The sequence below is a fragment of the Actinomadura sp. genome (genome assembly GCF_044508335.1).
GTDB lineage: Bacteria > Actinomycetota > Actinomycetes > Streptosporangiales > Streptosporangiaceae > Spirillospora.
Window position 1 is genome coordinate 1 of record NZ_JBIQHY010000016.1, and the last position, 45,032, is coordinate 45,032.

The 45,032-nt window shown below is 74.1% G+C and carries 41 protein-coding genes and 1 riboswitch; of the genes, 25 read left to right on the forward strand and 16 right to left on the reverse strand.

Annotation, left to right across the window (positions count from 1 at the left end; translation table 11 throughout):
* Positions 1–102: 102 nt before the first annotated feature.
* Complete coding sequence (locus ACIWVC_RS08835) at positions 103–1,266, reverse strand: cytochrome P450 (RefSeq protein WP_396453966.1); 1,164 nt, start codon at positions 1,264–1,266, stop codon at positions 103–105.
* Between the two features lie 221 nt (positions 1,267–1,487).
* On the opposite strand from ACIWVC_RS08835, the gene ACIWVC_RS08840 reads away from it, so the two are divergent.
* From ACIWVC_RS08840 to ACIWVC_RS08865, 6 genes are all read left to right on the forward strand, one after another.
* Positions 1,488–2,099 carry a TetR/AcrR family transcriptional regulator gene (locus ACIWVC_RS08840; protein WP_396447646.1) on the forward strand — a complete coding sequence of 204 codons (612 nt, stop codon included), beginning with the start codon at positions 1,488–1,490 and terminating at the stop codon, positions 2,097–2,099.
* Between the two features lie 67 nt (positions 2,100–2,166).
* Positions 2,167–2,796, forward strand: a complete 630-nt coding sequence (locus ACIWVC_RS08845; protein WP_396447645.1) for a LysE family translocator — start codon at positions 2,167–2,169, stop codon at positions 2,794–2,796.
* Positions 2,797–2,947: 151 nt separating this feature from the next.
* A complete protein-coding gene (locus ACIWVC_RS08850) occupies positions 2,948–4,168 on the forward strand; it encodes a PucR family transcriptional regulator (protein ID WP_396447644.1) in 1,221 nt (406 codons plus the stop codon).
* A 31-nt stretch (positions 4,169–4,199) separates the two neighbouring features.
* On the forward strand, positions 4,200–4,808 hold the full coding sequence (locus ACIWVC_RS08855; protein ID WP_396453967.1) for a TetR/AcrR family transcriptional regulator: 609 nt from the start codon (positions 4,200–4,202) through the stop codon (positions 4,806–4,808).
* On the forward strand, positions 4,805–6,154 hold the full coding sequence (locus ACIWVC_RS08860) for an MFS transporter (protein ID WP_396447642.1): 1,350 nt from the start codon (positions 4,805–4,807) through the stop codon (positions 6,152–6,154). Before ACIWVC_RS08855 ends, ACIWVC_RS08860 begins: the two co-directional genes overlap by 4 nt.
* Positions 6,144–7,568: a pyridoxal phosphate-dependent decarboxylase family protein gene (locus ACIWVC_RS08865; RefSeq protein ID WP_396453969.1), complete on the forward strand. Its 1,425-nt coding sequence runs from the start codon at positions 6,144–6,146 to the stop codon at positions 7,566–7,568. Before ACIWVC_RS08860 ends, ACIWVC_RS08865 begins: the two co-directional genes overlap by 11 nt.
* Here the strand turns inward: ACIWVC_RS08865 and ACIWVC_RS08870 are convergent.
* Positions 7,565–9,040 (reverse strand): D-alanyl-D-alanine carboxypeptidase family protein, encoded by a 1,476-nt coding sequence (locus ACIWVC_RS08870; protein ID WP_396453970.1) that lies wholly within the window; start codon positions 9,038–9,040, stop codon positions 7,565–7,567. The genes ACIWVC_RS08865 and ACIWVC_RS08870 overlap by 4 nt on opposite strands.
* A 1,325-nt stretch (positions 9,041–10,365) precedes the next feature.
* Between ACIWVC_RS08870 and ACIWVC_RS08875 the strand changes: the two genes are divergently transcribed.
* Positions 10,366–10,785 carry a CBS domain-containing protein gene (locus ACIWVC_RS08875; RefSeq protein WP_396447638.1) on the forward strand — a complete coding sequence of 140 codons (420 nt, stop codon included), beginning with the start codon at positions 10,366–10,368 and terminating at the stop codon, positions 10,783–10,785.
* Between the two features lie 68 nt (positions 10,786–10,853).
* On the opposite strand, the gene ACIWVC_RS08880 is transcribed toward ACIWVC_RS08875, so the two are convergent.
* The gene (locus ACIWVC_RS08880) at positions 10,854–12,017 is read right to left on the reverse strand and encodes an aminotransferase class V-fold PLP-dependent enzyme (RefSeq protein ID WP_396453971.1); all 1,164 of its coding nucleotides are present in this window, start codon (positions 12,015–12,017) and stop codon (positions 10,854–10,856) included.
* 120 nt (positions 12,018–12,137) lie between these two features.
* On the opposite strand from ACIWVC_RS08880, the gene ACIWVC_RS08885 reads away from it, so the two are divergent.
* Positions 12,138–14,024: an ABC transporter ATP-binding protein gene (locus tag ACIWVC_RS08885; RefSeq protein ID WP_396453972.1), complete on the forward strand. Its 1,887-nt coding sequence runs from the start codon at positions 12,138–12,140 to the stop codon at positions 14,022–14,024.
* Between the two features lie 217 nt (positions 14,025–14,241).
* Here the strand turns inward: ACIWVC_RS08885 and ACIWVC_RS08890 are convergent, their stop codons facing one another.
* Genes ACIWVC_RS08890 through ACIWVC_RS08900 form a run of 3 tightly spaced genes read right to left on the reverse strand, consistent with a single transcriptional unit; the run spans position 14,242 to position 16,274 of the window.
* Positions 14,242–14,676 carry an SRPBCC domain-containing protein gene (locus tag ACIWVC_RS08890; RefSeq protein ID WP_396447635.1) on the reverse strand — a complete coding sequence of 145 codons (435 nt, stop codon included), beginning with the start codon at positions 14,674–14,676 and terminating at the stop codon, positions 14,242–14,244.
* Positions 14,677–14,714: 38 nt separating this feature from the next.
* A complete protein-coding gene (locus ACIWVC_RS08895; RefSeq protein ID WP_396447634.1) occupies positions 14,715–15,515 on the reverse strand; it encodes an ABC transporter permease in 801 nt (266 codons plus the stop codon).
* A gap of 15 nt (positions 15,516–15,530) precedes the next feature.
* Positions 15,531–16,274: an ATP-binding cassette domain-containing protein gene (locus ACIWVC_RS08900; RefSeq protein WP_396447633.1), complete on the reverse strand. Its 744-nt coding sequence runs from the start codon at positions 16,272–16,274 to the stop codon at positions 15,531–15,533.
* Between ACIWVC_RS08900 and ACIWVC_RS08905 the strand changes: the two genes are divergently transcribed.
* The 3 genes from ACIWVC_RS08905 to ACIWVC_RS08915 all read left to right on the forward strand — a co-directional run bounded on the left by ACIWVC_RS08905 (position 16,255) and on the right by ACIWVC_RS08915 (position 17,241).
* Positions 16,255–16,467, forward strand: coding sequence for a zinc-binding dehydrogenase (locus tag ACIWVC_RS08905; RefSeq protein WP_396447632.1), 213 nt, complete (start codon positions 16,255–16,257; stop codon positions 16,465–16,467). The genes ACIWVC_RS08900 and ACIWVC_RS08905 overlap by 20 nt on opposite strands.
* Positions 16,468–16,552: 85 nt before the next feature.
* A complete protein-coding gene (locus tag ACIWVC_RS08910) occupies positions 16,553–16,795 on the forward strand; it encodes a hypothetical protein (RefSeq protein WP_396447631.1) in 243 nt (80 codons plus the stop codon).
* A complete protein-coding gene (locus ACIWVC_RS08915; protein ID WP_396447630.1) occupies positions 16,795–17,241 on the forward strand; it encodes an SRPBCC domain-containing protein in 447 nt (148 codons plus the stop codon). The genes ACIWVC_RS08910 and ACIWVC_RS08915 overlap by 1 nt, the downstream gene beginning before the upstream one ends.
* Before the next feature lie 17 nt (positions 17,242–17,258).
* Here the strand turns inward: ACIWVC_RS08915 and ACIWVC_RS08920 are convergent, their stop codons facing one another.
* Positions 17,259–17,606 (reverse strand): hypothetical protein, encoded by a 348-nt coding sequence (locus tag ACIWVC_RS08920; protein WP_396447629.1) that lies wholly within the window; start codon positions 17,604–17,606, stop codon positions 17,259–17,261.
* A gap of 120 nt (positions 17,607–17,726) precedes the next feature.
* On the opposite strand from ACIWVC_RS08920, the gene ACIWVC_RS08925 reads away from it, so the two are divergent.
* The 3 genes from ACIWVC_RS08925 to ACIWVC_RS08935 all read left to right on the forward strand — a co-directional run bounded on the left by ACIWVC_RS08925 (position 17,727) and on the right by ACIWVC_RS08935 (position 21,191).
* Complete coding sequence (locus ACIWVC_RS08925) at positions 17,727–19,091, forward strand: SMI1/KNR4 family protein (RefSeq protein ID WP_396447628.1); 1,365 nt, start codon at positions 17,727–17,729, stop codon at positions 19,089–19,091.
* Positions 19,092–19,277: 186 nt separating this feature from the next.
* On the forward strand, positions 19,278–20,081 hold the full coding sequence (locus ACIWVC_RS08930; RefSeq protein WP_396447627.1) for an SRPBCC family protein: 804 nt from the start codon (positions 19,278–19,280) through the stop codon (positions 20,079–20,081).
* Positions 20,082–20,093: 12 nt separating this feature from the next.
* The gene (locus ACIWVC_RS08935; RefSeq protein WP_396447625.1) at positions 20,094–21,191 is read left to right on the forward strand and encodes an SRPBCC family protein; all 1,098 of its coding nucleotides are present in this window, start codon (positions 20,094–20,096) and stop codon (positions 21,189–21,191) included.
* Between the two features lie 15 nt (positions 21,192–21,206).
* Here ACIWVC_RS08935 and ACIWVC_RS08940 read toward each other — a convergent pair whose 3' ends face one another.
* Positions 21,207–24,041 carry an AAA family ATPase gene (locus ACIWVC_RS08940; RefSeq protein WP_396453973.1) on the reverse strand — a complete coding sequence of 945 codons (2,835 nt, stop codon included), beginning with the start codon at positions 24,039–24,041 and terminating at the stop codon, positions 21,207–21,209.
* 263 nt (positions 24,042–24,304) lie between these two features.
* Between ACIWVC_RS08940 and ACIWVC_RS08945 the strand changes: the two genes are divergently transcribed.
* Positions 24,305–25,567 (forward strand): PucR family transcriptional regulator, encoded by a 1,263-nt coding sequence (locus ACIWVC_RS08945; protein WP_396447623.1) that lies wholly within the window; start codon positions 24,305–24,307, stop codon positions 25,565–25,567.
* Between the two features lie 4 nt (positions 25,568–25,571).
* Here ACIWVC_RS08945 and ACIWVC_RS08950 read toward each other — a convergent pair whose 3' ends face one another.
* Both ACIWVC_RS08950 and ACIWVC_RS08955 read right to left on the reverse strand, forming a co-directional pair.
* Positions 25,572–26,438: an alpha/beta hydrolase family protein gene (locus ACIWVC_RS08950; protein WP_396447656.1), complete on the reverse strand. Its 867-nt coding sequence runs from the start codon at positions 26,436–26,438 to the stop codon at positions 25,572–25,574.
* Between the two features lie 143 nt (positions 26,439–26,581).
* A complete protein-coding gene (locus ACIWVC_RS08955; protein ID WP_396453975.1) occupies positions 26,582–27,418 on the reverse strand; it encodes a class I SAM-dependent methyltransferase in 837 nt (278 codons plus the stop codon).
* A 223-nt stretch (positions 27,419–27,641) separates the two neighbouring features.
* Here ACIWVC_RS08955 and ACIWVC_RS08960 point away from each other — a divergent pair, with 223 nt between their 5' ends.
* A complete protein-coding gene (locus tag ACIWVC_RS08960; protein ID WP_396447621.1) occupies positions 27,642–29,342 on the forward strand; it encodes a bis-aminopropyl spermidine synthase family protein in 1,701 nt (566 codons plus the stop codon).
* Between the two features lie 8 nt (positions 29,343–29,350).
* Here ACIWVC_RS08960 and ACIWVC_RS08965 read toward each other — a convergent pair whose 3' ends face one another.
* Both ACIWVC_RS08965 and ACIWVC_RS08970 read right to left on the reverse strand, forming a co-directional pair.
* Positions 29,351–30,097, reverse strand: a complete 747-nt coding sequence (locus ACIWVC_RS08965; protein ID WP_396447620.1) for an SDR family NAD(P)-dependent oxidoreductase — start codon at positions 30,095–30,097, stop codon at positions 29,351–29,353.
* Positions 30,097–30,792: an SDR family NAD(P)-dependent oxidoreductase gene (locus ACIWVC_RS08970; RefSeq protein WP_396447619.1), complete on the reverse strand. Its 696-nt coding sequence runs from the start codon at positions 30,790–30,792 to the stop codon at positions 30,097–30,099. Before ACIWVC_RS08970 ends, ACIWVC_RS08965 begins: the two co-directional genes overlap by 1 nt.
* 192 nt (positions 30,793–30,984) lie before the next feature.
* On the opposite strand from ACIWVC_RS08970, the gene ACIWVC_RS08975 reads away from it, so the two are divergent.
* The 8 genes from ACIWVC_RS08975 to hpnH all read left to right on the forward strand — a co-directional run bounded on the left by ACIWVC_RS08975 (position 30,985) and on the right by hpnH (position 40,892).
* The gene (locus tag ACIWVC_RS08975) at positions 30,985–32,040 is read left to right on the forward strand and encodes a PucR family transcriptional regulator (RefSeq protein WP_396447618.1); all 1,056 of its coding nucleotides are present in this window, start codon (positions 30,985–30,987) and stop codon (positions 32,038–32,040) included.
* A 385-nt stretch (positions 32,041–32,425) separates the two neighbouring features.
* On the forward strand, positions 32,426–33,283 hold the full coding sequence (hpnC, locus tag ACIWVC_RS08980) for a squalene synthase HpnC (RefSeq protein WP_396447617.1): 858 nt from the start codon (positions 32,426–32,428) through the stop codon (positions 33,281–33,283).
* Between the two features lie 4 nt (positions 33,284–33,287).
* The gene (gene hpnD, locus ACIWVC_RS08985) at positions 33,288–34,148 is read left to right on the forward strand and encodes a presqualene diphosphate synthase HpnD (RefSeq protein ID WP_396447616.1); all 861 of its coding nucleotides are present in this window, start codon (positions 33,288–33,290) and stop codon (positions 34,146–34,148) included.
* Entirely contained in the window at positions 34,145–35,506 is a 1,362-nt protein-coding gene (gene hpnE, locus ACIWVC_RS08990; protein ID WP_396447615.1) for a hydroxysqualene dehydroxylase HpnE, read from the forward strand. The genes hpnD and hpnE overlap by 4 nt, the downstream gene beginning before the upstream one ends.
* Positions 35,503–36,513 (forward strand): polyprenyl synthetase family protein, encoded by a 1,011-nt coding sequence (locus tag ACIWVC_RS08995; RefSeq protein WP_396447614.1) that lies wholly within the window; start codon positions 35,503–35,505, stop codon positions 36,511–36,513. The genes hpnE and ACIWVC_RS08995 overlap by 4 nt, the downstream gene beginning before the upstream one ends.
* A gap of 28 nt (positions 36,514–36,541) precedes the next feature.
* Positions 36,542–38,410, forward strand: coding sequence for a squalene--hopene cyclase (shc, locus tag ACIWVC_RS09000; RefSeq protein WP_396447613.1), 1,869 nt, complete (start codon positions 36,542–36,544; stop codon positions 38,408–38,410).
* On the forward strand, positions 38,407–39,891 hold the full coding sequence (gene ispH, locus ACIWVC_RS09005; RefSeq protein WP_396447612.1) for a 4-hydroxy-3-methylbut-2-enyl diphosphate reductase: 1,485 nt from the start codon (positions 38,407–38,409) through the stop codon (positions 39,889–39,891). Before shc ends, ispH begins: the two co-directional genes overlap by 4 nt.
* Positions 39,888–40,892, forward strand: a complete 1,005-nt coding sequence (gene hpnH / locus ACIWVC_RS09010) for an adenosyl-hopene transferase HpnH (RefSeq protein WP_396447611.1) — start codon at positions 39,888–39,890, stop codon at positions 40,890–40,892. The genes ispH and hpnH overlap by 4 nt, the downstream gene beginning before the upstream one ends.
* A 54-nt stretch (positions 40,893–40,946) precedes the next feature.
* Here hpnH and ACIWVC_RS09015 read toward each other — a convergent pair whose 3' ends face one another.
* Entirely contained in the window at positions 40,947–41,567 is a 621-nt protein-coding gene (locus tag ACIWVC_RS09015) for an NlpC/P60 family protein (protein ID WP_396447610.1), read from the reverse strand.
* A gap of 8 nt (positions 41,568–41,575) precedes the next feature.
* Positions 41,576–41,716, reverse strand: a riboswitch (cyclic di-AMP (ydaO/yuaA leader).
* 512 nt (positions 41,717–42,228) lie between these two features.
* On the opposite strand from ACIWVC_RS09015, the gene ACIWVC_RS09020 reads away from it, so the two are divergent.
* Positions 42,229–42,510, forward strand: a complete 282-nt coding sequence (locus ACIWVC_RS09020; protein WP_396447609.1) for a hypothetical protein — start codon at positions 42,229–42,231, stop codon at positions 42,508–42,510.
* A gap of 16 nt (positions 42,511–42,526) precedes the next feature.
* Here ACIWVC_RS09020 and ACIWVC_RS09025 read toward each other — a convergent pair whose 3' ends face one another.
* The 3 genes from ACIWVC_RS09025 to ACIWVC_RS09035 form a co-directional block, all read right to left on the reverse strand.
* A complete protein-coding gene (locus ACIWVC_RS09025; protein ID WP_396453976.1) occupies positions 42,527–43,399 on the reverse strand; it encodes a hypothetical protein in 873 nt (290 codons plus the stop codon).
* 572 nt (positions 43,400–43,971) lie between these two features.
* Positions 43,972–44,658 carry a hypothetical protein gene (locus tag ACIWVC_RS09030; RefSeq protein ID WP_396447606.1) on the reverse strand — a complete coding sequence of 229 codons (687 nt, stop codon included), beginning with the start codon at positions 44,656–44,658 and terminating at the stop codon, positions 43,972–43,974.
* A gap of 75 nt (positions 44,659–44,733) precedes the next feature.
* Positions 44,734–45,032 (reverse strand): hypothetical protein (locus ACIWVC_RS09035; RefSeq protein ID WP_396447604.1); only part of this gene is annotated, 299 nt, incomplete at its 5' end.

Genomic DNA, 45,032 nt, shown 5'->3' on the forward strand with positions numbered 1-45,032 from the left:
CGCGCGAGTTGATTCAGCCGCGCGAGTCGAATGGCCGCACGAGTTGATTCAGCCGCACGAGTTGATTCAGCCGCACGAGTTGATTCAGCCGTATGAGTTGATTCAGCGGGGCGTGAGGGTGACGGGGAATTCGGTGACGCCCCGGACGAAGGCGTTGCGGAGGATCCGCGGGCCCTCGTCGTCCGCCCATTCGGCGGTCGCCACGCGCGCGATGAACTCCTCGAAGAAGATCTGCAGTTCCAGCCGGGCCAGGGACGCGCCCAGGCAGAAATGCGGGCCGAGGCCGAACGCGATGTGGTCGCCGGGGCGGCGGGTCACGTCGAAGACGTCCGGATCGTCGAAGACGGCCTCGTCGCGGTTGGCCGAGCCGTACATGAGCAGGACCTGCCCGCCCGCCGGGATCTTCACGCCCGCGACCTCGGCGTCGGCCGAGGCGACCCGGCACATGTTGAGGATCGGCGTCGTCCAGCGCACGAACTCCTCGACGGCGTCCGGGACGAGGGACGGGTCGTCCCGCAGCTTCCGCCATTCGGCCGGGTGCCGGATCAGGGCGTCCAAGGCCGTGGCGATGACCGTGCGCGTCGTCTCCGCACCGCCGACCAGAAGCAGCAGGGCCTCGTGGGCGAGGTGGTCGTCGTCGTAGGCGGGCTCGTCCGGCCCCGCGTTCGACCACACGGAGAGCAGGTCGCCGGTCGGGCGGGCGCGGCGGTCCTCGGCCATCTCCAGGACGGCGAGCGCGTACTCGCCCGCCGCGATCGTCGCGTCGTCGGTGATGTAGCGCCGCCCTCCGCCCGCGTAGACGGCCGTCGCCGACCAGTGGACGAGCTGCGGCCACGCGTCCTCGGGGAAGCCGAGCAGCCAGCCGATGACGCGCGCGGGCAGCGGCGCGGCCAGGGCGGGGACGGCGTCGACGGTGCCCGCCTCCAGGGCCGCGGTGATGCAGTCGACGGCCGTGGCGCGGATCCGGTCGGCGTAGCGGGAGACGCCCCGGGGGGTGAAGCGCCGGTAGACCATGCGGCGCCGGCGCGCGTGCTCCGGGTCGTCCTGCCCGATCATGGACGGGTCGGCCGGCAGCTGCGGGCGGTACCCGCCGGAGTTCGTCCAGACGCGCGGGTTCCGCTCGACGGCGAACACGTCGGCGTGTCGGGCGATGCCCCACAGGCCGTTCTCCTCGTCGTGGTACACGGGCGCCTCGGCGCGGAGCCGGGCGTAGACGGACCAGGGGTCGGTGGCGTACATCTCGCCGTCGAGAAGGTCGATGTCCATGGCTCACTCCTCGGGATGCGCGTCGGACGGGGGGCTCATGGGGAGTGGGGCATGTGCCGCGCCTTGGTGGAGACGTAAGTCGAGACTAACGTCTCACCCAAGCAAGTGCTAGGTCCATGTTGTCCCGGCGCGCGCGGGCCGTAAAGAGGAGGTAGACCCTTGGTGCACGCGTTCGGTGTCAATGTGCGGAAGAATGGGGGCGGCCACAGCGAGGAGGCGTTTTGAGCAGCGATGCGCAGTTCACCGTGACGCGGACGCTGAGCAAGGACCAGCAGGCCCGGCGCGAACGGCTGATCGACTCGGCGAGGGAGCTCGCGCTGGAAGGGGGATACCCGGCCGTCACCATGCACGACGTGGCGGACCGGGCCGGCGTCGCCCGCGCGACCGTCTACCGCTACTTCGCCACCAAGGACCACCTGCTCACCGAGGTCGCCGCGGCCTGGGCGCACCACGTCACCGACGACATCGACGCGCTCGCGGTGGGCGACACGCAGCTGGAGCGGCTCACCGCGCTGCTGGAGCGCATCGTGTACGTCGCGGCGCAGGAGCCCACCCTGACGTCCGCGATCATCCAGGCGGTGACCTCGGACGACTCCAGCGTGGACGACGCCCGCACCGTGCTGTTCCAGTACCTGCGCGACCGGCTGTCCGCGGCGATCGGCGACCCGGTGCCCGAGCGGGAGGACGTCGAGCTCGTCCTCGGGCACATCCTGCTCGCCGCGCTGATCAGCCTCGCGTCGCTGCGGCAGCCCGTCGAGGACGTCGCCACGATGGTCCGGAAGTCCGGCCGCCTGGTGCTGGCCGGGGCGCTCTCCGCCGCCTCGCCCACCTGATTGGTCCACGTCCCGCGGCCCTGATTGGATCTAGAGGCAGGACCACCGCGCTCCCTAGCGTTCTCGCATGACCAATCCGCTGCTGTTCCTGCTGGCCGCGCTGACGCTGGTCGCCATCCCCGGCCCGAACCACCTGTACATCACCACGCGCAGCATCGGCGAGGGCCGCCGCGCCGGCGTGGTGTCCGCGCTCGGCGTCGAGACCGGCACGCTCGTGCACATCGCCGCCGCCGCGGCCGGGCTGTCCGCCGTCGTCGCCGCGTCCGCCACCGCCTTCGGGTTCCTGCGCTACGCGGGCGCCGCGTACCTCGTCTACCTGGCCTACCGGACGCTGCGCAGCCGCCACCGGCTCGGCGAGATGGAGCTCGCGCCGCAGCCGATCCACCGCGTCTACCTGGACGGCGCGCTGGTGAACGTCCTCAACCCGAAGGTCGTGCTGTTCTTCCTGGCGTTCCTGCCGCAGTTCGTCGACCAGGACGCCGGCGCCGTGCCGCTGCAGATCGCGGTCATGGGCCTGGCCACCGGGCTGATCGGCCTGGTCAGCGACATCGCCTACGCCCTCGCCGCCGGGTCGATCGGCGGCTGGCTGCGCGCCCGCCCGGCGTTCCAGCGGCGGCAGCGGTACCTGACCAGCATGATCTACCTCGGGCTCGGCGCCGTGGCGGTGTTCGCCGGGCCGAGCGCCCGCCGCGCCTGACCGGGCCGGACACCGCGGTGTCCTCCCTGGAGCTAGTGTCCGCCGTGCCGGAATTGTCACCCGGCTTATAAGTGCCGCCCCGCAATGCGTCGCCGGTGGTGCAGCCCGCCCGGCGCGCCGTCGGTAGCTTCCGTGGCGGGAGGTGCGAACGGTGACCACGACCCTTCAGGAAGGCTCACCGCTGAAGCCCTGGGCGGGCGTGCCGAGCGAGCTGTCCGGCGTGTTCCGGCCCCACCTGGACGCCCTCGCCGAGGAGATGATCGAGGAGATCCTCGCCGGGATCCCCGAGTACTCCCGCCCGCAGGACGAGGAGTACGCGCGGCTCGTCCGGCTCGCCGTCGAGGGCGCGCTCCGCCAGTTCGTCGACCTGATCATGGACCCGGAGAGCTCGTGGGAGCCGGTCGCCGCCGTCTACCGGGAGATCGGCCGGGCCGAGGCCCGCGAGGGCCGCAGCCTGGACATCCTGCAGACGTCGCTGCGGCTCGGCGCCCGGGTCGCGTGGCGGCGGCTCGCGTCGGAGTCCGAGCGGTACAACGTCTCCCGCCGCACCCTCGCCAGCATCGCCGAGGCGATCTTCGCGTTCCTGGACGAGATCGCCCGCGCCGCCACCGAGGGCTACACCGAGGCCCGCGCGCAGGAGGCCGGCGAGCTGGAGCACCGCCGCCGCCGGCTGCTCGACATGCTGCTCGCCGAGCCGCCCGCCTCCCCGCAGGCCGTCGCCGACGTCGCCCGGCTCGCGCAGTGGCGCGTCCCGCGCACGGTCGCCGCGGTCGTCCTGTACGAGCGGGGCAGGCAGCCGTTCTCGCACCCGTCGCTGCCGCCGGACGTGCTCGCCGACGTCAACCGCCGCGAGCCCTGCCTCCTCGTCCCCGACCCGGAGGGGCCGGGCCGCGGCAGGATGCTGGAGTCGGCGCTGCGCGACTGGATCGCCGCCCTCGGCCCGACCGTCCGCACCGAGGACGCGGCCAAGTCGCTGCGCTGGGCCCGCGAGGCGCTGCCGCTCGCGCGGCGCGGCATCCTGCCGTCCGACCGGCTGGTCCGCTGCGCCGACCACATGCCCGCGCTCGTCGTGTTCAAGGACGAGGAGCTGGTGCGCGCGGTCGCCGACCTGCGGCTCGCGCCGCTGAAGAGCGTCCGGCCCCGGCACCGCGAGCGGCTCATGCGGACGCTGCTGTCCTGCCTGCAGAACGGGTTCAACGCCACCGTGGTCGCGCACCGGCTGCACGTCCACCCGCAGACCGTGCGGTACCGGCTGCACCAGCTGGAGGAGCTGTTCGGCGAGCGGCTGTACGACCCGGACACGCGGCTGGAGATGGAGATGGTGCTCACCGTGTGGCTCACCGAACCGCCGGACGATCAATCAATCGATTGACCGAATTGGGGTTACCGCCTAGTTTGAGGCTATGACCGGTAACGACTCCGGTCGAGAGCGGATCCTCGACGCCGCCACCCGGCTGTTCGCCGCGCTCGGCTACGACGGGACGTCCACGCGGATGATCGCGGAGGCGGCCGGGCTCAACGTCGCCACCGTCGCCTACCACGTGGGCGGCAAGCGCGACCTCTACCTGGCGGTCATGGAGCGCGCCCACGAGCAGGAGCGCGCGGTGCTGTCGTCGGCGATCGAGGAGATCACCCCCGACGTGGACGGCATCCTCACCCTCCTCGACCGCTACATCGACTTCTGCATGACGCGGCCCGAGATCCCGGCGCTGTGGATGCACCGGTGGCTGTCCGACGCCGCGGACGTCGCCCACCTGGAGGAGCAGTACGTCCGGCCGCTGATGGTGATGGTCGCCGACGCCGCGCGCAAGGTCGTCCCCGACGACGTCGACGTCGAGTACGTCGTGTGGACGGTCGTCTGGGCCACGCACGGGTTCGGGGCGGGCGGCGTCCTGGACGCCGACGGGAACCGCCGCGGCCCGGACGACCCCGAGGCCGTCGCCCGGTTCCGCCGCCACATGCGCCGCACCGTCGCCCAGGCGATCGGTATGTCCGACCAGGTCAGCGGATGACCGCGCCGGCCGCCACGGCGCTGCCCCGGCGCCGCCTCCTCGGCTACGGCGTCGGCTCGGTCGGCACGGGCGTGTTCTCCTCCGTCCCGGGGCTGCTGCTCCTGTACTACCTGACCGACGTCCTCGGCGTCTCGGCGGCGATCGCCGGGGCCGTGCTCGTCGTGCCCAAGGCGTGGGACGTGCTGCTCAACCCGATCGTCGGCGCCGCGAGCGACCGCGAGGCCGTCCGCACCGGGCGCCGCACCCGGCTGCTGCTGCTCGGCGCCGCCGCGCTGCCGCTGCTGTTCGCCGCCATGTTCGCCGTGCCGGTCGACTCCCCGGGCATCGCCGCGGCCTGGGCCGGGGTCGCGTTCCTGTTGGCCGCGAGCGCGTTCGCCTGCTTCCAGGTGCCGTACGTGGCGCTGCCCGCCGAGATCTCCGCGGACCCGTCCGAGCGGGGCCGCGCGATGGCGTGGCGCGTCGTCTGCCTGACGCTCGGCATCCTCGTCGCGGGCGGTCTCGCGCCCGCCCTCACCGAGGCCGCCGGAGGCGGCCGCGCCGGATACGCGCTGATGGGCGGGGTGATCGGGCTCGCCATGGGCGCCGCCATGATCGGGAGCACGCTGGCGAACCGGTGGATCCCGTCCCGCCCCGGCCCGCGCCCGCTCGGGCTGGTCGCCGCGCTGCGCACCGCGCGCGGGAACAGGCCGTTCTTCCTGCTCCTCGGCGCCTCCGTGCTGCAGATCCTCGCCGTCGGGATCATGCTGGCGGGCGCCCCGTACGTCGCGACCTACCGGCTGGACGACTACGGGCTCACCTCGGCGATGTTCGTGTGCATGGTCGGGCCCAGCGCGTTCGCGGTGCCGCTGTGGCGGTGGCTGTCGCGGAAGTACGGGGTCGTCGAGTGCTACGTGGTGGGAGTGCTGCTGTTCGCCGTGACGGGCGTCGCGGCCTACCCGGTCATCACGTCCACCGCGGGCGTGCTCGTCTGCGCCGGGCTCGTCGGCGTCTGCTACGCGGCCATGCAGCTGCTGTCGCTGGTGCTGCTGCCGGAGACCGTCCACGCCGACACCGGACGCACCGGCCACGCGCAGGCCGGGGCCTTCACCGGGCTCTACACCGCCGCGGAGACCGGCGCGCTCGCCCTCGGCCCCGGCGTGTTCGCGCTGATCCTCGCCGCCACGTCCTTCCACTCCTCCGACCTCGAAACCCCCGTCGTGCAGCCGGCGTCGGCCATCACCGGCATCGGCGTCGGGTTCACCATCGTCCCGGCCCTGCTGCTGCTGATCAGCGTTCCGCCGCTGCTCGCGTTCCGGCGGGCCACCGCCCGCCGACCCGTAGAGGAAGCACAGGAAAATGCCGTCTGATCCCCTTCCCGAAGCGGGCCGCGCCCCCGCCGGCCTGCTGGCCGAGCTCGCCCGGCTCCGGGACGCGGACCTGCCCGTGCGCGGCGGGCAGGTCACCGCCTACGTCTACGACACCGGACGCGAGGCCGTCCACGACCTCGCCGCCACCGCCTACCACGAGATGCTGGAGGTGAACTGCCTCGACCCGACCGCGTTCCCCAGCATCGTCGCGCTGGAACGGCAGATCGTCGGGTACGTCGCGGCCAAGCTCGGCGGCGGCTCCGGCGTCTTCAGCAGCGGCGGCACCGAGTCGATCATGCTGGCGGTGAAGGCCGCGCGGGACGCCCACCCGGTCGAGGGGCGGCCCCAGATCGTCCTGCCGGCGACCGCGCACCCCGCGTTCCACAAGGCCGCGCACTACCTGGGCCTGGAGGTCGTGCACGTGCCGGTGGACGCGGGGTACCGCGCCGACCCCGCCGCGACCGCCGCCGCGATCACGCCGCGCACGGCGCTCGTCGTCGCGTCGGCCCCGTCCTATCCGCACGGCGTCATGGACCCGGTCCCGGAGATCGCCGCCGCCGCGGCCGCCGCCGGAGTGCCCTGCCACGTCGACGCCTGCGTCGGCGGCTGGGTGCTGCCCTGGCTGCGGGACGCGGGGCGCGACGTGCCGCCGTTCGACCTGTCCGTGCCGGGCGTGACGTCGATCTCCTGCGACCTGCACAAGTACGGGTACTCGCCGAAGGGCGCCTCGGTCGTGCTGTTCGCGGACGAGTCGCACCGCCGGCACGCCTACTTCGCGTCCGCGGAATGGCCCGGGTACACCGTCATCAACGCGACCGTCCAGAGCAGCAAGAGCGCCGGGCCGCTCGGCGCCGCCTGGGCGACCCTCAACGCCGTCGGCGCGCAGGGGTACCGCGAGCTCGCCGAGAACGCGATGAAGTCGGCGGAGCGGCTGATCGCCGGCGTCGCCGCCGTACCCGGGCTGCGCGTCCTCGGCGAGCCGGTCGCGCCGCTCGTCGCGGTCGCCTCGTCCGACCCCTCGCTGGACGTGTTCGTCATCGCCGACGAGGCCAGGCGGCGCGGCTGGTTCTTCCAGCCGCAGCTCTCCTACCAGGGCATCCCGCCGAACCTGCACTTCACGCTGACCGGCGTCAGCGACGTCGACGCGCTCCTCGACGCGCTCACCGGCGCCGCCGAGGCCGCCCGCGCCGCCGGCCCGCCGGACGTCCCGGCCGACCTGGTCGCGGCACTCGCCGACCTGGACCTCGACAGCCTCGACGACGCGGGCTTCGCGGGGCTCCTCGCCTCCGTCGGCGTGGACCTCGCGGGCGGCGGCGAACCGGAGATGGCCGTGGTCAACACCATCCTGGACGGCCTGCCGCCCGCGACCCGCGAAGCCCTGCTGATCCGCTTCCTGTCGGCGCTCTACGCCTAGCCGAGGCGGATGAGCCGCTTGAGGTAGGACGGCTCGTCCAGGTTCCGGGCGAGCCGCAGCGGCACGGTCGCCGCACCGGCCGTCACGGCGCCGACCTTCTGGCCGCCGCCGGCCTCGTGCGGCGGGTCGCCCGTGACGCCGACCGGCACGGTCAGGCCGGGCCAGCCGACCACCGTCACCGGCGCCGCGGCGCGCAGCGGCGTCGTCCCGCCGAGCCCGTCGTCGACCCGCGCGACCCGCGCCCCCTTCGGCGCCAGCGTCACCGCGGTCAGCGCGCCCTCGGCCGCGGTGACGAGCCGCCCCGCCGCGCTGACGGCCCCCGCCGCGCTCGGCGACCGCTGCCCCATCACCGCGCCGATGATCAGCGTCGGCACGCCCGCGACGCTCTCCCGCGCGGCGAACACGAAGTTGCCGCCGGCCGCGTCGGTGTAACCGGTCTTGCCGCCGACGACGCCGTGCTGCCCGAGCAGGAAGTTGCCGCCCTCCCGCGCCGCGCCGCCGCCGTCCGGCACGTACGCCCGGTTGTTGACGATCTCCGTGAACGCCCGGACCTTCATCGCGGCCCGCAGCAGCTTGACCTGGTCCTGCGCCGTGCTCACGGTGCCGGCGTCGTACCCGCTCGGATCGGTGTAGTGCGTGGCGGTCATGCCGAGCTCGCCCGCCGTCGCGTTCATCTTCGCGACGAACGCCTGCTCGCTGCCCGCGTCCCACCGCGCCAGCTCGTGCGCGACGTCGTTCGCCGAGATGATCAGCAGCGCCTCCAGCGCCTTGCGCTGCGTCAGCTTCTGGTACGCGGTGACGCCGAGCAGCGACTCGTCCCGCTTCTTGCGCATCGGGATCTGCGCCGCCGCCTCCGGCGACACCGTCAGCACCGGCCCCGGCTCACCCGGCTCCAGCGGATGGTCGCGCAGATACACGTACGCCGTCATCACCTTCGCGACGCTCGCCGTGGGCGTCGGCGCCGTCCCGCCCGAGAACCCCATCATCCCGAGGCCCTCCACGTAGACGGCGGCCTGCCCCGCCGTGGGCCACGGCAGCGCGGGCGCCTGCCCCGGGAACGCGTGGCTGGACGCGATGGCCAGCTCGATCGTGGGCTGCGGGACGGGCCGGATGAGCTGGCCGGCGACGACGCCGACGAGCAGCACCAGCGCCGCCACCAGCACGATGAGCCCGCGCCGCCGCTTGCCCTTCCGCCGCGGCTCCGCCGAAGGCCGCACGGGGGGCCGGGGCTGCACGGGGGGCTGCGCCGGGGGCTGCGCGGCGCCGTCCCAGGGCACGTTCCACTGCCCCGACGACCGGGCCGGATACTCCCCGGAGCCCCGCACGGCCGGCAGCCGCTCAACCCGCGTGACAGAGGCGTCCGGCGGTGGCGCGGCGGGCAACGCCCGCTGCGGCGGCGCCTCGTACGGCCGCTCCCGTACCGGCGCCGCCTGCGCGCCCTCGTTGCCCGGACGGTTCTTCGCGGGATCCACGCGCCAAGGCGCACCCTGCGGCGGCGCGCCCGCGGGCGGGACACCCTGCGCACCGGCCGAGGCGCCCCTTGCTCCCGGAGCGCCCTCCTGCGCACCGGGCGGAGGGCCCTGCCGGGGTGCCCCGGCGGACGGCGCCGCATGCCTGCCCCGCTGCGGCGCCGCGCCCGGCCGCGCGTTCCCGCGCCCCGCCTGCGGCTCCGCGTCTGCGGGCGGCGCCGCGTCCCGAGCCGGCGCCCGATGCGCCGACCGGCCGCCAGGCCCCGCGGGCGGCACCTCGGGCGGGGTGGACGCGTGCGATGCCGGCCGGCTGCCCGGCCTATGCGCATGGCCGCCGGACTCCTGCGGCCCCGTCTCGGCAGGCGGGCCGGTGCGAGGCCGTCGTATCGGATAGGTCGCCGGGTGTGTTTCGTCGCGTGGTTGTTGCGGCGCGGCTTCCGCGGGTGGGTTGGGTGGCTGTCGTGTTGGTTGGGTCGTTGGCCGTGCTTCGTCGCGCGGCTTGCGGGGTGCCGCTTCTGCGGGCGGGGTGGGTGGCCGTTGCGCTGGTCGGGTGGCCGAGTGCGCTTCGTCCCGGGGCTTCTCCGGCGGAGTGGGGCGTGGCTCCTCGCGTGGTTGCCGACGTGGTTCGGCGGGCGTTTCCGCGGTGGTGTCGCCGGGGCGCTCCTGTGCGGGCGCGGCGTGCTTCGGCGCGCTCGGGCGCGGTGTCGGCTGGGTGGGCGCGGTGCTCGGGTGCGGCGTTGCGGTGTCGCGGTCGTCGCGTTGCGGTGCTTCTTCGGTTTCCGGCGGGTCCTCGTCCTGCTCGGACGGGGCGGGGCCGGGTTCTTCCGCGTCGGACGCTTCGGCTGCGTCGTCCTCTGCTGCGGGCGTCTCGGGCGGCGTCGGGAACTGGACGTACCAGGTCGGGGTGGGCGGCTCTTCCGAACGGCGGCGGATCGCCACGTCCGGGCGGGTCAGGTCGACCTTCGCGGGGGCGCGGAACTCGGCGGTCGCCGTGCGGGAGGCGTCCTGCTCCTCCTCGGTGCCGGACGTGTCCCGTTCCCGCTCGGCCTCGTCGTCCACGTCCCCGACCTTCCTCGTACTCGAGTCATGACAAGCAGGCGGAGCGGTCCCCCCGACAACCCCGTGCATAGTGAAGGATGCGCAGTTTATCGAGAAGGTTCGCGCTGATTCGCATGCGCGGCCGCCGTGTTCCGCGAGGGGACGGCCGGGGCGAGCCGGATGCTCGACGCGTCCGGGGCGTCGTGAGTGATCCCGTTCCTGCCGGGTAGGGGCCGGATCAGCCCGGGCCCAGCACAACGGTTCACGAGGCTCAAGGAGTGAGCATTCCCATGGCCACGAAGATCCGCGAAATCATGACCGGCTCGCCGACGTCGGTGTCGCCGGAGCTCGACCTCGTCACGGTGGCGCGGGCGATGCGGGACGAGGACATCGGCGCCGTGCTGGTGGCGGACGGCGACGACCTCATGGGCGTCGTCACCGACCGCGACCTGGTCATTCGCGGGCTCGCCGCCGGCGGCGACCCGGCCCAGGCGAAGATCGGCGGCATCGCCAGCCGGGTGACCGCGACCATCGGCCCCGACGACACGCTGGACAAGGCCGCGCAGATCATGCGCGAGCGGTCGGTGCGGCGGCTCCCGGTCATGGAGGACGGCCGCCCGGTGGGCATCGTCTCCATCGGCGACCTCGCGATGGAGAAGGACTCGGAGTCGGCGCTCGCGGACATCAGCGCCGCACGCCCCAGCACCTGACGCGTGCCCGACCAGTGGGCGCGTCCGGAGGTCGCCTACCGGTGCCCATCCTCCGACCCCGGGCGCGCTCACTTTTGGGGCAGGGCGGCCAGCAGCCGCTCCAGCTCCTCCTCGGTGTTGTAGTAGTGCACGGAGGCCCGCACGGCCGTCGGCCGGGCGTCCGGGTCGTATCCGTGTGATGCGGGGTACGTGACGTTGATGTTGACGTCGTGTGCGCGTGCGGCCTTCTTGATGGCGTCGGGTTCGTGGCCGTCCACGGTGAAGGTGACGATCCCGGACTGCCGCGCACCCTTGTCGAGGACGGTGACGCCAGGGCGTTCGGCCAGGGCGGCGCGCAGCCTGGCGGCGAGGTCGGTCACGCGGGCCTCGATGTTCGCCATGCCGAGGCCGGTCGCATAGTCCGCGGCGACGCCCAGGCCGATCTGCCCGGCGACGTACCGCTCCCACGTCTCGAAGCGCCGGGCGTCGTCGCGCATCTCGATGCCGTCCGGTGACTTCCAGTCGGCGGCCCGCAGGTCCAGGAACGGCGGGACGAGGGTTCGCAGGATGTCGCGGCGCACGAACAGGAACCCGGTCCCGCGCGGGCCGCGCAGGTACTTGCGGCCGGTCGCGGAGAGCATGTCGCAGCCGATCTCCTCCACGTCGACGGCGAGCTGGCCGACCGACTGGCATGCGTCCAGGAGGTAGAGGACGCCGTGCTCGCGGCAGAGCCGCCCGACCTCGGCGGCCGGGTTGATGAGCCCGTTCTGCGTGGGGATGTGGTTGAGCGACACCAGGCGGACATCGCCCTTGGCGAGTTCGGCCTCCAGCGCCTCCAGCGAGAGAGTTCCGTCCGCCTCGTCCGGGACGACGTCCACCTTCGCGCCCTTCGCCTCGGCCATCTGCCGGTAGGCGATCGCGTTGCTGGAGTACTCGCTGGTCGTCGTCAGGATGCGGTCGCCGTCCGCGAACGGGATCGAGTAGAACGCCATGTCCCACGCGCGGGTGGCGTTCTCCACGTAGGCGACCTCGTCTGCGCCCGCGCCGATGAGCCCGGCCACGGCGTCGTAGAAGTGCTGGACGGCCTCCGCGTTCTGCTCGGCCGCCTCGTACCCGCCGATCGTCGACTCCAGCGCGAAATGCCCGTTGACGGCCTCGATGACGGGATAGGGAGGCAGCGCGGCGCCGGCGTTGTTGAGGTGGGCGACCCTCGCGCACCCCGGGGTGTCGGTCCGGATCCGTCCGATGTCCATGCTCGCCTCCGCAGAAATGTCGTACCCCCGCGTGATGCTGGATCGCGGTCACGACTTGACCTCAAGCCGCCTTGAGGTCGCATGCTTGCCGGTCCAGGCTAACGATCTTCAGGGGGCTCCATGGACATGGAAGTCACGGCGTGGATGTCGCTGCACCATGCCATGAACGCGCGGGACAGCAGACCGTTCTCCAAGGCGACCCTGCGCCGCATCGCCGGGTTCGCCCGCCCGCACAGGCGCCCGCTGGCCGCGTTCCTCCTGCTCAGCGTGGTGATGGCGGTCATCGCGGTGGCGACGCCCGTACTCGCCGGATGGGTCGTCAACGCGATCGTCGACCGCGCCGCGACGTCCACCGTCGTCTGGCTCGCCGTGCTCATCGCCGTCCTCGCGGTCGCCGAGGGCGGGCTGGGCCTCGCCAACCGGTGGCTGTCCGCCCGCATCGGCGAGGGGCTGATCCTCGACCTGCGCACCGCCGTGTTCGACCACGTCCAGCGCATGCCCGTCGCGTTCTTCACCCGGACCCGCACCGGCGCCCTGGTCAGCCGCCTCAACAACGACGTGATCGGCGCCCAGCGCGCCTTCAGCGACACCCTCTCCGGCGTCGTCAGCAACACGGTCACGGTGCTGCTCACCTTCGCCGTGATGGTGCGCATCTCGTGGCAGATCACCCTGCTCGCGCTGCTCCTGCTGCCCGTCTTCGTCCTCCCCGCCCGCCGCATGGGCGCCCGCCTGGCCCGCCTCGAGCGCGAGGCCGCCGCGCACGACTCCGCGATGAGCACGCAGATGACCGAGCGGTTCTCCGCGCCGGGGGCGACCCTCGTGAAGCTGTTCGGTCGCCCGGACCGCGAATCGGCGGAGTTCGCCGCGCGGGCCCGCCGCGTCCGCGACATCGGCGTCCGTACCGCGATGGTGCAGCACGTCTTCATCACGGCGCTCACCATGGTGTCGGCGCTGGCCCTCGCCCTCGTCTACGGCCTCGGCGGGTTCCTGTCGCTGCGCGACCACCTCGACGCCGGCGCCGTCGTCGCGCTCGCCCTCCTGCTCACCCGCCTGTACGCGCCGCTGACCGCCCTCGCCAGCTCCCGCGTCGAGGTGATGAGCGCCCTCGTCAGCTTCGAGCGCGTCTTCGAGATCCTCGACCTGGAGCCCCTCGTCGCCGAGCGGCCCGACCCGCGCACCGTCCCCTCCGGCCCGGTCTCCGTGGAGTTCGAGGACGTCACCTTCGCCTACCCGTCCGCCGACAAGGTCTCCCTCGCGTCCCTCGAAGAGGTCGCCACCCTCGACACGCGCGGCGGCGTGGACGTCCTGCACGGCGTCTCGTTCCGCGCCGAACCCGGCCAGATGATCGCGCTGGTCGGCTCCTCGGGCGCGGGCAAGTCGACGATCGCCCAGCTCCTGCCGCGCCTCTACGACGTCGACTCCGGCGCCGTCCGGCTCGGCGGCGTGGACGTCCGCGACCTGTCCTTCCAGGCCATCCGCGAAACCCTCGGCATGGTCACGCAGGACGGCCACCTGTTCCACGAGTCCATCCGGGAGAACCTGCTGCTCGCCCGGCCCGAGGCCACCGACGACGAGCTCTGGGACGTCCTGCGCCGCGCCCGCCTCGACACCCTCGTCGAGGGGCTGCCGGACGGCCTCGACACCATCGTCGGCGAGCGCGGCTACCGCCTCTCCGGCGGCGAGCGCCAGCGCCTCACCATCGCCCGCCTCCTCCTCGCCCGCCAGCGCGTCGTCATCCTGGACGAGGCCACCGCCCACCTCGACTCCACCTCCGAGGCCGCCGTCCAGGAGGCCCTGGCCGAGGCGCTCGACGGCCGCACCGCCATCGTCATCGCCCACCGGCTGAGCACGATCCGCGCCGCCGACGAGATCCTCGTCATCGAGGACGGCCGGATCGTCGAACAGGGCGCCCACGACGAGCTGCTCGCCGCCGAAGGCCGCTACGCCGACCTCCACAACACCCAGTTCGCCAACACCCCGCCGCTGGAACCCGAGCCCGCCCTCTGACTCCCCGAGCCCGCCCCTCTGACTCCCCGAGCCTGCCCTGGACACGCGCCAAGCCCGCCCTCAGCATGCGCCGAGCCCGCCCAGACAAGCGCCGAGCCTTCCCTCGACACGCGCCGAGAAGCCGCGACGGCGCCGCGAGTGTCAAAGCGCCCGGACGGCCATGGACCCGGCCCGGACCCGGCAGTGCGGGGGCGGCGAGGGCCGGTTCGGGCCGGGGTCAAGGGAGGGCGGTGAGGGTTCGGTTGAGGGCGCGGAGGACGCCGGAGCGCCAGCCGCTGCCCATGCCGCGGAACGCGAACGCGTTGACGGGGTCGTCCAGGTCGAAGCCCGCGTGCTCGATGAACAGGCGGGTGCCGCGGCCCTCGGGGGTGAGCCGCCACGTCACCGTCGTGTCGAGGCCGCCGCCGTTCCAGGTGATGCGCAGGAGGCGCTCCTCGTCGATGTCGAGGACCCGGCAGGCGATCCTCCCGTCGAAGCCGACGTTCGGGATCGGCGGGGCGCTGAACGTGAACCGGTGCCCCACGACGGGCTTGAAGTCGTTCGGCATCAGCCAGCGGGCCAGCAGGTCGGGCTCGGTGAGCGCCCGCCACACCTTGGCCGGCGGATGCGGCAGGAACTCGTCCACCTCGATCGACGCGCGTTCACCGCTCACGCCGTCCCCCCTCCGGCCCCGTGCGGGGCGTCGCAGCCTCACGTCCGGCGTGCGCGGGTGACGGCGACGAGGCCGGAGACCGCGATGATCCCGGCGGTCCACGCCAGCGCCCGCGGCACGTAGTGGGCGGCGCCGTGGCCGAGCAGCGCGGACGCCGCCTCGCCCTGCGTCAGGACTCGGACGGTGTCCATCATGACAGTGACCGGCTGGTTCTCCGCGAAGCCCCGCAGCCATCCGGGCATCGTGTCCACCGGCACGTAGGCGCTGGACACGAAGCTCAGCGGCAGCGCCAGGAACCCGGCGCCCTGCGCCGCCTGCGGGTTCGCGGTGAGCAGCCCCAGCGCGACGAACATCCACACGAACGCGAACCCGAAGAGGACGCACAGGCCGAACCCGGCGAGCGCCGGCGCCCAGCCCGCGTGCACCCGGAACCCCACGGCGAAGGCCAGCGCGGTGCTCACCGCGAGGATCAGCGCGACGCGCACCGTGTCCGCCGCGACCTGCCCGGCGATGACGGCCGTGCGCGGCATCGGCAGCGACATGAGGCGGTCGAGGCGGCCGGACGCCAGGTCATCGGCGACCGCCACCGCCGCGCTCATCCCGGCGAACAGCCCGCTCACCGTCAGCAGCCCGGGGATCATGTAGTCGACGTAGCCGATGCCGCCCGTCCCGATCGCCCCGCCGAACACGTAGCGGAAGATCAGCAGGAACGCGATGCTCTGGACGAGCCCCATCACGATGATCTGCGGCGTCCGGAGCGTGCGCCGGACCCCGCGCTGGGCGATGACCCAGCTCGCCGCCCCCAGCCCGGACCCGCCGGACGCCTGCGTTACTGCCACGGTGATCTCCTCTGGTCATGCGGTGGTGGTCTGGGCGGGGGCGGTGAGGGCGAGGAAGACCTCGTCGAGCGTCGGGCGGCGGAGGGTCATGTCCTCGATGACGGCGCGGTGGTCGGCCAGTGCATGGGCGGCCTTCATGAGGTCGTCGGGGCCGTTCTCCGCCGTGAGCGTCAGCAGCAGCGACGCCGGATCGGTGTGGACGTCGCCGACCGCCCGCAGGGCGTCCGCGGCCGGTTCGAGGGCGGCGTGGCCGCGGACGTGGATCTCGATCAGGTCGCCGCCCATCCGGGCCTTCAGCTCGCGGGGCGAGCCCTCGGCGGCGACGCGGCCGCAGTCGATGATGACGACGTGGTCGGCGAGATGGTCGGCCTCGTCCAGGTACTGGGTGGTCAGCAGGACGTTCGTGCCGTTCGCCACCAGGTCGCCGATGGCGTCCCACAGCTCGATGCGGCTGCGCGGGTCGAGCCCGGTGGTGGGCTCGTCCAGCAGCAGGAGGCGCGGCGCGCCGACCAGGCTCGCGCCGAGGTCGAGGCGGCGGCGCAGCCCGCCCGAATAGGTGCGGACGAGCCGGTCCGCCACGCCGCCGAGCGACAGCCGGTCGAGGACGTCGCCGGCGGCCGCGCGGGCGGCCCGCCGGCTCAGGCCGAACAGCCGGGCGGTCATCTCCAGGTTCTCGCGGCCGGTCATCGCCCCCTCGACGGCCGCGTACTGCCCGGCCAGGCCGATGATCCGGCGCCACGTGTCCGTCGCCGACCCCACCGTGGACGAGCACGGCGGCCAGTGGATCTGGGTCCGCCCGAACGGCGCGAAGCTCGCCGAGCTGGCCCGTCTCGCCGACCGCGGCGCGCTCGCGGTCGAGGTGGCCGGCACGTTCCCGCTGGAGGAGACGGGCGCCGCGTTCGACGCCAGCCGCGGCGGCCACACGCGCGGCAAACTCGTCATCACCCCCTGACGCCCCAGGGAGTACCGCCCTACCCGTGACGTCCGGAGGACGGCCGCCCGGAGCGGAGGCCGGACGAGCGTGTTACATTGTTACCATGGTAACAGTTGAGCGGGTGCAGACCGGCCTGCGCATCGAGCGCAACGTGCTGAAGGTCCTGAAGGCGCTGGCCGAGTACCTCGACCTGTCCCTGGGCGACCTCGTCGAGGGCATCGCGCTGCACGCCTTCGAGGGCAAGGCGCCCTTCTCCGCGGAGACCCTCGCCAAGATCGAGCAGCTCAAGGACGTCTACGGCCTGACGCTCACCGCCGCGGACGCGCACACGCTGGACGATTCATGATGAGCGCCGCGACCGACGCCCAGTACCGGCTCACCGGCCGCCTGACCGTCCCGCTCCCGCCCGACCGGGCGTTCGAGCTGTTCACCGCGCGGGGCGAAGAACGCTGGGCCGCGCATTGGAAGCCGCGCTTTCCCCTGCCCGTCACCGACGACGCCGTGCCGGGGACGGTCTTCCAGACCGATGCCCACGGACACGCCACCACGTGGATCGTCCTCGACAGCACCCCGGGCCGCCGCATCCGCTACGCCCGCGTCACCCCGCAGACCACCGCCGGAACGGTCACCGTCAGCCTGAACGGAACGGGCGGACGAACCGAAGTGACGGTCACATACGAGCTCACCGCACTGACCGAGGCCGCCGCGCCCGGCCTCCGTGAATTCGCCGCCGGCTACCCGGCCTTCCTGACGGACTGGCAGCACGCCATCACCCGGTCACTCCGCGCCTGACCGCCGATCGAGCGGCGTCAGGACTTCGGTCGCCTCCTGCCGGGAACGATCCACGCATGAGGCGCGGGATCGACCGCCAGCTCGTTCTCCACGAGCTCCTGCCAGCCCTCGTCCGCCAGGCCGGCGGCGACGAGCAGGTCCCGCCAATCCGTGCGGCCGAGCGATATCGCCTCGTCCAGCTCGCCCAGATGCCCTCGGGCCAGCACGAGAGCGGCGACCTGAATTCGCTCGACATGGATGGAATCGCGAGGCTCGCCGCGAAAGACATCGCTGGTCAGCCCCGCCAGAGCCTCGGTCACCTGCGGGACGTGGTGCGGGAAGTCGGCACGGACACGGCGCCGCACACGCTCGGAAACGTCGACCACGCTTCACGCTCGCACGGGCACCGCGCCCCGGACAACCCGGCAATGCGGCCAATCCCCGGCCGCCCGTGCGATCTTCCGTGATAATTGCCGCCACGATCACGGAGGGACCGGGAGGCGCCATTGCCCGCGATCAACGACTTCGGCACCTGGGAGCCCCTGTTGCGGCTCCTGCGCGCGGGCAACGCGAAGGCCCTCGCCGCCCCGGACGGCCACATCGCCGGGCGGATCGGCCGCTACGGGTGGAGCCTGCCCCTCCCGCCGCGCCTTCCGCCGCCCGGCCGCGCTCTCCAGGTCGAGGACATGCAGGAGGAGTTCGACGCGGTCGGACGCGTGCAGAGCGCCCTCGCCGACGACGAGGAGATCTCCTTCGTCGCGGAGATCGGGCCGACCGGGCGGACCGTCCTCTACCTCCTCGATCCCAGCCCCGCCGTCGAAGCGGGCATCGGGCCGCACCCGGGTGCCCTCGTCCTGGTCGACCAGGCCGTCCCGGAGCCTTGGCGCCGCCTCCCCGACCCGGTGCCCGGCGCGGCGCCGGCCCCGTCCGCGGACCCGGCCCTGCTGGGACGGACGCTCCGCGAGCGGCTCCCCGGCGCGACCGGCGCCACGGAGGCCGAGATCGCCGCGGCGGAGGCCCGCCTCGGCGTCGCGCTGCCCGCCGAGCTGAAGGCGCTCTACCGGGTCATGCGCGGACGGTGGGACGACTGGGGCGACGACTACGAGGCGGCCGAACGCGCCGCCGAGGCGGTCGGCTGCGAGCTGTTCCCGCTGGAGGAGGTGTACATCGCCGACCCGCCGTCCCGCCCGTGCCCGTGGCGGTTCGCGGCGCAGGAGGCGGTCGTCACCCCGCCCGGCGCGGCGGTGCAGGGGGTGGTCGGCTCGCCCGGCTGGATCGCCTTCGGCGACAACGGCGGCGGCGACCGGCTGGCGGTCGACCTGACCCCGGGCCCGGCCGGCCGCGTGGGGCAGATCATCATGATCGGCCATGAGCAGAGCATCGGCGCCGACCTGCTGGCCGACTCGCTCACCGACCTCGTGGTGAACGGCCGCGACGAACCGCGCTCCGACCGGAGGGACGATTCGCCGGCCGTGGCCAGGATCAACTACCGGGACCTGCCGAGCGTCCACGCCGCCGCCCACCCGGAACTGGAGGTCGTCAGCATCGGCGTCTGGGAGGGGGAGCCGCTGAGCCTCGCCCCGCTGGCCGGGCTGCCCCGGCTGCGGACCCTCACCGCCTACCCCGGGACGCTCGCCGACCCGCTGGAGATCGCCAAGCTGACCGGCCTGGAGTTCCTGGAGCTCGGCCCGGACGAGTGGCGCGTCCTCCTGGACGCCGGAGCCGTCCCGCGCAGCCTCTCCGCCGCCGCGATCGAGGTGCACGGCGACCGCCACCCGCTGCCGGTCGTGTCCCTCGCCAACGAGCTGCTGGCCCTCTGGGACCGCCCCCAGATCACCCAGACCATCCTCGAAGGCCACCTCACCTCCTAGGCGCCGGCGCGGGCCGAGCAACCGACGCCCCCAGCCCTTCTGACGCGCTCGGCCGGTCCTGTCGGGGACGCCGGAGCCGACGATCGTTGTACCGGAATGCCTCGTTGTTGGCCTGCGGCCTGTTTTGCCCGGTCTTGACCGGGTAACCCGGCGCCGTATCCGAGTGGACGACGAGGTGGACAGGACATGAGATTCCGGACCGGCACCGCCGCCGGCACGGCGCTCGGCGCCGCCGCGGGCGCGGGCGGGGTCGCCGCGGCCCTGTCGGCCCGGCGCCTCGGCCGCCGCGTCCTGCGCCGGGCCGAGCGGCGGCTGGAGCGCGAGACCCGGCGTCTCGTCGCGAAGGCCGAACAGGCGGGTCCGCTGGGCAAGGCCGCGCTGGCCGGGGTGAAGGCGCTGCGGGACGGCAAGTCCCCGCTCCGCGCGCTGCTGAGCTTCGGCTGGACGGCCCTGAAGGAGACCCTCGCCGGCATCTTCGGGCGTGGGCGAAGGGGGAAACCGACCAACATCGTCGAGCAGATCGATGTGGGCGCGCCGCGCCGCCTCGTCTACGACCAGTGGACGCGGTTCCAGGACTACCCGTCCTTCATGAAGAAGGTCGAGAGCGTCGACCAGGCGTCCGACGAGAAGCTGCACTGGAAGGCGAAGATCTTCCTGTCCAGCCGGACGTGGGAGTCGACGATCACCGAGCAGGTCCCCGACGAGCACATCGTGTGGCGCTCCAAGGGGCCGAAGGGCCACGTGGACGGGGCCGTCAGCTTCCACGAGCTGACCCCCGACCTGACCCGCGTCCTGCTCGTCCTGGAGTACCACCCCGCCGGTCTCTTCGAGCGGACCGGCAACCTCTGGCGCGCGCAGGGCCGCCGGGCCCGCCTTGAACTGAAGCATTTCCGCCGTCACGTGATGACACAGGCGCTGACCCGCCCCGACGAGGTCGAGGGCTGGCGAGGCGAGATCCGCGACGGCGAGATCGTCACAACCCCCGAGTGAGGTAGACACACAATGGCACGCGGAAGCCTGATGGGCCGGGCGCCCATCGGACAGATCACCAAGCATCTCCCCGGCGGGCGCCGCAAGCGCATCCCCGACCTGGGCCGTCTCTCCAAGAACCTCCCGAAGGGCCTGCCTGGCGGGCGGGCCGTGGGCGCCGCGGGCGGCGTCCTGCTCGGCGCCGGCGCGGCCGTCGCGGCGAGCCGGGCCCTCGGCGGGCGCGGGGGCGGGCAGGACCGGAACCCCGGCGGCGACCCCGGCGAGGAGAAGGCCGAGTCTCCCGAGAAGACCGAGTCCAAGAAGCAGGACGAGGGCGGCAAGGACGAGCGCGAGAACGAGAGCAAGAACGAGAGCAAGGACAACGGGCACGGCGTGCTCGGCCAGCTCAAGAGCACGGTCGGCGGCGCCCTCCCCGGCGGCAAGGGCAAGGACGACGGCGACGGCAAGAAGGGCGGCAAGGGCGGCGGCGGCAAGAAGGTGAAGGTCACCAACATCGTCGAGCACATCGACGTGGGCGCGCCGCGCCGCCTCGTCTACGACCAGTGGACGCAGTTCCAGGACTACCCGTCCTTCATGAAGAAGGTCATCAGCGTCGACCAGGCCGACGAGACCAAGCTGAACTGGAAGGCGAAGATCTTCTGGTCCGCCCGGACCTGGGAGTCCACGATCATCGAGCAGGTCCCCGACGACCACATCGTGTGGCGCTCGAAGGGCCCGAAGGGGCACGTGGACGGGACGGTCAGCTTCCATGAGCTGTCCCCGAACCTGACCCGCGTCCTGGTCGTCCTCGAATACCACCCGCAGGGCTTCATGGAGAAGACCGGGAACCTCTGGCGCGCGCAGGGCCGCCGGGCCCGCCTCGAACTCAAGCACTTCCGCCGGTACGTGATGACGCAGTCGCTGACCCGCGCGGACGAGATCGAGGGCTGGCGCGGCGAGATCCGCGACAGCGAGGTCGTCCGGACGCACGAGGAGGCCGTCGAGGAGGAGACGTCCGCGAAGGACGGCTCCAAGGAGAGCCCGAAGTCGTCGAGCACCTCCAAGAGCAACGCCAAGTCGTCGTCCGCCAAGAACGCCAAGGCGCGCGAGGAGGAGTACGAGGAGGTCTGACCCGCCCCGGCGGGCTCAGCGGATGAGGCGGGCCAGCTCGACGCGCGACCGGATCCCGAGCCGGGTGAAGACGTTGCGGAGATGATGGTCGATCGTCCGCGGGCTGAGCAGCAGCCGCGCCGCGATCTCCCGGTTGGTGGCGCCCTCGGCGGCCATCCGGGCGATGTGCGCCTGCTGCGCGGTCAGCTTCCCGAACCCGTTCGCCGCACGCGGCGGCGCGGACTCCGCGCCCCGCGCGCCGCCCGTCCCCGCCCCCCGCTCGGGGACGGGCGGCGCCGCGGCGGGGGGCGCGACGGTCTCGCCGGCGGCGCGCAGCTCCGCGCCGGCCTGCGCGGCCCACGGGACGGCGCCGTACCGCTCGAAGATCCGCAGCGCGGCGCGCAGGTGCCCGCGGGCGGCGCGGGGCCGGCGGCCGCGCCGCAGCCGGTGCCCGTACAGCAGCTCCGTGCGGGCGAGCTCGAACACCGCCCCGGCGGCCTCGTGCAGCCGCAGGGCCTCGGTGAAGTGCTCCTCCGCCTCGGCGTCGCGTTCCGCGAGCAGGGCGCGGCAGCGGCGGCTGAGCGCCTCCCGCCCGGGCGCCGAGCCGATGCCGTCGGTCCAGCGGCGGAAGTGCTCGTAGGCGCGCGCGGCCCGCTCGTGGTCGCCGGTGCGCACCAGCGCCTCGACCAGGTGCGGGACGGCGAACAGCCGCGACGGGGGATGGGCGAGCCCGGCGCCGCCCGGCAGCCGCAGCCGCGCGGCGGCGTCGGCGGGGCGGTCCGCGGCGAGGTCCAGGCAGGCGGGCGCCCACGTGCCGAGCGCGGCGGCGCGGGTGAGGCCGCGCCGGTCGGCGGTGCCGGTGAGCCGGGCCAGGTGCGCGTCGGCCGCGGCCGCGTCGCCGTTGAACGCGGCGGTCAGCGCGAGCGTGGCGAGCTGCTCGGTGGCGTGGCCGTGCAGCCGGGTGGCGCGGGCGAGCCGCAGCCCGTCGTGGCAGGCGGCGATGGGCGCCGGCGGGTGCCCGAGGAGCGCCTCGCACCGCCCGGCGACCAGCAGCGCGTACGACTCGGCGGGCGCGTTGCCGGCCCGCCGCGCGGACGCGACGGCCTCGGCGGCGAGGGAGCGGGTGCGCGGCCCGTCGCCCAGCGCGAACGCGGCGAGCGCCGCCCACGCCCGCGCGGCCGGGTCGGCGATGTCCGCGCCGAGCCGGGCGGCGGTGCCGAGCCGCTCCGCCGCCTCCCGGTACCGGCCGCGGACGGTGGCCGCCATGCCGCCGAGGTAGGCGAGCATCAGCTCCCCGCGCGCGTCGCCGGCGGGCGGCAGGGACGCCGCCCGGTCGGCGATCTCCAGGTAGGTGTGCGCGTCGCCGGACGCGTCGGCGGCCTCGGCGGCCCACATCAGCGCGGTCCGCGCCGCCTCCGCGTCCGACCCGGCGAGCCGCTCGGCCGCGTCCCGCAGCACGGGGACCGCCGTCGCCGGGCAGCCCGCCGCGACCTCGATCTCGCCGCGCAGCAGCGCGGCGCGGGCGGCGCGCGTCACGTCGCAGGCGGGCGGGCGGACCTGCCGGAGCATGGCGCGGGCCCGCCGGGACCGCCCGCTCGCCCACGCGTCCCCGGCGGCGCACAGGAACCGGTCGGTGCGGACGCGGTGCTCCACGGTGAGCGTCGCGGCGCGCCGCCAGAGCCGCCACGAGTCGGCGTAGCGCCCGGCGCGCTGGGCCGCGCCCGCCGCGTCCGCGAGCTCGGCGGCGACCCGGTCGTCGGGTTCGCCGGTGACGGCGGCGCGGTGCCAGATCCGCCGGGGCCGCTGCCATTCCCGGTCGAGCACCTCGGCGAGCAGCGCGTGCGCGTCCCGCCGCTCCTCCCGGGACGCGTCCGCCCACAGCGAGGACCGGACGAGCCGGTCGCGCACCGCGACGCCCTCGCCCTCGAACCGCAGCAGGCCCGACTCGCGGGCCGCGTCGAGGTCGGCCGGGTCCGCGCCGTCCCGCCGGGCGGCGCGCGCCATCGTGCCGGCGCCGATCCACTCCTCGGCCACCGCCATCAGCACGAGCCGCCGCGCACCGGCCGGCAGGTCGAGGTAGCGGCGGCGGTGCAGGGCGCGCAGGGCGCTGCCCGCGGGAAGCGCGCGCGGCGGCCGGGCGGCCCCGGACAGCTGCGCGGTCGTCAGCGCGGCGGCCAGCTCCCGGATCGCGAGGGGCCGCCCGCACGCCAGGTCGACGATCTCCTCGGCGAGGTCGCCGCCGGTGCCGTCCAGGCTGCCGCCGGCGGGGCCGGAGCCGATCGCGTCCTGTAAGACGCGGCGGCTCGCCTCCTCGTCGAGCGGCGCGAGCCGCAGCCGCGGGATGCCGGCGAGCCCGCCCGCGTCGCCCGCGTCGTCGCGGGTGGCGAACAGCACGGCGATCGGCTCGTCCTGGACGCGGCGCGCCGCGAACGCCAGCACCTCCAGCGAGCCGGGGTCGAGCCACTGCACGTCGTCCGCCCAGCACAGCAGTGGGCCGCCGCGCGCGGTGAGGCTGAGCAGCTCGCACACCGCCGTGTAGAGAACGAACCGCGCGGCGCTCGGCGTGCCGTCCATGATCGTGCCGAGCGCGCCGCGGTGCGCGGGCGGCAGCTGCGCGGTCTCCGCGGCGAGCGGCCGCAGCAGCCGGTGCAGCCCCGCGTACGGGACGGACGTCTCCCCGGGGACGCCGGTGGTCCCGATCGTCCGGAAGGCGGGCCCGGCCGCGCGGACGGCCGCCTCCAGCAGCGCCGTCCGGCCGACGCCGGGGTCGCCGGCGACGGCCAGGGCTCCGCCGTGCCCGCCGCGGGCCCGGTCGAGCATCGCCTCGATCGCCCGTGTCTCGCGTTCGCGTCCGTGCAGGGGGTGGGTCATGCCGGTCCCTCCTCGACGGGGAACTGACCTCGGCCCGGGGGCCGTAGGGGGCTCCTCTATTGGACGGGGTCTCAAAAGGGAAGGGGACCATAGATCAGCACGACCACCCGCCGCGGGTCCAGAGCGAGTTTCCGTCGCGTGGCCGCGGCGCAATCCGGACCGGCCCCGGTTGTGCGCCCGCACAGTCCGGCCCCCCGAAGATGGCCCGTACGCGCCCGTGATGTCACCATGAGGCCCCCGTGTTGTGCTGGAGGTGGCCCTCGATGACGGGAGGACGGACCGAACTGGCCGGGCAGGTCGACGCCGACCGGACGATCATGCGGAAGGCGGTGCTGCGCCTCTCCGACCGGCTGCCCGACCTCGCCGACAGGCTCGCCGCCGAGATCCTGTCCGGCGACCGGGGCGGCCGCGACGACGCGTTCCGCCACGACGTGTGGGAGATGTGCCACACCGGGTTCGGACACGGCTTCCGGACCATCCTCGATCCGAGCCGCGGCCGCGCCGACCTCGACTGGGCGCGGCGCCTCGGGCAGCGCCGGGCGCACCAGGGGCAGCCGCTCGACCAGCTGCTGCGCTCCTACCGGCTCGCCGGGCGGGTGTTCTGGGAGGCGGTCGTCGAAGTCGTCGGGCAGCACGACCCGGAGAACGTCCCGGCGCTGATCCGGCAGGCGACCCGCACGTGGGACACCATCGACCAGCAGTCCGGCGCCGCCGCGGCCGCCTACCACCGCACCGAGCTGGCGCTGGCGCGGCGCAGCGAGGAGCGGGTGCAGGCGATCGTGGACGCGCTGCTGGACGGGCAGGGCGCCGACGGCGGGCTGCTGTCGACCGCCACGTCCGTCCTCGGCCTGCCCGCGACGGGGCGGTACGCCGTCGTGATGCTGGGCGCCGAGTGCGGTTTCGGGGACGGCGTGGACCGCCGTCCCGCCGACACCGGCGGCATGCGGTTCATCTGGCGGCTGCGCACCGACGCGCAGGTCGCGCTGGTCGCGCTCGGCAGTGCCGGGCTGGACGACCTCGTCGCCGCCGTCCGCCCCTACGCGCGCTCGCACGCCGGCGTCAGCCCGGTCGTCGGGTCGCTCGCCGAGCTGGGCGGCGCGCGCTGGTTCGCCGAGCTGGCGCTGCGGACGTGCCGCGGCCCCGGCAACCAGATCGCCCGCCTGGACCGGCGCCTGCCCGACGCGCTCGTGCTGTCCCAGCCGCGCCTCGCCGGGCGGCTCGGCCATGTCGCGCTCGGCGGCCTCGGCGACGTGGACCCCGCGTTCCGGGACGTCCTGCTGACGACGCTGGAGACCTGGCTGGAGTGCGACGGCTCCGCGGCCCGCGCCGCAGACCGGCTGTTCTGCCACCGCAACACCGTCCTCAACCGGCTCCGCAAGATCGAGCAGCTGACCGGGCGGACGCTCACCCGCCCCGGCGACCTCGTCGAGCTGGCCCTCGCGCTGAGCGCGCTGCGGCTGCACGGCCCGGACGACGACGCCGAAGGGCCGCCCGTGCGGGGAGGCGGCGGGCGGCCCGGCCGGTGAGCGGCTAGGAGTTCGGGCAGGTGTCCCGGTACTCGGAGATGTTCAGGTCCCGGCCGGGGCCGGGGCACAGGAACTGGTCATAGCGGGTGTCGTTGTCGATGTACCGCTTGAGCCACGAGATGCTGTACTTCGCGATCGTCGTGTTGGAGATGTTCGGCGCGAAGTGGCTGGCGCCCGCGAGCTCCAGGTACGCCTTCTCCGACGACTCCGGGATGCTCGTGTAGAACGGCTTGGAGTGCGTGGCGACGGGCGCGATCGTGTCGGCCTGCGCACCGATGATCATGGTGGGCACGCGCACGTTCGAGAAGTTCTTCTGCAGGTCCCACGGGGTGAGCGGGATCGCCGCCTGCAGCTGCGGCCGGTCCTCGGCGGCCTCCAGCGTGCCGCCGCCGCCCATCGAGTGGCCCATCACGCCGAGCCGGGAGGCGTCGATCCGGTTGCGGACGCTGCTGCGCTGCGTGAGGTAGTCGAGCGCGGCCTCCAGCTGCCGGGCGCGGCTGTCGGGCTGGTCGAGGCGGGTGAGGGTGTCGATCGTGAAGATCACGAAGCCCTGCGAGGCGAGCCGCGGGCCGAGCCAGGCCATGCTGCTCTGGTCGGCGGTGAAGCCGGGCGCCACCGCGACCGCGCCGAACGTCCCCTCGGCGGTGCTGGTCGGGTAGTAGATCGTCCCGCCGCCGAAGCCGGAGACGCTCAGCCCGGAGACGCTCGTCTGGGACGTCGCGAACGGGCCGCGCAGCGCCTCGATGCTGCGCTCGGTCGGCGCGGGGCCGCGCTCGTAGGGGTTGTCGGCCGCCCGCGCGGCCTGCGGGACGGCGAGGGCGGTCGCGGTCAGCGCTGTGGCGAGCAGCGTTTTCGCCGCACGCCGGGGGATGAGGTGCACGTCGGTTCGCTCCTGTTCGGGGGGAGGAGCCGGGAGCCGGCTCCCCGGAAACGGGGGCGGAGCCGGGGGCCGGCTCCAGGACGCGCACATTGTCCGCACGCGGGCCGGCCCCCGGGCATCGGCGAAATCGCCGGTCATCCCGCGACGACGGCCCTCACCAGGCGGAAGTAGTCGAACGGGCGCAGGGCGTCGGCCCGCCGCCACGTCTCGGGCGGGACGGCGCGCTCCAGCGTCACGTTCTCGGCGACCTCGAAGCCGTGGTCCTTGAGCAGCGCGTCGATCTCCTCGGGGGAGAAGTGCGACCTGTAGGGCTCGGCGTTCTCCCCGACGACCTGCGCGGCGATCTCCGCGTAGGCGTCGCCCTCGGCGTCCCGCAGGCCCTCCGGGAGGGCGTAGTCCATGACGAGCTCGGTGCCGGGGGCGAGCCGGCCGATCTCGCCGAGGGTCGCCGCCACGGCGTCGCGGCTGAGGTAGAAGCTGACGCCGAGCCAGCTCACCAGGGCGGGCTTCGCCGGGTCGAACCCGGCTGCGGCGAGCTTGCGGAACGGTTCCTCCGCCTCGAAGTCGGCGGGGACGAGGGCGACCCGCTCGGGCACCTCGACGCCGGCCGCCGCCAGCAGCCCCTTCTTCCATTCCTGCGTCGCCGGGTGGTCGACCTCGAACACGTCGATGCCCGGTTCCGCGCGGTACCCGTAGGTGTCGAGGCCCGCGCCGAGGATCACGTACTGCGCGTGCCCGGCGAGCCGCTCCTCGGCGTACCGGGCCCGGACGGTGGTGATCGCCCTGGTCCCGGCCAGGATGATGTGCTCCCCCTGCGCCCGGTGGTACCCGATCATCTCGTCCGCGAGGCCGCCGAGCAGCGGCCCCGCGACCGTGTCCGTGAAGATCTTCGGCGTGCCGTCCGCCGTCAGGTGGGCCGCCCGCGCCGCCGCCGAAGCGAGCGCCGTCATGCTGGCCCGTCCCTCGTCCATCGACCCGTTCCCCTTTCGCCGACGAATTTCGTCGGCAAGGAACATACCGGCCGATAACGCAAGCATAACAGAACAAAATAAATTACCGATAAACGTGGCATCACATTCTCGGTGTCGGCGGTATGCGCCGGCGGCGCCGGCGTGATGCGCGCCCCGCCCTCGCGGGCCGGGTGAGCCTAGGATCGGTCCGTCAACCGTCCACCCCGAGCGAAGCAGGCGACCGATGACGAATGGCGAGCCGCCGCAGCGGCGAACGCCGGTGGAGGCCGTCCGCGCGGTGCGGGACGAATTCGGGATCGATGCCCGCCGCATCGACCAGATCGGCCGCCTGCTGGCCGCCGGAGAATTCCGCACCGTCGAAGACGTCGTCTCCCTTACCGGAACGTCGCGGCGGACGGTGGAGGCGGTTTTCCGGGCCCTGGAGCCGCATCTCGAATCGTCCGGGGACGGAAGGCGCATCGGGAAGCGGCACGTCGGGGAATACCGCGGCGTGTTCGGCGCCGGGGAGCCGTTCGGCGTCCGGGACCCGTGGGCGGAGCCCGCGCGCCGCGACCCGGCCGTCCTCGCCGCGATGGACCGGCTGATCGGCGCCGCGCCGCCGCCGGTGCAGGCGCTCGACCACGTGCCCGCCACCGCCGAGACCGTGGTCAAGCGGGCCCGGTTCATGCTCGACGGCTTCGACCTGACCGGCGCGCACGTGCTCTTCGCCGGCGACCACGACCTGACCTCGCTGGGCCTGTTCCTCGCCGGCGGGGCGCCCGGCCTGCGGGCGAGCGTCGTGGACGTCGACGAGCGGCTGCTCGAATTCATCGACGCGGAGGCCGCGCGGCGCGGCTGGGACGTGCGCTGCCTGTTCGCCGACCTGCGGCTGGGGCTGCCCGCCGCGCTGGGGGAGTCCGCCGACCTGGTGTTCACCGACCCGCCGTACACGCCGGAGGGCGTCCGGCTCTTCGTCGCGCGCGGCCTGCAGGGGCTGCGCGACCACCGCAACGGGCGCGTCCTGCTCGCCTACGGGTTCGGGGAGCGGCAGCCGGCGCTCGGGCTGGCCGTCCAGAAGGCGCTGAACCCGCTGCACCTCGCGTACGAGGCGGTGCTTCCGAACTTCAACCGGTACGCGGGCGCGCAGGCCGTCGGCAGCGCGGCGGCGCTCTACGTGCTGCGCCCCACCCGGCGGACGGCCGCCGCCGCCAGGGCCGCCGCCGACGACCCGAGGGCGGCCCTGTACACCCATGGCGCCCAGTCGGTGGAGGCGGCCGCGGGCCTGGACGGCGAGGCCGCCGCCCGGGTCGTCGAACTCGGCGCCGGCCCAGGGGAGCAGCCGCTGCTGGTCGGCGACGACTGGCCCGCGGACGCCCCCGGCCGGCGGATCGGGCTGCCCGCGTTCCTGGGCGCGCCGCTGCCCCGGCACCTGCGGGACCACGGCACCGTCCTGGTCAACCTGTATCCGGGCTTCGGGGCGTCGGCGGTCCGGGCGCTGCTGGCCGCCAACGCGCGCCGCGCCGCCCTCGTGTGCCGCAACGACCTGCCCTTCCTGAAGGACGCGGAGGGGCAGCGGGAGTTCGCCCGGCTCATCGGGCCCAAGTACCGCATCGCCCGGTTCCTGCGCGGCACGCCGGGCCCCGGCCAGGCCGTCGTCCTCGCGGAGAGGACGGCGCCGGACGACGAACCGCCGGGCGCCGGCCGCGTCCTCGGGCACATCTACGCGCGGGCGCACGGCAAGCTCGGCAACGGCTGGCGGGAGGGGCTCATCGCGCTCCAGAAGGCCGCCGGCCGGGCGCTCACCAAGAGCGAGGCCCGCGCCGCCGTCGCCTCCGCCGCGAGCCGCCCCGACATGCTGGAGCTGTCCCCGATGGACCTGCCCCGGCACCTGTTCGCCGTCCTCGAAGAGGACGTCGCGCGCTCGGCGGCGGCCCTGCCCGGCTGACCGCCGCCTCAGGCGCGGGCCCTGGTGGTGCCGCCGTTGGCGTGCAGGATCTGCCCGACGAGCGTCGGCATCCGCTCGTCGGCGAGGAACGCCACCGCCGCCGCGATCTCGTCCGGCGCCGCGATGCGCCCGAGCGGCACCCGCGCGGTCTGCGCGGCGCGGAACTCCGCGGGCGGCACCCCGGCCGCCTCCGCCTGCGCCGCCAGCCGCGGCGTGTCGATCACGCTCGGCGCGATCGCGTTCACCGCGATGCCGAGCGGCGCCAGCTCCCGGCCGAGCGACTTGGCGAGCGTGGCGATCCCGGCCTTGGCCGCCGAGCAGGCGGTCGCCCCCGGCCGGCCGATCAGCCCGCCCTCGGACGCGACCAGGACCATCCGGCCGCCGCCGCGCTCCACCATCCCGGGCATGACGGCCTGCGCGCACGCGAACGTGCCGCCGAGGTCGACGTCGATGACCCGCCACCAGTCGTCCAGGTCGTGCTCGCCGAACGGTGCCGTGGTCAGCCGGGTGGCGCCGGCGACGAGGATCCCGATGTGCCCGCCGGTCCGCTGCTCGACCTCCGCGACCATCGCGGCCACCGCGTCCGGGTCGGCGACGTCCGCGGGCACGGCCAGCCCGTCCAGCTCCCCGGCGAGGGCGGACAGGTCCAGGCCCGGGCGGTCGTTCAGCGCGACCCGGTGGCCTTCCGCGGCGAGCCGCCGCGAGACCGCGGTGCCGAGGCCGCCGCCGGCCCCGGTGACCAGCGCGACCGCCATCAGATCACCGCCCCGGAGTTGGGGGAGAGGACCTCCCCGGCGCAGAACGTCGCCTCCTCCACCAGGTACGCGGTGGCGAACGCGACCTCCTCCGGGGACGTCAGCCGCCCGGTGGGCAGCGTCTGCAGGTACGCGGGCCGCCGCCACGGCGAGTCCGGCGGCAGCATGGACGTGTCGGTCGGGCCGGGCGCCACCGCGTTCACCCGCACCCCGGACGGCGCCAGCTCGGCCGCCAGCGACCGGACGAGCCCGATCACCGCGCCCTTGGCCGCCGAGTAGTGCGCCTCGCCGTCCCCGCCGCCGATGGCGAGGTCGGACGAGACCGCGACCACGGTGCCCCGGCCGCGCTCCACCATGCCGGGCGCCACGGCCCGGCACACGTTCACGGCCCCGCCCAGGTGCACGCGCAGCATCCGGACCCAGTCCGCCCAGGCGATGTCGGACACCGGGACGATGCTGTAGTGCCCGGCCGCGCACACCGCCGCCTCGATCGGCCCCATCTCCCGCTCGATCCGCCGGACGGCGGCGGTCACCTGCTCCGGGACGACCACGTCCACGCCCACCGTGTGGTGGGCGTCCGCCGCCGGGAGGAGGTCGAGGCCGGCCGTCGTCCAGCCGCGCCCGGCCAGCTCGCGCACCATCGCGGCGCCGATCCCGCTCGCCGCGCCGGTGACGAGTGCGACTCGCTCGCGCATCCGATCACCCCGAAGATAGCTCCGAAGTTCCAGGCAAACCCGACATAACCGCAGGCGGCAAGGGGCGCGGCGGTTTGTTGGCCGAACGCACCGCGCCGCGCCCGGACCGTCGTGCCCTTCTCCAACGCACGGTTCTGCCAAATCACGGTCACGTGCGCCGACCCCGCCGCCCCGGGGTGAGAGGGTGAGGCTGTGACCAGCGATTCCGCGGTGCCGCAGCACACCGTCCGGCAGCTCCTCGCGGTGCCGCGCTTCCGGCTCCGGCTGGTCGCCGGCGAGAGCGGCCTCGACCGGCCGCTGCGCTGGGCGCACTCGACCGAGCTGCGCGATCCCGGGCCCCACCTGCGCGGCCACGAGATCGTCCTGACGGTCGGCGCGTCGCTGCGGGAGCCGGGCGCCTGCACGGCGTTCGCCGAGTCGGTGAAGGCCGGCCGGGCGAGCGCGATCGGCTACGGGACCGGGGACGTGACCGCCGAGTCGCCGGCGGAGCTGCGCGAGGCGTGCGAGCGCCTCGGGCTGCCGCTGCTGGAGGTGCCGGCCGAGGTCCCGTTCCTCGGCTTCACCGAGTTCTTCGCCGAGCGGCTCGCGTCCACCCGGGACGAGCGGCGCGAGCGGGAGGAGACCGGGCGGCTGCTGCGCATGGTCCAGCAGGGCGTCGCGTCCCCCGAGGCGCTCCGCGCCCGGATCGACGACGCCGGGCTCGACCCGGCCGCGCTGCTCGTGATCGCGATGGAGGGCGTCGAGGAGGAGCTGCCGGGCGTCCTCGGCGTGGACGGCGACACCGCGCTGCTCATCACCAACGACTCGCACGCCTGGTCCGAGCCCGCCGGCGTCGGCAGCCCCGGCCCGCTCGACCACCTGCCGGTGTCGCTCGCCGAGAGCCTCGCCGCCCTCGACTCCGCGCGCCGCCGCGGCGGCGGCGTCGTGCTCGCCTCGGACCTCGCCACCTTCCAGGCGCTGCTCGGCCGGCTCGACCAGGACCAGCTGGCGCCGTTCGTCCAGCAGATCGCCCGCCCGCTGGACGAGTACGACAGCGCGCACGGGACCCGGCTGGCCGAGACGCTCCGCACGTTCCTCGACATGGGCGGCGCGGTCGGCGCGACGTCCCGCGCCCTCTTCCTGCACCCGAACACGCTCCGCCACCGCCTGGCCCGTATCGAGGCCCTCACCGGCCGCGACCCGCTCCAGTTCGAGGACCGGGTGGCCCTCGCCATCGCCGTCTGGGCCGGCGGCCGGCGCGGCGGGTGACTCCGCCGCGGCGCACCCGGAGCGGAGTCACCCGCCCGGCGCCTGCCGAATTTTTACCACCGGCTCCGGCCGCAGGAATGAGACTCGCGTCTCGCATAAATGAGCCTTGGGGTTAGACGCGAGACTCACCTTGAGTCCAATATCACGGAACGGGAAAATCCGCTGACCAGCAGTGGTCGCCGGTCCGGCCATGACATATTCCCGCGTGACCACTTCCGGCCGGGTTCGACAAATTCCGAATATTCTGGAGGGTTCCCGGGGCTGTTCGGGGACGTACGTCACAGGGGCCTCATGATGGACCATGTTTACCGGGCCATCGCCCGGATATCGGGCATCGATGAACGCCCCAGCCGCCGCCCCGCAGGAACGTCGTCGAAGGAACGCCATGTCCGTCAGCGAGCGTTTGTGGAACGAGGCCGAGGAGCGCCGCACCCGCTTCGAACTGCAGTCCAGGGAGAACTTCCCGGTCGCGACTCGGCTGCTCCCCGCCCGGCATCGCGAGCACCTGCTGAACGTCTACGGCTACGCCCGGCTCGTGGACGACATCGGTGACGAGGCGCCGCCGGACGAGCGCGCCGGCCTGCTCGACCTGGTCGAACGCGACCTCGACCGCGTCTACGCGAGCGAGACCCCGGAGCTGCCCGTCCTGCGCGACCTGTCCCGCACCATCGCCGCGTGCCGGATCCCGGCGGAGCCGTTCCGCCGCCTCCTGGAGGCCAACCGGCGCGACCAGGAGGTCACCCGGTACGCGTCCTTCGACGACCTGGTCGGCTACTGCGCCTACTCGGCCGACCCGGTCGGGCACATCGTCCTGCACGTGTTCGGCGCCGCCACCCCCGACCGGCTCGCCCTGTCGGACAAGGTGTGCACCGCGCTGCAGATCATCGAGCACTGCCAGGACGTCGGCGAGGACTACCGCAACGGCCGGATCTACCTGCCGGCCGACGACCTCCGGCGGTTCGGCTGCGCCGAGGACGACCTGGCCGCGCGGACCACGCCCACGCGGCTGCGCGGCGTCGTCGCCCTGCAGGCCAAGCGCGCGGGAGCGCTGCTGGACGAGGGCGCCGCCCTCACCGGCCGGCTCCGCGGATTCGCCCGCGTCGCCGTCGCCGGGTACGTCGCGGGCGGACTCGCCGCCCTCGCCGCCCTGGAACGCGGCGCCTACGACGTCCTGGGGAGCCCGCCACGGCCGAGGAAGACGCGACTGCTCGCCGAGTGGTCGCGGACATTGGGAAGGAGATGAGGGGATGGACGCTCCCAGTGCCTACCGGCACTGCGAGGACATCGTGCGCTCCCAGGCGCGCAACTTCTCGTACGGGATCCGGCTGCTTCCCGCCCCGAAGCGGCGCGCGCTGAGCGCCGTCTACGCGTTCGCCCGCCGCATCGACGACATCGGCGACGACCACGGCGCGCCGCCCGCGGCCCGGCTCGCGAGGCTCGCGGAGGAGCGCGAGCGCCTGGCCGAGGCGGACGCCCACCCGTCCGACCCGGTCCTCGTCGCGCTGTCGGACGCCGCGCGCCGCCACCCGATCCCGCTGGAGGCGTTCGGCGAGCTGATCGACGGCTGCGAGGCCGACGTCCGCGGCGAGACCTACGACACCTTCGACGACCTGCTCTGGTACTGCCGCTGCGTCGCCGGGTCCATCGGCCGGCTGTCGCTCGGCGTGTTCGGCACGTCCGACCCCGGGACGGCCGTGCCCCGCGCCGACGCGCTCGGCGTCGCGCTCCAGCTGACGAACATCCTGCGGGACGTCCGGGAGGACGGGCTGAGCGGCCGCGTCTACCTGCCCGCCAAGGACCTCGCCCGGTTCGGCTGCACGCTGGAGCGGGACGAGGCCGGCCGGCTCACCGACGACCCGGAGCGGCTGGCGGCCCTCATCCGGTTCGAGGCGGGCCGCGCCGAGGAGTGGTACGCGACCGGGCTGCGGCTGCTGCCCATGCTGGACCGGCGCAGCGCCGCGTGCGCCGGGGCGATGGCCGGCATCTACCGGCAGCTGCTGAAACGCATCAAGGCCGACCCGCTGACCGCGCTGGACACCCGCACCTCCCTGCCCACATGGGAGAAGGCCGCCGTGTCCGCGATGGCCATGTCCGGGGTGCGCCGGTGAGCGGGGCGGACGTCGCCATCGTCGGCGGCGGCCTCGCCGGGATCACCACCGCGCTGGCGCTCCAGGAGACGGGCATACGCACGACGATCTACGAGGCGCGCCCCCGGCTCGGCGGCGCCACGCACTCCTTCACCCGCGGCGGGCTGACCGTCGACAACGGGCAGCACATCTTCCTGAAGTGCTGCTCGGCCTACCGGGGGCTGCTCCAGCGGCTGGGCGCGACGGACCGGGTCCGCGTGCAGGACCGCTTCGACGTCCCCGTCCTCACGCCGGACGGCGGCGGCGGGCGGCTCCGCCGCGCCAAGGCCCCCGGCCCGCTGCACCTGCTGCCCGCGCTCGCCGGCTACCGGCTGCTGCCGCCCGCCGACCGGCTGCGCGCGGTCCGCGCGTCGCTCGCGCTCGACCGGCTCGACCCGGACGACCCGGCGCTCGACCGGTTCGGCATGGGCGGCTGGCTCGCCGCCCATGGCCAGCGGCCGCGGGCGCGCGAGGCGCTGTGGGAGCTGTTCGTCACGGCCGCGCTCAACATCCGGCTGGACGAGGCCGCGCTCGGGCCCGCCGCGATGGTGTGCCAGACCGCGCTGCTCGGCCGCTCGGACGCCGCCGACATCGGCGTGCCCGCCATCCCGCTCGGCGACCTGCACGGCACGGTCGCCGCCGCCGAGATCAAGCGCGGCGGCGGGCGGATCGAGCTGGGCGCGAAGGTCCAGGCGATCGACGCCGGGCCGAAGCTCGTCGTCAACGGCGCCCCGGTGACCGCGGACGCCGTCGTCGTCGCGGTGCCGCACCGGGTGGCGTCGTCGCTCGTCCCCGAGGAGGCGTCCCCGGAGCGGGCGAAGTGGGACGGCCTCGGCTCCAGCCCCATCGTCAACGTCCACGTCGTCTACGACCGGCCCGTCCTGCGGGTCGACGGCAGGGACGAGCCGTTCGCCGCGGCCGTCGGCTCGCCCGTGCAGTGGGTGTTCGACCGCACCGAGGTGAGCGGCCTGTCCGGCGGCGGCCAGTACATCGCGGTCTCGGTCTCGGCGGCCGACCGCTGGATCGACACGCCCACCGCCGAACTGCGCGAGGTGTACCTCGCCGAGCTGGAGCGGCTGTTCCCGGCCGCCCGCCGCGCCCGCGTCACCGACTTCTTCGTGACGCGGGAACGGCACGCCACATTCCGCCAGAGCCCCGGCAGCGGCGCGCTGCGCCCCGCGTCCGCGACGCGGCTGCCGTGGCTCTACCTCGCCGGCGCGTGGACGGACACGGGCTGGCCCGACACGATGGAGGGAGCCGTGCGAAGCGGCCTTACCGCCGCCCGCCTCGTCCGGCGGCACCTGCGGCAGGTGCGGACCGACGAGGTGAGCGGCCGATGACCACCATTCCCCACTCGATCACCGACGGGCGCGCGCTCGTCGACGAGGCGATGCGCACGGCCGCGGACCGGCTGGACCCCTGGACCCGCCGCGTCGTCGCCTACCACCTCGGCTGGACCGACGAGAACGGGCGCCCGGCCGAGGCGGGCGGGAAGGCGCTGCGCCCCGCGCTGGCGCTGCTGTCCGCCCGCGCCGCCGGCGCGTCCTACGAGACGGCGCTGCCCGGCGCGGTCGCCGTCGAGTTCGTGCACGCGTTCTCGCTGCTGCACGACGACATCATGGACGGCGACCGGACCCGCCGGCACCGCCCCGCCGCGTGGACGGTGTTCGGCCCGTCCGCCGCCATCCTCGGCGGCGACGCGCTGCTCGCGCTGTCGGAGGAGCTGCTGCTCGACCAGCACACGCGGGGCGCGCACTGGGCGGCGCGCGCCCTGACCGCCGCCACGCAGCGGCTCATCTCCGGGCAGGCGTCCGACCTCGGGTTCGAGCAGCGCGACGACGTGACGCTGGACGAGTGCGTCGCGATGGCCGCCGACAAGACCGGCGCGCTGCTGGCCTGCGCCTCCTCGATCGGCGCGATGCTCGGCGAGGGGCCCACCCGGCTCGTCACCGCGCTGACCGGGTTCGGCGCCGAGATGGGCCTCGCGTTCCAGCTCGTGGACGACCTGCTCGGCATCTGGGGCAGCCCGGAGACGACCGGCAAGCCCGTCCTGTCCGACCTGCGGGCCCGCAAGAAGTCGCTGCCGGTGGTGTACGCGCTGACCGCCGGGACGCCGGAGTCGGCGCGGCTCGCCGAGCTGTACGGCAAGCCCGACCAGCCGTCCGAGGACGTCCTGCACGAGATGGCGCGGCTGGTCGAGGCCGCCGGCGGCCGGGACTGGGCCTCCGCCGAGGCGGACCGGCGCATCGCGGCGGCCGAGCGGCACCTCGACGAGTCCGGGATGGACGACCTCGTCGCCGCGGAGTTCCGCGACATCGCCCTGTTCGTCACCGCCCGGGACCACTGACCCGGGCGCGCGAGAAGGAGACCGCTGAATGACCACGACGGAAGAGGCTCCGGGGCTCACCCGTGCGGCGGCCGCCGCCGTCGAGGCGGCCCGCGAGCACCTGCTCGGCCTGCAGTCCCCCGAGGGCTGGTGGAAGGGCGAGCTGGAGACCAACGTCACCATGGACGCCGAGGACCTGCTGCTGCGCCAGTTCCTCGGCATCCGCACCGCGGAGGAGACCGAGGAGGCGGCGCGCTGGATCCGCTCGCAGCAGCGCCCCGACGGGACGTGGGCGAACTTCCGCGGCGGCCCCGCCGACCTGTCCACCACGATCGAGGCGTACCTCGCGCTGCGGCTCGCCGGCGACCCCGCCGACGCCGACCACATGCTCGCCGCGGCCAAGTACGCGCGGGACGCGGGCGGCATCGAGGGCAGCCGGGTCTTCACCCGGATCTGGCTGGCGCTGTTCGGGCAGTGGTCGTGGGACGACCTGCCGGTCATGCCGCCCGAGCTGATGTTCCTGCCGAGCCGGGTGCCGCTGAACGTCTACGACTGGGCGTGCTGGGCGCGGCAGACGATCGTCCCGCTGACGGTCCTCGGTTCGCTGCGGCCCGTCCGGCCGCTGCCCGTCGACCTGGCGGAGCTGCGCACCGGCGTCGCCCCGCCGGACGACGCGAAGGGCTGGGGGCGCGTCTTCAACGCGCTCGACCGCGTCCTGCACGTGTACGAGAAGGCGCCGGTGCGCCCGCTGCGCCGGGCCGCGATGCGCCGCGCCGCCGACTGGATCATCGCCCGGCAGGAGGCGGACGGCTGCTGGGGCGGGATCCAGCCGCCCTGGGTGTACTCGCTGATGGCGCTGAACGTCCTCGGCTACGACCTCGGCCACCCGGTCGTCGAGCGCGGGCTCGCCGGTCTGGAGCGGTTCACGATCCGGGACGAGAGGGGCCGCCGGCTGGAGGCGTGCCAGTCGCCGGTCTGGGACACCGTCCTCGCGATGAACGCGCTCGCCGACGCCGGCGCCGCCCCCGACGACCCGGCGCTGGTGCGCGCGGCGCGCTGGGTCATCGGCGAGGAGGTCCGGGGGCCGGGGGACTGGTCGGTGCGCCGGCCCGGCCTCCCGCCGGGCGGATGGGCGTTCGAGTTCGACAACGACGTCTACCCCGACACCGACGACACCGCCGAGGCGATCATGGCGCTGCGCCGGGTGTCGCTGCCGGAGGCGGAGGCGCCCATCGAGCGGGCCGTCCGGTGGCTGGAGGGCATGGCGTCGAAGGACGGCGGCTACGGCGCGTTCGACGCCGACAACACCCGCGAGCTGTGCACCAAGCTGCCGTTCTGCGACTTCGGCGCCGTCATCGACCCGCCGTCCGCGGACGTCACCGCGCACGTCGTCGAGGCGCTCGCCAAGGAGGGCCTCGCCGAGTCGACCGTGGTCAAGCGCGCCGTCGTCTGGCTGCTGAAGGCGCAGGAGGCGGACGGCTCGTGGTTCGGGCGCTGGGGCGCCAACCACGTGTACGGGACGGGCGGCGTGGTGCCCGCGCTCATCGCCGCCGGGGTCCGCCCGGAGAAGCCCGCGATCCGCCGCGCCGTGGCCTGGCTGGAGGAGCACCAGAACCCCGACGGCGGCTGGGGCGAGGACCTGCGCTCCTACGACGACCCCGCGTGGATCGGGCGCGGCGAGTCGACCGCGTCGCAGACGGCGTGGGCGCTGCTGGCGCTGCTGGCCGCCGGGGAGCGCTCCGCCGCGGTGGACGCCGGCGTGCGCTGGCTCGTGGAGAACCAGCGCCCGGACGGGAACTGGGACGAGGACCAGTTCACCGGCACCGGGTTCCCCGGCGACTTCTACATCAACTACCACCTCTACCGGCTGGTGTTCCCGATCAGCGCCCTGGGCCGCTACCTGAGGGGAGCCACATGAGCGGGCTCGTGGTTTGCGCGGCGCTCGGTGTCGAGGCCCGCGCCGTCGCCCGCGGCGGCCTGCGCGTCGTCCGCACCGGGATGGGGCCGGCGAAGGCGCGGGCCGCCGCCGCGGGCCTCCCGGAGCACGACGCGCTCGCCGTCGCCGGCTGCGGCGGCGCGCTGGACGAGCGGCTCCGCCCCGGCGACCTGTTCGTCGCCACCGAGGTGCGGGGCCCGTCCGGGACGGTGCCGTGCCGGACGGCGGAGGCGCTCGCCGGGCTGCTGGAGCGGACGACCGGCGCCACCGTCCACCGGGGGCCGCTGGTCACCGTGGACCACATCGTCTCCGGGGCGGAACGCGCCCGCCTCGCCGCCGGCGGGGCGATGGTCGCCGACATGGAGTCGGCGGAGCTGGCCGCCGCGGCGGGGGACCGGCCGTTCGCGGTGGTGCGCGCCATCGTCGACACGCCCGGCCGCCCGCTGGTCAGCCCCGCCACGCTCACCGGCGGGACGGCCGCGCTGCGCCGGCTGCGCACCGTCGGCCCGGCGCTGCGCGAATGGGCGGCCGCCGCCGGCCCGCGCCGGCTGCTGCTCGCCGGGCCGCGCTCGTTCTGCGCCGGTGTGGAACGGGCCATCGAGATCGTGGAGCGCGCGCTCGACCTGCACGGCCCGCCCGTCTACGTGCGGAAGCAGATCGTCCACAACACCCACGTGGTGGACGACCTCGCCCGCCGCGGCGCCGTCTTCGTCGACGAGCTCGACGAGGTGCCGCCCGGCTCGGTGACGGTGTTCTCGGCGCACGGCGTCGCGCCCGCCGTCCGGGACGAGGCCGGGCGGCGCGGGCTGCGGGTCATCGACGCGACCTGCCCGCTCGTGTCCAAGGTGCACGCGGAGGCCCGGCGGTTCGCCGCCTCCGGTCACCTGGTCGCGCTGATCGGGCACGCCGGGCACGAGGAGGTCGAGGGCACCCTCGGCGAGGCGCCGTCCTCGACCGTCCTGGTCGAGACGCCGGACGACGTGGCGTCCCTGCCGGCCGGCCGGCCCGTCGCCTACCTCACCCAGACCACCCTCGCCGCCGACGAGGCGGGCGAGGTGGCGGCCGCCATCACCGGCCGGTTCCCGGACGCGGTCGGCCCGCACACCGACGACATCTGCTACGCCACCACCAATCGGCAGCGGGCCGTCGCCGGCGTCGCCCGCGACAGCGACCTCGTGCTCGTCGTCGGCTCGGCGAACTCGTCCAACTCCCGCCGCCTCGTCGAGGTGGCCGAGAGCCGGGGCACGCCCGCCGTCCTCGTCGACGGTCCCGCGGACGTCCCGCTCGGGCGGCTCAGGGGCGCCCGCGTCGTCGGCCTGACCGCGGGCGCGTCCGCCCCGCCGGCCGTGCTGGACGCGGTCGTCGACGTCCTGCGCGGGCTCGGGCCGGTCGAGATCAAGGAGCACACGGTCACGGTGGAGACGACCGAATTCACCTTGCCAAAGGAGGTCCGAACACAATGAGCATGCCGCTTCGCCAGAGCCTTCGCATCGGGACCTACATCCTCCGCAACAAGCTCCGCGGCCGGGAGAAGTTCCCCCTGATCGTCGAGCTGGAACCGCTGTTCGCGTGCAACCTCGCCTGCGCGGGATGCGGGAAGATCCAGCATCCGGCCGACGTCCTGAAAAGGCGCATGCCGGTCGAGCAGGCGGTCGCCGCCATCGAGGAGTGCGGCGCGCCGATGGTGTCCATCGCCGGCGGTGAACCGCTCATGCACCCGAAGATCCACGAGATCGTGGACGAGCTCGTGAAGCGCAAGAAGTTCGTCTTCCTGTGCACCAACGCGGTGCTCATTCCCCGCCACATCGACAAGTTCAAGCCGTCGCCGTACTTCGCGTGGGCGGTGCACATCGACGGGCTGCGGGAGCGGCACGACGAGTCCGTCTGCAAGGAGGGCGTCTTCGACGACGCCGTCGCCGCCGTGAAGGAGTGCAAGCGGCGCGGGTTCCGGGTCACCACCAACACGACGATCTTCAACACGGACACGCCGCAGAGCGTCATCGACGTGATGAACTACCTGAACGACGACCTGCAGGTCGACGAGATGATGATCTCGCCGGGGTACGCCTACGACAAGGCGCCCGACCAGGAGCACTTCCTCGGCGTCCAGGAGACCCGCGAGCTGTTCAGCAAGGCGTTCGCCGACGGGAACCGCAAGCGCTGGCGGCTCAACCACTCGCCGCTCTTCCTGGACTTCCTGGAGGGCAAGGTCGACTTCCCCTGCACGGCGTGGGCGATCCCGTCCTACTCCCTCTTCGGCTGGCAGCGCCCCTGCTACCTGATGTCGGACGGCTACGCCCAGACCTACCAGGAACTCCTCGACGAGACCGACTGGGACGCCTACGGCCGGGGCCGGGACCCGCGCTGCGCCAACTGCATGGCGCACTGCGGCTACGAGCCGACCGCGGTCATGGCCACCGTCGGCTCCCTGAAGGAGTCCATCAGGGCGATACGCGACACCTGACCGGACCGCCCGGAGAGCGGGGGATCCGCCCCACTCTCCGGGCCGGGACGCTCGTCAGGCGTCCTTGAGCTTGACCGGCCGGTAGGCCTTGTACTCGCTGCCGGGGTCCAGGCCGTAGTCGCGCGTCCGGTGGTCGGTGCCGTACCGTCCCCGCTGCTCGTACGCCCAGTACTCCGTGTGCTCCTTGTCGGCCCACTTCTCGAAGATGACGACGTGCCGCGTGGTGTTGGTGCCCTGGGCGTCCATGACGAGGTCGCCCTTCTTGAGCTCCGACATCTTGATGCGCTCGGTGTACCGCGACGACGTCAGCCCGACCGTGTTCGGCCCCGGCTTCGGCAGCCGCAGGGCCATGGAGACGAATCCCGAGCAGTCCCTCCGGTAGCCGTCGCGGTAGCCGGTCTGGCTGTAGGGCACCCGGTCCGCGGAGTGCGGGTTCCACGTCTTGGCCCGCTCGATGACCCGCGACCGCTCGTCCTTCTCCCGTTCGACGGGCGCGGCCTTGCGCGGTTTCGGAACCGTGTGGACGGCGGCGACCGCGGCGCTGCCGTCGTCCGGTGCGTCCGCCGCGTGCACGGTCGTGGCCGCCACACCGAACACGGCGAGGCCGACCAGTGCGCCGTTGGCGCTGGGGCTCAGGCCGCGACGGCCCGAACGTTTGCTGTGCTTGCCTTTCAAAGGGGGGCTCCTTCTTCCATGAGCCGCCTACCGGGTTAGCTGACGGGTTCGGGCGTGGAAGTCGCCCTACGGCCATGGGAGAGGCCGATTCACCCCAGTGAGGGTGGGTCCCCGGCTCCGCGCGACGGCGGACTCGGCGGTTGCCGCTGCGATCCTGAGGGCACGTCGGCCCCGTGCACGGGACCCCTGTCCCATGCGGCGAAAGAGCGGCGCTGATGTTGTAAGGCCCTTCCGAGGCGACCGCCTCAGGGCCGCGCGACACGTGGATCGTGTCGCCCGTCCATCCGTGTGCCGGATGGGACAAGAACGCCTGGTGAGCGCCTTGGCGGGCGCCAAGCTAACGCAGATCGCCAAGCCAAGGCAAACTCCCGCAAAATCAAACCCCCAGCTCAACCCCCTGACGCGCCTCTCCGCCAACGCCTCCAGGCCCCTCGCGGCGGGCGTTCCCGGCCGCTCCCGGATCGGCTCCGTGATCTACGCCACGGCGGGGAGCGGGACCTGCGGGACATTCAGCGGATTCCAGAGGTGTCCAGCCTTTCGTTCATGGGGAGCGGCCTCCTGGTGGGCTGGTCAGGTCCCGCCGGCCGGGACCGGAACGCCCGGGCCGGTGCCGCGTTCGGCGGCGAGAAGGGCACTTCACCCACCGATGAATGGAGCAGCCGTGGCCCATGACGACGGCAGGCAGTACCAGACGGGTGGCCGGCCGGTCCACCCGCCCGGCCCCGGCGCGCCCGCGCCCCGGCCCGCCACCACCTACATGGGGTTCTACTTCTGGTACTGGTGCGGCGTGACCGTGCTCCTCCTCATGGGGAGCCTGTTCTTCCTCGCCCACGACCTGGTCGGCACCGGTCTGCTCGGGCTCCTGATCGCCGGGCTCTCCGCCCTCTACGCCCGCTACCTCTACCGGGGCGGCCGCTACCGGATGATGTTCATCATCTTCTGAGGGGGCGGCGCCGGGCTCAGCCCGTGCTCAGGCAGCCGTCGGTCGTGCCGCCGGACGGCACGAGCTGCGCGTCGCCCCAGACCGCGTCGTGCGACTTGTCCGGCGGCTCGGTGCCGTTCTCCGCCGCGATCAGGGCGGTTCGCAGGTTGAGCGTGGTGTAGGGGGAGATGTCCTCGTCGAAGACCGCGGGCTTGCGCGGGCCGGCGTTCCTCGTCGCCACGACCTTGTCGTCGCCCAGCAGGGTGAATTCGATGGTCACGTTGGGCGGATCCTCGTCCGGGACGCCCGCCAGCGCCTTGAAGCGCGAGTATTTCGCGGCGGTCGTCAGAGTGATGGTGGCGGGTCGGCCGATCACACTGAGCGCGACGTAGACGCTCCTGGCGCAGGGCCGGCCGGTGATGCGCGCGCCGCGGCGCCCGAACCAGCCGGTCTGGGGCTCGTGCAGCTGGCTGCTCGGCAGGTCGCGCAGGAAGACCGGCGCGCGCGCCGTGGCCGGAGCGCCGACCGCCTGCACCGGTTCGGACGGCTCGTAGAACCGTCCCCCGGGAACCTGCGTCGAGACGTGCGCCACGAGCAGGCCGTCGACGACGACGATGAGCACCGCCCCCAGGACGGCGGTCACCCCGCCCGTGTTGATGTTGAGGCGGGTTTTGCGCACGTTGGTGGTGTTGATGTCGCGGCCCGCCGCATTGACCGTTGTCTGCACCGAGGGACGGCGCGCACCGCGCCCCACGATCGCCGCGATCAGCACCATGGCGCCGGCGAACCCGCCCCAGTACCAGTCGCCGCCCAGCACCCGTCCCGCCGCGCAGGCCCCCGCGCACGCGAGCACGATGAAAGCCGCCTTCGCCATCGTGCGGCGCGGCCCGCCGCTCTTCCGACCGCTCATCGGCGCGCCCCCGTTTCTCCTCGGCTCGCACGGCCGCCGTTCCCCAGGGTCCGATCGGCCGGTGATCTCCGCGCGCGTGCGCGTCCGCTCCGCCGTGCTCGGCCGAGCAGGGGTCAACCCTGCTCAAGACCGCCGCGGGCGGTCAACGCGGAAAGGAGCCGGCGTCGACCCCGCCTCCGCACTCGGGAGTGAGCCCTTCAGCTGGAATTCACCGCGAATGCGCAGGTCAGCGGGGAATGGTGCACCGCCGCACCAATGAGAGAGGCCCTGAGCGGACGTTCTGGGAGAGCCGGAACGGCGTTGCACATTACTTGCCGGTATGGCGCACGTGCGCCATTGCGGCTCTACGAGCAGACCTTCGCGGCGACGGCGGCCTCGGCCTCCGTCAGGGAGCGGAGAACGGCCGGATCGAAGCCGCCCGTCGGAAAGCCGGTCGTGCCGACGGGATGGAACATCTCCTCCCGGCCTCGCTGATCGTGGGCGGCCCGGCCGGACGCGGCCTGGCGCGGCGAGATGACGAGGCCGTCGGAGCCCGGGGCTCCCGGCGGTCCGGCGGACGCGGCGCGGCACGGTCAGAACTGGCCGCGGAACCTGGCGATGACGTCGCCGACCTTCGCGTCCGGCTCGCTGCTGCAGCTGTAGCGGATCGCGGGCGGGGCCAGCGGGCTGCCCGCGCCGGAGACGTCCTTCTCCCGGGCGATGTCGATGATCGCGTGCTGCTGGGTCTCGGAGTCCGCGTCGAGGAACTCCGCGCACGTCGAGTCGGCGGTGATGGCGTCGGAGGTCGCGGCCTTGACGATGAAGACGAAGACGAACAGCGCGGCGATCGCCCCCGCGGCCAGGAGCACCAGCCCGCCCGTGTTGATGGTCGTCTTCTTCTCGTTGGTGGTGGTGATGTCGCGGCCCGCGGCGGTGATGCCCCTCCCGGTGACGTTGCTCAGGGTGACGCGGCTCGACCAGGACGAGGCCGGGGCGGCCGACCGCGCGCGTCCCACGGCGTCCCGCAGCGCCGCGGCGAAGGCGGCGTCGGTCTCGGCCGCGTGCCGCAGCAGGTCCTGGACGAGCGAGCTGTTGCCCGGGTCCGTGGTGTACGCCGTGAACGCCGCCTGCCGCCCGTCCCGGACGAGCCGCCCCCGGACCAGGTCGTACAGGTCGGCGAGTGCCGGGTCGCCGTCGGCGCGGACGGAGCCGTCGGCGATGCCGGGGAGTCGCGCGGCGAGGACCTCGACCGCCGTCGTCGCCAGTTCGTTCGCGTGCACGGAATCACCTTTCGAGTTCGGACGGGGATCCGTCCCGCGGCGCGCGGGCGTCCCCCGGATGCGGGTCCTCGGGGATCAGCCGCCCTCGCCGCGGCATTCGGCCGCGATCGGCGCGGTGGTGGTCACGACGTCGAGCATGTTGAAGGAGTCGGATTCGCCCATCTTCTTCAGCCGGGGTCCGGCGGCCCTGATCGAGGCGTCGCCCTGGTAGCGGCTCGCGACGTCGCCGAGGTCGCGCAGCGAGTCGAAGACGCCCTTGTTGGAGAGCGGGTGGAAGCCGCCGTACTCGGACCTGAAGTGCTTGTAGGCCGCGCACAGTTCCTTGCGGTCGGTGGGGCCGCTGCCGGCGCAGCCCGCGGCCAGCGGCAGCAGGG

Coding starts and splice junctions, on each gene's coding strand:
- ACIWVC_RS08835 (WP_396453966.1), bottom strand. CDS start 1,266: ATGGACATCGACCTTCTCGACGGCGAGATGTACGCCACCGACCCCTGG.
- ACIWVC_RS08845 (WP_396447645.1), top strand. CDS start 2,167: ATGACCAATCCGCTGCTGTTCCTGCTGGCCGCGCTGACGCTGGTCGCC.
- ACIWVC_RS08855 (WP_396453967.1), top strand. CDS start 4,200: ATGACCGGTAACGACTCCGGTCGAGAGCGGATCCTCGACGCCGCCACC.
- ACIWVC_RS08860 (WP_396447642.1), top strand. CDS start 4,805: ATGACCGCGCCGGCCGCCACGGCGCTGCCCCGGCGCCGCCTCCTCGGC.
- ACIWVC_RS08865 (WP_396453969.1), top strand. CDS start 6,144: ATGCCGTCTGATCCCCTTCCCGAAGCGGGCCGCGCCCCCGCCGGCCTG.
- ACIWVC_RS08875 (WP_396447638.1), top strand. CDS start 10,366: ATGGCCACGAAGATCCGCGAAATCATGACCGGCTCGCCGACGTCGGTG.
- ACIWVC_RS08880 (WP_396453971.1), bottom strand. CDS start 12,017: ATGGACATCGGACGGATCCGGACCGACACCCCGGGGTGCGCGAGGGTC.
- ACIWVC_RS08885 (WP_396453972.1), top strand. CDS start 12,138: ATGGACATGGAAGTCACGGCGTGGATGTCGCTGCACCATGCCATGAAC.
- ACIWVC_RS08910 (WP_396447631.1), top strand. CDS start 16,553: ATGGTAACAGTTGAGCGGGTGCAGACCGGCCTGCGCATCGAGCGCAAC.
- ACIWVC_RS08915 (WP_396447630.1), top strand. CDS start 16,795: ATGAGCGCCGCGACCGACGCCCAGTACCGGCTCACCGGCCGCCTGACC.
- ACIWVC_RS08930 (WP_396447627.1), top strand. CDS start 19,278: ATGAGATTCCGGACCGGCACCGCCGCCGGCACGGCGCTCGGCGCCGCC.
- ACIWVC_RS08935 (WP_396447625.1), top strand. CDS start 20,094: ATGGCACGCGGAAGCCTGATGGGCCGGGCGCCCATCGGACAGATCACC.
- ACIWVC_RS08940 (WP_396453973.1), bottom strand. CDS start 24,041: ATGACCCACCCCCTGCACGGACGCGAACGCGAGACACGGGCGATCGAG.
- ACIWVC_RS08945 (WP_396447623.1), top strand. CDS start 24,305: ATGACGGGAGGACGGACCGAACTGGCCGGGCAGGTCGACGCCGACCGG.
- ACIWVC_RS08955 (WP_396453975.1), bottom strand. CDS start 27,418: ATGGACGAGGGACGGGCCAGCATGACGGCGCTCGCTTCGGCGGCGGCG.
- ACIWVC_RS08960 (WP_396447621.1), top strand. CDS start 27,642: ATGACGAATGGCGAGCCGCCGCAGCGGCGAACGCCGGTGGAGGCCGTC.
- ACIWVC_RS08965 (WP_396447620.1), bottom strand. CDS start 30,097: ATGGCGGTCGCGCTGGTCACCGGGGCCGGCGGCGGCCTCGGCACCGCG.
- ACIWVC_RS08970 (WP_396447619.1), bottom strand. CDS start 30,792: ATGCGCGAGCGAGTCGCACTCGTCACCGGCGCGGCGAGCGGGATCGGC.
- hpnC (WP_396447617.1), top strand. CDS start 32,426: ATGTCCGTCAGCGAGCGTTTGTGGAACGAGGCCGAGGAGCGCCGCACC.
- hpnD (WP_396447616.1), top strand. CDS start 33,288: ATGGACGCTCCCAGTGCCTACCGGCACTGCGAGGACATCGTGCGCTCC.
- ACIWVC_RS08995 (WP_396447614.1), top strand. CDS start 35,503: ATGACCACCATTCCCCACTCGATCACCGACGGGCGCGCGCTCGTCGAC.
- shc (WP_396447613.1), top strand. CDS start 36,542: ATGACCACGACGGAAGAGGCTCCGGGGCTCACCCGTGCGGCGGCCGCC.
- ispH (WP_396447612.1), top strand. CDS start 38,407: ATGAGCGGGCTCGTGGTTTGCGCGGCGCTCGGTGTCGAGGCCCGCGCC.
- hpnH (WP_396447611.1), top strand. CDS start 39,888: ATGAGCATGCCGCTTCGCCAGAGCCTTCGCATCGGGACCTACATCCTC.
- ACIWVC_RS09025 (WP_396453976.1), bottom strand. CDS start 43,399: ATGAGCGGTCGGAAGAGCGGCGGGCCGCGCCGCACGATGGCGAAGGCG.